Raw genomic sequence first — 56,702 nt, forward strand, 5'->3', positions numbered from 1 at the left:
GTGTGGGTGGGTATTAATTTATGTTTTTTATCCTGTGTGTCTCATTAGTCATCTTCGGTTCGCTGTCGACCAGTTGCGGGGGGCTGTGTGGCGTCCGTTCCTTGTTCGGTAGCCCCCCCCCCGCCGTCGTTCCAGCCCGCGTGGATCTTCTGCGCTAGAGCGCGCATCCCTGGCTGTCGACCTGCTGGTTGGCCGTGCGGCCCCTCTCGATGTCCTCGCGGATCTCGTCGGCCGTCAGCGCGTAGCCGGTGTCCGGGTCGTCGAGCGAGCGGGCGAAGATCACGCCGTACACCCTGCCGTCGGTGGTGAGCAGCGGGCCGCCGGAGTTGCCCTGGCGGACCGTCGCGAAGAGCGAGTAGACGTCGCGCCGGACCTCGCCGCGCCGGTAGATGTCGGGCCCGTTGGCGTCGATACGGCCCCGGACCCGGGCCGAGCGCACGTCGTACGCGCCGTTCTCCGGGAAACCGGCGACGATCGCGCTGTCGCCGCTGCGGGCGTCCCTGTCGGTGAACCGGAGCACGGGGGCGCGCAGGTCGGGCACGTCCAGGACGGCGATGTCGCGCTCCCAGTCGTAGAGGACGACCTTCGCGTCGTACAGCCGGCCCTCGCCGCCTATCTGGACGGTGGGTTCGTCCACGCCGCCCACGACGTGCGCGTTGGTCATGACGCGGCGATCGGCGAAGACGAAGCCGGTGCCTTCGAGGACCTTTCCGCAGCTCTGCGCCGTACCGACCACCTTGACGATGGAGCGCTGCGCGCGGGCCGCGACGGGGCTGCCGACGAGCGCGGGGTCCGGCGGGTCGACGGCGGTGATCGGCTCGTTGGCGAACGGGCTGAAGACCTGCGGGAACCCCTTCTCCGCGAGGACGGAGGAGAAGCCGGTGAACCAGGTCGCGGTCTGGTCCGGCATCACCCGCGAGACGCCGAGCAGCACCTTCGAGTTACGGACCTCCTTGCCGAGCGTCGGCAGCGAGGTCCCGGCCAGGGCGGAGCCGATCAGCCAGGCGACCAGCAGCATGGCGACCACGTTGACCAGCGCGCCGCCCGTGGCGTCCACGGCGCGCGCCGGTGACCAGGTGATGTAGCGGCGGAGCTTGTTGCCGAGGTGGGTGGTGAAGGCCTGTCCCACGGAGGCGCACACGATCACGACGATGACGGCGACGACCGTGGCCGTGGTCGTGACCTCGGACTCCTCGGTGATCTGGTCCCAGAGCACCGGGAGCAGATAGACGGCGACGAGACCGCCGCCGAGGAAACCGATCACCGAGAGGATGCCGACGACGAAGCCTTGGCGATAGCCGACGATCGCGAACCACACGGCCGCGAGCAGCAGCAGGATGTCCAGCACATTCACTGTCAATAGCCTCGCTAGCCTCGCGGATTCGTCTCCCGTCGCCCCGCGGGACGGGGGGACGGACCTGCGGCGGAATCGCTGTGCCGAGCCCCTGGAAAGGGGCCGGTACAGCGATTGGGCAAGCGTGTCATGAGCGCCCGTCGAGCGGGACCTCCTTGGAGCGGTCCCAGGGACGCTCCCAGCCCGAGAAGTGCAGAATGCGGTCGATCACCCCGGCGGTGAAGCCCCACACGAGCGCGGAGGCGACCGTGAAAGCGGGGCTGTGGACGCCGCTCGGGTGCGTGGCGATGACGCGGTTGGCCGGGTCCGTGAGATCCGCCACGGGGACGGTGAAGACCCGGGCCGTCTCCGCGAGATCGACGGCGCCGACCGGGCTGGGAGTGCGCCACCAGCCGAGCACCGGGGTCACCACGAACTCGCTCACCGGGATGTAGAGCTTGGGCAGCACGCCGAAGAGCTGGACGCCGGACGGGTCGAGTCCGGTCTCCTCCTCGGCCTCCCGCAGCGCGGCACGCAGCGGTCCGGTCGTCGCGGGGTCGCCGTCCTCGGGGTCCAGTGCGCCCCCGGGGAAGGAGGCCTGCCCCGCGTGCGAACGGAGGGTGCTGGCCCGCTCCATCAGCAGCAGCTCGGGGCCGCGCTCGCCCTCGCCGAAGAGGACGAGCACGGCGGACTGCCGCCCGAGACCGTTCTTGGGCGGCAGGAACCGGCTCAGTTCTTCGGGCGCGACGGTCCGCATGGCGTGCACCACCGGGTCCAGCCACGCGGGCAGGCCTTCGGTGGTGACGGGGATGTCGGTCACGGCTTTGTCGTGGATTCGTGCGGCCTTTTCGTAGTCGTGTGCGTCACGACGTGAGTCGTGTGCGGTGCCCGCGTCGCTCGCGGTGCCTGGGTCGCGCGCGGTGCGTGCTGTGCCCGCGTCGCTCGCCGTGCGTGCGGCCGGCGTTGTGCGCGCGGTCTGTGCCGCTGTACGTACGGTCTCCGCCGTACCCGCGGTCTGTTCGGTCCTTGCCTCATGCGTGTCTGCCCGTGTCATCGGCACCCCCGACGTACAACGCCCGCCGTCGCCCGGATCGTTCCAGCCCGCATACCCCGCAGCCCTTCCTCTCCCGCCCACCGGCGCCCCCGGCCCCGCCGGTCTCTCCGGTGATACGGCTCCGGCCCGCCGAGCGCTCACCGCGCGGGCGGTCATTCGGCCCCGGCGGGAGTGCCGAGCGGCGGCGCGGGCTTGCCCGGATAGTCCGGCGGCGGTGAGAGCCGCTGTCCCGGATAGCCGCCCAGCTCGTACTTGAGCAGCTTCTTCGCCTTCTCCGGGTCGGTCTCGCCCTCTCCGTAGGAGGGGCAGAGGTGCGCGATCGGGCAGGCGCCGCAGGCGGGCTTACGGGAGTGGCAGACCCGGCGGCCGTGGAAGATGATCCGGTGCGAGAGCATCGTCCACTCGCTCTTGGGGAAGATCTCGGCGATCGCCGACTCGACCTTCACCGGGTCCTCCTCGTCGGTCCACTTCCAGCGGCGCACGAGCCGGCCGAAGTGGGTGTCGACAGTCAGGCCGGGGACGTCGAATGCGTTGCCCAACACCACGTTGGCCGTCTTCCGGCCGACGCCGGGCAGCGTCACGAGGTCCTTCAGCGTGCCGGGCACCTCGCCGTCGAAACGGTCGCGCAGTGCCGTGGAAAGCCCTATGAGCGACCTCGCCTTGGCACGGAAGAACCCGGTGGGCCGGATGACCTGCTCCAGCTCCTCGGGCACGGCGGCGGCCACGTCCTCCGGGGTCGGGTACTTCGCGAAGAGCGCGGGCGTCGTCTGATTGACACGCAGGTCCGTCGTCTGGGCCGACAGGACCGTGGCGACGAGCAGCTCGAAGGGGTTGCGGAAGTCCAGCTCCGGGTGGGCGTACGGATACACGTCGGCCAGCTCGCGGTTTATCCGGCGGGCACGGCGGACCATCGCCAGGCGGGACTCCGGCTTGGCGCTCTTCGGCCGCTTGGCACCCGCGGCCGGAGCCGTGGTCGCGGCCTCGCCGTTCGCGGGTCCGTTACTCGCGGATTCCGTACTGGCGGACTTTCCGGTCGTACGATTTGCAGCTTTTGTGCTTTTCTTAGACTTCGCAGCGGCCTGTTCGCCCACAGCGGAATTCTGCTTCGGTGACACTCTTCCAGCTCCCTTGGCCTGCCCTCTCACCGGCGAGTTGGACACCCGGCCAGCCTAGAGCCCTGCACTGACATCCGCTTCGGCCCCGGCCGATCACCACCCGAATCGGGCCCCGGGGCACGGTCCGGGGCCGCTGTACGTCAAACTTGTGATTGATCGCACGTTTTCGACAACGAACAACCGGTACGGAGACAGAGTCGCCTCCGGCCCGAGCCGGCCGTGAACACACAGCACGTCCGGCATCATGGGATCGATGGTCCCCTGAGCAGGTCGACAAGGAGAGATTTCGTGGACGACGTTCTACGACGCGCCCCGCTCTTCGCGGCGCTCGACGACGAGCAGGCCGCGGAGCTCCGCGCCTCGATGAGTGAGACGACGCTCGCCCGTGGCGACGCGCTGTTCCACGAAGGCGACCCCGGTGACCGCCTGTATGTGGTCACCGAGGGCAAGGTCAAACTGCACCGCACGTCCCCCGACGGCCGGGAGAACATGCTGGCCGTCCTCGGCCCCGGCGAACTGATCGGCGAGCTGTCGCTCTTCGACCCGGGCCCGCGCACCGCCACCGCGAGCGCCCTCACCGAGGTCAAGCTCCTCGGCCTGGGCCACGGCGACCTCCAGCCCTGGCTGAACGCCCGCCCCGAGGTCGCCACCGCGCTGCTGCGCGCCGTCGCCCGGCGTCTGCGCAAGACGAACGACCAGATGTCCGACCTGGTCTTCTCCGACGTGCCGGGCCGTGTCGCCCGTGCGCTCCTCGATCTGTCGCGCCGCTTCGGCGTGCAGTCGGAGGAAGGCATTCACGTCGTCCACGACCTGACGCAGGAGGAGCTGGCCCAGCTGGTCGGCGCGTCCCGTGAGACGGTCAACAAGGCGCTCGCCGACTTCGCCCAGCGCGGCTGGCTGCGGCTGGAGGCCCGCGCCGTGATCCTGCTGGACGTCGAACGCCTCGCGAAGCGCTCGCGCTGACCTGGACGCACCCGAAGCCGCACGCGCAGAAGGCCGTACGCGCAGAAAGCCGCCCGCACCATCCACGAGGCCGCCCCGCTCACCGAGCCGGGCGGCCTCGCCGATGCGCCCCTCCCGCGACCGACCGACCGACGGACCCGACCGGCCGCTCGACGGCCAGCCGACCGCCGGACCGCCGGACCCGCGACCCGCGACTCGCGCCTCGCGCCTCGCGCCCAGGGTCCGTCCTACGCCCCCGAGATCAGCCCGTGCTCACGCAGGTACTCCAGCTGCGCCCGCACCGACAGCTCCGCCGCCGGCCACAGGGACCGGTCCACGCCGCTGCCTCCGTACACATGAGCCACGATCTCGGCCGCCGAGCGGTAGCCGTCCTCGACCGCCGTCTCGACCTGTGCGAGACGGCTCGCCCGGTGCGCGAGGTAGTACTCGATCGCTCCCTGCGCGTCCTCCAGTACGGGTCCGTGGCCCGGCAGCACCGTACGCACACCGTCGTCGACCGTGAGCGAGCGCAGCCGCCGCAGCGAGTCGACGTAGTCGCCCAGCCTGCCGTCCGGGTGGGCCACCATCGTCGTACCGCGCCCGAGGACCGTGTCACCCGTCAGCACCGCGCGGTCGGCGGGCAGATGGAAGCTGAGCGAGTCGGACGTGTGCCCGGGCGTGGCCACGACCCGCAGTTCGAGACCGCCCTCGGTGACGACGTCACCGGCCGCCAGCCCCTCGTCCCCGAGGCGCAGGGCCGGGTCCAAGGCCCGTACAGGCGTACGTGTCAGCTCGGCGAAGCGTGCCGCGCCCTCCGCGTGGTCGGCGTGGCCATGGGTCAGGAGGGTCAGCGCGACGCGCTTGCCGGCCTCCTCGGCGGTGGCCATGACCGCCCGCAGATGCGTCTCGTCGAGCGGTCCGGGGTCGATCACGACAGCGAGCGCCGAGTCCGGTTCGGAGACGATCCAGGTGTTCGTGCCGTCGAGGGTCATCGCCGAGGCGTTGGGCGCGAGCACGTTGACCGCGCGGGCCGTCGCGGCGCCCGAGAGGACGCCTCCGCGCGGCTGCCCCGGCAGGGCCGACGCGTCCGTCATCGGTCCCCACCCGCCAGCGGCACGCGCTTGGTGAACTCGTCCTGGCCCGGCCAGCTCAGCACGACCTCGTCACCCTCCACCCTCGGCCTGGCCAGCACGGGCGCGAGGTCCCTCCCCACGGCGGCCGCGAGGGCCTCGGCCGCGGAGCCGTACATCTGTAGTTCGCGCAGGGTCGCCACGGTCGGGGGCATCATCAGCAGCTCGCCCCTGTCGTAGCCGAGTGCCGCGTCGGCGGGCCGGATCCACACCGTGTGGTCGGCCTCCGTGGAAGCGTTGCGCGTACGCTGCCCGGCCGGCAGCGCCGCCACGAAGAACCAGGTGTCGTACCGCTTGGGCTCGAACTCCGGGGTGATCCACCGGGTCCACGCCGCCAGCAGATCGCCGCGCAGGGTCAGCCCGCGCCGGTCCAGGAACTCCGCGAAGGACAGTTCACGGTCGACCAGGGCGGCCCGGTCGGCCTCCCAGTCGTCCCCCGTGGTGTCGCCGACGACGGTCCCGGCCGTCTCGCCCGCCAGCAGGACGCCGGCCTCCTCGTACGTCTCGCGCACCGCCGCGCAGACGATGGCCTGCGCGGACGCGGCGTCCACGCCGAGCCGCCGGGCCCAGACGTCGCGCCCCGGCCCGGCCCAGCGGACAGGCCGGTCGTCGTCCCGGGGGTCGACGCCGCCGCCCGGATAGGCGTACGCACCGCCGGCGAAAGCCATGGAGGTGCTTCGGCGCAGCATATGTACGGAGGGCCCGGAGGATCCGTCGACGGAGTCGCGCAGCAGCATCACGGTCGCGGCCCGCCGTGCGGGGGCGACGCTCAGCTCGCCCTGGGCGAGCGCGCGGATGCGGCCGGACCACTCGGGCGGGAACCACTGACCATTGGGCATGCCGGGATGCTACGGGCTTACCCGTTGATGTTCGAGAGCCACTTCCCGGGGGTCAGGGCCCCCGGGGCGGCGCGACGGCACCCCGGTACGGCCCGGGGCCCGGCGCGCCGCACGCGCGGACGGTTCGTCCGCTCAGTCCGCGGCCACTTCCACCTGGATCTCGATCTCGACCGGGGCGTCCAGCGGCAGGACGGCGACTCCCACCGCACTGCGCGCATGCACGCCTTTCTCCCCGAAGACCTGTCCGAAGAGCTCGCTCGCGCCGTTGAGGACGGCCGGCTGGCCCGTGAAGTCCGAGGCGGAGGCGACGTACCCCACGACCTTCACGACGCGCACGACCCGGTCCAGGTCGCCGGTGACGGACTTCACAGCGGCCAGGGCGTTCAGCGCGCAGACCCGGGCGAGGTCCTTGGCCTCCTCCGGCGTCACCTCGGCGCCGACCTTGCCGGTCAGCGGAAGCTCGCCGTCCACCATCGGGAGCTGTCCCGCCGTGTAGACGTACACGCCGGAGCGCACGGCCGGCTGATACGCCGCCAGAGGCGGTACGACCTGCGGAACCGTCAGCCCCAGGTCAGCGAGGGCCGCCTCGACCACGCCGCTCACGCGGACTTCTCTCGCTTCAGATAGGCCACCAGCTGCTCGGGGTTGTTCGGCCCCGGAATGACCTGGACCAGCTCCCAGCCGTCCTCGCCCCAGGTGTCCAGAATCTGCTTCGTCGCGTGCACGAGAAGAGGCACCGTCGCGTATTCCCACTTCGTCATGGGCCGACTGTATCCGCACCGCGCCACGAGCCCGTACGGAGCCCGGAGAGGATCTCGTACGGAGCCTCCGGACGACCTCGTGCGTAGCCTGCGGCCCGACTGGTTAGGCTCGAATGTGTGAGCAGGCTCCAGGTCGTCAGCGGCAAGGGCGGGACCGGTAAGACCACGGTCGCCGCGGCCCTCGCGCTCGCCCTCGCGACGGAGGGCAAGCGCACCCTCCTTGTGGAGGTCGAGGGCAGACAGGGCATCGCACAGCTCTTCGAGACGGAGGCCCTTCCTTATGAGGAGCGGAAGATCGCCGTCGCCTCGGGCGGCGGCGAGGTGTACGCGCTGGCCATAGACGCCGAGCGCGCGCTTCTGGACTACCTCCAGATGTTCTACAAGCTCGGCAGCGCGGGCCGCGCCCTGAAGAAGATCGGCGCCATCGACTTCGCCACCACCATCGCGCCGGGCGTCCGGGACGTCCTGCTGACGGGCAAGGCGTGCGAGGCCGTACGCCGCCGCGACAAGCGGGGCCGGTTCATCTACGACTACGTGGTGATGGACGCGCCGCCCACCGGCCGCATCACCCGCTTCCTGAACGTGAACGACGAGGTGGCGGGGCTGGCGAAGATAGGGCCGATATACAACCAGGCGCAGGCCGTCATGCGGGTGCTCAAGTCACCGGGGACCGCCGTGCATCTGGTGACCCTTCTTGAGGAGATGCCGGTCCAGGAGACCGCCGACGGCATCGGCGAGCTGCGCGGCGCCGAACTGCCCGTCGGCAAGATCATCGTGAACATGGTGCGCCCGCACGTCCTCGACGAGGAGGCGGTCAACGGAGTGGCGGGCGACCGTCGTAAGGAGGTCACCAAGGCGCTCGCCGCGGCCGGGGTGAGCGCGCCCACGAAGCTCGTGGGACCGCTTCTGGAGCAGGCCGCCGAGCACGCGCAGCGTGTGGAGCTGGAGCGCGAGCAGCGCGCCCTCCTGGTGAAGCTCGGGCTGCCGACGTACGAACTCCCCCTGATCGGCGAGGGCATGGACCTCGCCGGTCTGTACCGCCTGGCGGGGGAGCTACGGAATCTTGGGGAGGCCCGATGACTCTGGACCCGGCAGCGGCGCCTCTACAGGTCGATCCGCTGCTCGACGACCCCGAGACCCGCATCATCGTGTGCTGCGGCTCCGGCGGCGTCGGCAAGACGACGACGGCGGCGGCTCTCGGCGTACGGGCGGCGGAGCGCGGCCGCAAGGTGGTCGTACTGACCATCGACCCGGCCCGCAGGCTCGCCCAGTCCATGGGCATCGACTCGCTCGACAACACACCGCGGCGGGTCAAGGGCATCGAGGGCGCCGGCGAACTGCACGCGATGATGCTCGACATGAAGCGCACCTTCGACGAGATCGTCGAGGCGCACGCGGACCGGGAGCGGGCGCGCGCCATCCTGGAGAACCCCTTCTACCAGTCCCTGTCGGCCGGTTTCGCGGGCACGCAGGAGTACATGGCGATGGAGAAGCTGGGGCAGTTGCGGTCGCGCGACGAGTGGGACCTGATCGTCGTCGACACCCCGCCCTCGCGCTCCGCGCTGGACTTCCTGGACGCGCCGAAGCGGCTGGGCTCGTTCCTGGACGGCAAGTTCATCCGGCTGCTGATGGCTCCGGCGAAGATGGGCGGCCGGGCCGGGATGAAGTTCCTGAATGTCGGGATGTCGATGATGACCGGCACCCTCGGGAAGCTGCTGGGCGGCCAATTCCTGCGTGACGTGCAGACGTTCGTGGCGGCCATGGACACGATGTTCGGCGGTTTCCGTACGCGCGCGGACGCGACGTACCGGCTGCTCCAGGCGCCCGGCACGGCCTTCCTGGTGGTCGCGGCGCCCGAGCGGGACGCGCTGCGCGAGGCGGCGTACTTCGTGGAGCGGCTGGCCGCCGAGGAGATGCCGCTCGCGGGTCTGGTCCTCAACCGCGTGCACGGCAGCGGCGCCGCCCGGCTGTCGGCCGAGCGGGCGCGGGCCGCCGCGGAAAATCTTGAAGAGGGCCGCATTGTGGATCAGGCCCACGGGAAGAATGGTGTTCGTGAGGCCGCCGCCCCCGCGGGCTCCTCTCCCGAAGCCCCCCAGGCACCCCACACGTCCGAGCCACAGGACACACAGACCCCGCAGACCCCACGAACCCCGCAGAAGGAATCGGCCGGTACGAAGGCGTCCCCCGCCAGGGAGTCCCGGCCATCCGCAGAAGCCGCCCAACTCCCGCACCAGGTACCGGAATCAGGGACGTCCGAAGCGCCGTCGGTGAATCAGCTGACGGCCGGTCTGCTGCGCCTGCACGCCGAGCGCATGCAGGTGCTCAAGCGTGAGCAGCGCACGCGCGACCGCTTCACCGCGCTCCACCCGGAGGTGCCGGTGGCCGAGGTGGCGGCGCTGCCCGGCGACGTGCACGACCTCGCCGGGCTCCGGACCATCGGTGAGCGCCTCGCGGGCGGAAGCGCGGCGACCGGCGCCGCGTAGACGCCGGGCCGCACGGGCGGGGCCGCACTGACGGGCCGGGCCGCGTGGACCGGCTGGAGCCGCGCGATGTCGCGCGGTCGCGGTCCCGGCGGCGTCGCGATCCCGGCGCGGTCGCGCTCCCGGCTGAGTCGCGGTCGCGCGGACCGGCGGGTGCCGTGGCGAGGGGTGCCGTACCGACGGGTGTGGGGCTCCCGTCAGGACGTACGCACCGCGTGCCTGCCCAACTGATGCCCACACGCTCGTGTCTACGCGTGTGTGCCCAGCTCTACGGGCGTGTGTGCCCAGCTGCCCGCGTGCCACGGGCGTGCCGCCGCGTACTGCTGCGTACCGCTGCCCGCGTACTACCCGCGTGATCTTCCTGCTCGCCTGCCGTACGGCGGCCTACCCCACCGCCGCCCACGAGTCGTCGATGACGTCGACGTAATGGCGCGAGCCGTACGTCTCGTCGTCGTCCTCAAGGCCGGCGGGCAGAATGCCCGCGCTGCGCTCGTACTCGGTGCGTGCGGTTTCGAGCAGCCGTCGCCATGAGGTGACAGTGGGGCGCCTGCGCAGCAATGCGCGTCGCTCCCGCTCGGTCATTCCGCCCCACACGCCGAATTCGACGCGGTTGTCCAGCGCGTCGGCCAGGCACTCCGTCCGCACCGGGCATCCGGTGCACACCGCCTTGGCCCTGTTCTGCGCTGCGCCCTGTACGAACAATTCATCCGGATCGGTAGTGCGGCATGCTGCTTGCGCACTCCAGTCGGTTACCCAGCCCATCCCGGCGCCGTCCTCTCCCGAATCGAGGCTCCCCCACGGCGGAAGCGGCATATTCACCGCTGCCAGTTGAGGACGTTACGGAAGGTGGGCACAGCACAACACCCCCTTCGGGCCCAATCTTGAATGGCCCGAACGGACTATGCGTACGCGGCAGATCACCCAGGGGAGTGACCCGGGGACATGTGCGACGAACCCGACAAGTCGGGTCAACTCTCCTGAGTCGCAACGGACGTCAGATGACGTACCGGGCGGAATCGGACGGGACTTCCGACGCTTTACGGTTAGCCAGATGTTCACGTCGGAGACTTGATACGAAACCGCACTGCTGTGACAGTTGAGTGCAGCTTAGGCCAGAGCCTTTGTGCGTGTCCGGCGAATGAGAACGTAGGCTGCTGTCATGCCAAAGAAGCGCTCGGGCGGCGGTCTGACCGGGACCCAGCAGGCCGCCAAGTTCCTCGGTGTCAGTGTGCTCGCGGGAGCCGTCCTCGCCGGAATCGCCTTGCCCGCCTTCGGAGTTCTGGGCCTGGCCGCGAAGGGAACGGTCGAGGGATTCGACGAGATCCCGGCCAACCTCAAGACGCCGCCGCTCAGTCAGCGCACCACGATCCTCGACAAGGACGGCGGCCCCATCGCCACCGTCTACTCACGCGACCGGACCGTGGTCCCGCTCACCGACATCTCGCCCTACATGCAGAAGGCGATCGTCGCGATCGAGGACTCACGCTTCTACGAGCACGGGGCGGTGGACCTCAAGGGCGTTCTGCGCGCGGCCAATCGCAACGCGCAGTCGGGCGGCGTCTCCCAGGGCGCGTCGACGCTCACCCAGCAGTACGTGAAGAACGTCTTCGTCGAGGAGGCCGGCGACGACCCCGACAAGGTCGCCCAGGCCACCCAGCAGACCATCGGCCGTAAGATCCGCGAGCTCAAGTTCGCGATCCAGGTCGAGGAGGAGCTGGGCAAGAAGAAGATCCTTGAGAACTATCTGAACATCACCTTCTTCGGTCAGCAGGCGTACGGCATCGAGGCCGCCTCGCACCGCTACTTCTCCAAGTCCGCCAAGGACCTGAAGCTGGAGGAGGCGGCGCTGCTCGCGGGCCTCGTCCAGTCGCCGAGCCGGTACGACCCCGTGAACGACGAGGACGAGGCGACCAAGCGCCGTAACACCGTGATCCAGCGCATGGCCGACGTGAAGGACATCTCGCAGGCCGAGGCCGACCGCGCCAAGGGCACCGAGATCCAGCTGAAGGTGAGCCGTCCCAAGAACGGCTGCATCACGGCGGTCAAGGGCGCGGGCTTCTTCTGCGACTACGTACGGAAGGTGTTCCTCACCGACCCCGCCTTCGGCAAGACGCAGGAGGACCGGGCCAAGGTCTGGAACCAGGGCGGTCTGACCATCAGGACGACGCTCGACCCGCAGGCGCAGGAGTCGGCCCAGGAGTCGATCAAGAACCACGTCTACAAGACGGACCAGGTCGCCACCGCCCTGTCGATCGTCGAGCCCGGCACGGGCAAGGTCCTGGCGATGGGCCAGTCGCGGCCGTACGGCGGCGGCAAGAACGAGACGTACATGAACCTGTCCGTCGACGAGGACATGGGCGGCGGCGCCGGCTACCAGCCGGGATCGACGTTCAAGCCCATCGTCGCGGCGGCGGCCCTGGAGCAGGGCATCCAGCCGACGCAGTCGTACCCCTCGCCCTACCAGATGGACTATCCGAGCCCGGTGCAGACCTGCAAGGGCCCCTGGACGGACCAGGGGGTCCCGGTCGAGAACGAGAACGAGACCGAGGTCGGCCCGTACGGCATGCAGGAGGCGACCGCCAAGTCGGTCAACACCTACTACGTCCAGCTGATCAGCCAGATCGGCGTCTGCCCGGTGACCGAGCTGGCCAGGAAGATGGGCGTCGAGCGGGCCAACGGAAAGCCGATCGACCAGGTCCCGTCGATCACGCTGGGCACGCAGGAGATGTCGCCGCTGACGATGGCGTCCGGGTACGCGACGTTCGCCAACCGCGGCACGTACTGCACCCCGATCGCCATCGAGTCCATCACGGGCCCGAACGGCAAGGAGATGGACGTTCCGAAGTCGACCTGCTCGCGGGCGATGTCGGAGAAGACGGCCGACACCATAAACACACTGCTTGAGGGCGTCGTCGAGGACGGTACGGGCCAGGAGGCCGGCCTCGGCGGCAGGCCGAGCGCGGGCAAGACGGGTACGACCGACTTCCGGCTCGCCGCTTGGTTCGTGGGCTACACGCCGAACATGGCGGGCGCGGTGTGGGTCGGTGACCCGCAGCACAAGAAGAAGATGGTGGACATCACCATCGGCGGCCAGTACCACGACAAGGTCTTCGGCGGCGCCGTACCCGGCCCGATCTGGCGCGACGCGATGAGTGGTGCGCTGGACGGCAAGGAGCCGCTCCCGTTCAACACCATCCACATCCCGAACCCGGAGAAGGAGAAGGACGACCGCGACCGTGACCGCGACCGCCCGGGCGACAACGCTGGCGGGGACAACGCCGGGAACGACAACAACGGCGCTGACAACGGCGGCCCGAACGGCAACGGCAACGGCAACAACGGCGACGAGGACCCGGGCGACGGCGACAACCCGGGCAACGGGAACAACGACGGCGACAACGGCGAGGACCCGTTCCCGGGCTTCCCGGGTACGTTCGGATAGGACGTGAAGGAGAAGGGCTCCCGCCGATTCTCGATCGGCGGGAGCCCTTTTCGTATGTCGGGGGTGCAGGTGCCCTCGGGGGGCGTGGTGGGGCGCGTCGTCGGCGCCCCGGGCGGGGTGGTAGGCCACGTACGCTGCCTCGGGCGGAGTCGTGGGCCGCGTGGTTGGCGCCCGGGCGGCTGCCGAGCCGGAGGCATTTTCGCGTGGCTGGCGGCGTACGGGCCTGGGCGGCGTCGTTGGCCCGGTCGGCTGCCGGGCAGGAGGCCTTTTCGCGTGGCCGGCGGCGTACGGGCCTAGGCGGCGCCGTAAGCACGTCGTTGGCGTCCGGTCGACTGCCGAGCCGGAACCCTATTCGTATGGCCAGCGGCTTACGTGCCTGGGCCGCGCCGTGGGCTCCCCGTGCTGCCGGGCGGGAAGCCTTTTCGTATGCCCGGGGGCGTACGTGCCCTCAGCGGCGCCGTACGCCACGTCGTTGGCGCCCGGTTGGGGTCGTACGCCGGCCCGTCCGCGTCCTCGGCGTCGTCCTCAGCCTCGGGCTCGTATGCCACCGCGTCGGGCCGGACTGGCCTGTCCGCGTCCACCTCGTACGCCGCCGGGTTTCGTAGGTCGCCGGCTCGGGGTCAGCCGGAGGCCAGGCTCTGCTTGACGGCGGTGGCCACCCGGCCACCCTCGGCGCGCCCCGCGACCTTCGGCCCGACGATCTTCATGACGGCGCCCATCGCGCGCGGCCCCTCCGCGCCGGCGGCCTTCGCCTCGTCCACGGCCTGCGCGACGATCGCCCCCAGCTCGTCGTCGGTCAGCTGCTGCGGCAGATACGCGTCGAGCAGCAGGCCCTCCGCCTTCTCCCGCTCGGCCTGCTCGGCCCGCCCGCCCTGCGCGAACGCCTCGGCGGCCTCGCGGCGCTTCTTGGCCTCCTTGGCGATCACCTTCTGCACCTCGTCGTCGGAGAGCTCGCGCGCCTCCTTCCCGGAGACCTCTTCCTTGGAGATCGCGGCGAGGGTCAGCCGGAGGGTGGCGGAGCGCAGCTCGTCGCGTGCCTTGATCGCGGCGATGAGGTCGTCGTGCAGCGTGGACTTGAGCGTGGTCATACGGACAGTGTGTCAGGTAGGGCCCGCGGAGCGCCGTTCGGTTTTCCGGGCCGCCGGGGTGCGCCCCGGCGCACGGCCCGAGTCTGCGACGATGAGACCATGCGCGCACGCTACGGAGTCCCCCTGAAAATCACCGCAGGAATCGCGGCCGTCGGCGCGGCCGGCATCGCCTACGCCGCCGGTTTCGAGGCCCGCTCCTTCCGGCTCCGACGGGTCTCCGTACCCGTGCTCCCGGAGGGCGTACGACCGTTGCGGGTCCTCCAGGTCTCGGACATCCACATGGTCCGCGGCCAGCGCAAGAAGCAGCGCTGGCTCCGCTCCCTGGCCGGCCTGCGCCCCGACTTCGTGGTGAACACCGGCGACAACCTCTCCGACCCGGAGGGCGTACCGGAGGTGCTCGACGCGCTGGGCCCGCTGATGGAGTACCCGGGCGTCTACGTCTTCGGCTCCAACGACTACTACGGCCCCGCGCTCCGTAACCCGGCGCGCTACATCCTCGAGAAGGCCCAGGGCAAGCACGGCCTGAACGGCAACGCGCCGGCCGTCAACGTCGTCCACAACCCGTGGGAGCCGATGCGCGACGCCTTCGACGAGGCGGGGTGGCTGGACCTCACCAACGCCCGCGGCCGGCTCAAGATCGACGGCCAGGAGATCGCCTTCACGGGCGTGGACGACCCGCACATCAAGCGCGACCGTTACGCGGAGGTCGCGGGCGGCCCGGAGAAGGACGCGGCCCTCTCGATCGGCGTGGTCCACGCCCCGTACCTGCGCATGCTGGAGGCGTTCACGTCGGACGGCTACCCCCTGATCCTGGGCGGCCACACCCACGGGGGCCAGCTCCGTATCCCCTTCTACGGGGCGTTGGTCACCAACTGCGACCTGGACACGGGCCGCGCGCGGGGCCTCTCCACGTACGACGCGGGGGGCCACACGTCCTACCTCCACGTCTCGGCGGGCTGCGGCACGAACCGCTACACCCCGGTCCGCTTCGCCTGCCCCCCTGAGGCGACACTCCTGACGCTCACCCCCCGCCTCTGACGGGGCCCCGCACCACCCGAAACCGGATTTCGCCTGCGGCCCCCGGTGGGCTAAAGTAATCGATGTCGCAGCGAGACGAGCGACATCGGGGTGTAGCGCAGCTTGGCAGCGCGCTTCGTTCGGGACGAAGAGGTCGTGGGTTCAAATCCCGCCACCCCGACAGCCGAATAGCAGGTCAGAGGGCCCTTACCGAATCGGTAAGGGCCCTCTGCCGTTGATGCGTGTCCATCGATCCGTGAGTGCTTACGGCTTCTTTCGATCCGCCCCGAAGATGCCGTCCATGACGACGGCGCCGGTCTGGATCACGGGCCAGATCTGCTTCCGATACACCTCCTCGGTCACGGCCGTTCCGGAGTGCCCGACGAGCAGGGAGATCTCCTCCAGGGGGACGCCCCGGCGGTTCGCTTAGGGTTGGTCGGTGCGGTTGACGACGTCGACCCCGGTGCGGGTGCCTGAGTCGATGGCGGGGGCGAGGAAGGTCTCGCTGAGGTAGAAGCCGAAGAGAGTGATGACGGCGACGACCCAGAGGCGGACGCCGAGGAACTTGACGGTGGCCCAGGCGATGACGCCGAGTACCAGGACGAGCGGCAGGGAAACGGTCACGGTCGGGGCTCCAATTGGCACGTGTCAGCGCACAGTGCAGCGGTGTGTACGGGCAGCGAGGTCAGCGGCGGCGCGCGAGTCGTAGTCGGCGGAAAAGCCGCAGTGGGGCGCGGTGCAGGCGGCGGTGTGCTTCTCGCGGCCCCGGTTGTCGTTCGCGGTGCCGACCTGTACGGGGCCGGTTCGTGCAACGTTCTTGAAGCGTTTCGGGCGCATGACTGAGCAGTCCTCTCAGGCGAGTTGGGCGGCGATCTGCTGTGCGAGGGCCGGCGGGACTCCGAGCCGGGCGCGCAGGGTGTCGGTGTCGATGGGTTCGCCGGTCCGGTCCTGGTGGGCGGCGGCGACCTTGCGGGCGTGCTCGACCAGGGCGGCCGGGACGGCGGCGGGAACGCGGTCGAGCGCGGGTTGCTGGTCCTCGAACTTCGTTGTTTCGGGGGTGGGTTCAGGTGTCGCGGCGGCCGTGGTCGGCTCGGCCGAGGCGGGTGTGTGGGCGAGGAGCGTCCCGCCGAGGAAGGCGATGGCGGGCCATCCGGCGACAAGGATGCGAAGCCAGTCGGGAACGTCGTTGAGGTCGAGGAGCCCGGCGGTGGCGATGTTGGCGCCGAGTGAGGCGACCAGGGCCGTGAGGAACCAGCACCACCCCGATGCGGTCGAGTGCCCGGAGCGCAGGCGGCGCCAGGCGGCGACGAGCAGCAGGTCCACGCTGATCGGGTAGGCCCAGGCTTTCCAGCCGTGTTGTCCGGCGGCTTCGGCCAGGTCGTGGAGGTGGGCGAAGGACAGGGCACCGGCGATCACGGCTTGGATCAGTACGGCGTCGATCCGGGCCAGGGTGCGGCGCATCGGAGGACCTCCTTTCGGTTTCGGGCATGGCGGGGGTAGGGAGTTGGTGCGCTTGAGGTCGTCGCGCCGACCGTGGGAGGAGGGGTCAGCCGGTGACGGGACGCGGGGTGGTCAGCGGAGCGGTCTTCTCGGCCGGGCGCGTGGGCACGAAGGGCCGGAAGGAGGCGAGCGCGGGCAGCTCGGGTACGAGTGCTGCGGTCTCGTGGCAGACGGCGGAGGCGTCACCGAGGGAGAGGTACGGAGTGCGGATGCGGGTCCAGCCGCCGGAGGTGTCACCGGCGATGGCGAGGCCGGGGCGCTCGGGGGCGATGGAGCAGGCGGCGCCGACCGCTTCCGGGGCGATGTCGCCGAGTGCCATCTTGGCCGAGGCTTCGTCGTTGACGCGGTGGCAGACACGGCCGGAGAGCTGTGCGCGGAGCATGGTCGCGCCTTTGCCGAGTTCGGCGCCGAAGCGCTGCCCGCAGATCTCCAGGAAGATGCCGGCGGCGCGGCCGAGCTGGGCGAGGCGGATGATCTGGGTGACCATCTCGTCTCGGCGTTCCTCGTCCTTCTTGGTCGCTATGAGGAAGAGTTCGGCCACCTCGTCCACGAACAGCACGACGGGTATGGGGCGTTCGTGCTCGGGCAGGCCCCAGATGTCCGAGGTGATGTCCTCGTCGGGGGTGCCGGAGGCGATGCCCTGACGGGCTCTGATCAGGTCGTATCGGTCTTCCATCTCGGCGACGAGCGCGGGCAGCAGTTCGGCCGCCTCGTCGGGGTTGGTGGCCAGTGCGGACAGTCGAGGTGCGAAGGGTGCGAGTTCGACGCCGCGTTTGCAGTCGATGCCGACCAAGGCGACCGGTTGGCGGGCGAGACCGCTGATCAGGTTGCGCAGGTACATGGATTTGCCCGACAGCGTTGCTCCGAGGGTGAGTTGGTGCGGGACGGCCAGGTAGTCCCGTACGAAGGGCTGTGCGTCCTCGCGCATGGCCACCGGCACCCGCAGTACATCCGGACGTGCGGCTCTCGGCATCCGGATGCGCGCTAGGACGTCGAAGCCGACCATGCGCAGCTCGACCACGCCGGGTTTCACGGCGGTGACATGGACGGCGTGGACGCCCCAGGCATGGCGCAGGCGCTCGGAGGACGCGGCGACATCTGCCGGTTCCTGGCCGGGGGCGAGCCGGAGCCTGAACCGCAGCCCGGTCGAGGTGGGCCGGATCAGGCCGCGCCGGGGCGGTACGGGGCGGATCTCGCGCCGGGTGGCAGCCCGTACAGCCAGGGCACGCAGACGGGACGGAGGGACGGTCAGGCCGCAGGCTTCCATGACCGAGACGTACGACGTGAGCATGCGTACGACGGACAGCGGCAGCCCGATAGCGCACCAGAACAGGGCGGGGCGGTGAGTCCGGGCCCAGGCGGCCCCGACGCCAAGTGCGACGAGGGGCCCACCCAGTACCGCGAGTGTCAGCATGTCGGACACGTCAGACTCCCGCGCCGACCGTGGCGGGGATGGCACCGGCGGTCACGGCGGCGGCCCGGTAGGCGATGCCGTGACGCTGCTGTCCGTTGAACACCGACTCCCAGGGTCGGGCGATCAGCCCAGGCAGCGAGACCGGCGCCCCCAGGACCAGGCCGTCAGTCACGCCGCTCTCAGGAATGGTGACGTAGATGAGGAACGACTCGCCCTCGTCGATGTACACGACGCCGACCTTCATCAGCGCCTCACCGCTCACCGCGTCTTTGGCGATCTCTCCGGTCTGCCGGTCACGGACCTTGGGCTCGGGCGTCTCGGTCAGCAGGATCGTCGCGGTGGAGGTCTCAACTCGGATGGAACGCACGGGATGTGTCTCCTTGGGGGTCACACCCGATCCGATGCATCTAGTCGTCTAGACAAGTAGCGCCCTGGATCGGGGATTTGCTGGAACGCGAACCACTCTGGCACACATCTTGCCCACTCGTCTATACGAGTATGCCTCTTGGTGTGTACAAGTCCCAAGGAGAGGCCCGCCCAAGAGGGCGTCAGCATCTCGTGCGCCACCGGCCGTCAGGTCGCGGGCAGTTGGTAGCTCAAGACGTATGCGTCGGCGGCCATGACCGTGTCGCACACCTCCACGGCGCGGCCCTTGGTGTCGAACGCGGTGCGGATCAGGTGGATCACCGGCACTCCGGAAGCGAGCCGAAGTGTCTTCACTTCCAGAGGGGAAGGCATGCGGGCCCGGATCTCCTCCTCGAAGTGGTCGAGCCGGTGGCCCAGTTCTTCCAGCCGGGCGTAGATCCCGCCGGGGCCGGGATTGGGCTGGGCGATGGGGGTGTTGCGGGCCAGGTCGAGCGGCAGGTAGGAGACGGCGAACTCGACGGGGCGTCCGTCCAGCAGGTACCGGCGACGCCGGGCCAGGACGCGACGTGGGGCGCCGAGCCGAGCGGAGATGTCCGGGGTCGGACGCTCCTCCTTGACCTCCAGGTTGTCCACCTCCGGGCGACTGCCGGCAGCGTCGGCCTCCACGATGAATGCGGACTTCCCCTGTTCGCGGTGGCGTCGTGCGAACCGGTCGGATGCCAGGCGGCGTACCGGGGGACGGGGCCGGACGAAGACGCCCTTTCCGTGTTCGGACGAGACCAGGCCCTCGCTCTGGAGCATGGAGAGCGCGTTGCGCACGGTCATGCGGGACACGCTGAAGTGCTCGACCAGCTCTGATTCCGAGGGCAGCTTGGAGCTCTCGGCGAAGCGTCCCTTGTCGATGGCTTCCCGCAGTTGATCGGCGATCTGCCGGAAGACGGCTCGGTCACTGGTCGGGTCCAGCGAGCCGAGCAGGCCGGGAGTAAGAGCGGCCACGTGTACTCCTTTGGATATCTAGACAAGAGGCTGAGTCCAGTTGCTACGGTGAGAGCCTAGTCAGCCAACTGGACGAGGACTGCCGAACGTGACCACCGCCGAACGTCCCCACTCCGTGAGCGTCGCCGGGGTGATCGTGGACGGCCAGGGTCGCGCCCTGCTGATCAAGCGACGCGACAACGGGCACTGGGAACCGCCGGGCGGCGTGGTCGAGGCCGGCGAAACCCTCCCCGACGCGCTCCAGCGGGAAGTCCTGGAGGAAACCGGCATCAAGATCGCCCTTCCGGCGACCCTGACCGGCGTCTACAAGAACATGACGGGCCTGATCGTCTCGCTCGTCTTCCGCTGCCAGGCAATCGAGGGCCAGCCCACCACGGGCGACGAGACCAAGGCTCTGCGCTGGGTCACTCGCGATGAAGCGGCGGAGCTGGCCGACGAGGCATACGCGATCCGTGTACTCGACGCACTGGACGCGGTGTCCCCCGCCGCTGTACGCGCTCACGACGGCGTGAAACTCATCTAGCACTGAACAACGGTCCATGGCCGCCCACCAGCGCAAAGGAACTTGTATGCACGAGTATACGAGCAAAGTGCGAGTCTGGGGACTGACATGCCCAGGTTTCCGCGAAGAGGTCGGCCGGGCGCGGCGCTGGACCCGCGACGTCCTTGCCGGGCACCCAAGGGCCGATGACGTGACGCTGATCGTGAGCGAGCTGGGCACCAACGCACTTCTCTACACGGCGAGCGGCGAGGAGAACGGCGCCTTTCACGTTTCCCTTCCCCTCTCGGACCACGTGATCGCTGTGTCCGTCACTGACGCAGGAGGCAGCGACACGACCCCCAAGGCAGACCACGCAGAAAGGGAAGCGCTGCGAGGTCGGGGACTCGACATCGTCAGCTCACTCGCCCACGACGTCACCATTCACGGTGATGAGCAGGGCCTTACCGTCACCGCGGAACTCATCACCCACCATCCCGTTAGCCGGCCGTGGCGATGACCGGGGTTCGTGAGACCGGCTACTGGTGCGAGGCCATGGCGCACACAACCGCTGATGACCGCGTTCTCCACCTCGGCGGCCGTCTGACGAGCAGCCCACGGCTCGCTGTCCGGTGGCTTCGGGACAGGGTCAGAGACGTGGCGGATCAACTCGACCGGCACTATGCAGCTCCCGGACGTCACTAGGTCTTGGACGAGCCCGAACACGAGAACCGAGCCCGCGGCTTCACGACGATGCCTCCGGCGGGGGCGCTCAGACTCCGGGATGGGAGGGGCACCGTTCGCGAGTGCCGGCCGGAGCGTGGCGAGCGTCGAGGGGGCTCCCATCCCGACCACCTCCGACCCAGGCAAAGCCGAGCGGTCGCGGCCCAGGGCGTCAAGGTCGTTCGTACCGCGGCGCGCTCCACCTTGACGCCCTGAACCACGACCGCTCCACGACGTGTGGGTCGAAGGCGGACGGGATGGGAGCCGGGGTGAGTGGTGAGTAGAGGACCATGGGCCAGCTGGGCCGTTCCAACGGGCCGCAGTGCAAGCCGCAGCTCCTTTGAGAGCCCTTTGAGGCTACCCTGACTGCAAGACCTTCCCCAAAGGAGCCTCAAACGATGCGACTGTCGATCCTCGCAGTGCTGGAGAAGGTACTGGCCGGCACCACTGCGGCAAAGTGCGAGACGGAGACCCTGGACTTCAAGCAGGCCAAGCCCAATCAGAAGGACGCCTTCACAGACCTAGCGGAGGCCGCAGTCTGCTTCGCCAACGCGAGCGGTGGGACGATCGTCGTGGGCGTTGTTGATGGGCGCAGCGGCGAGGATGCCTTCATCGGCTGTGACCTCGACGCACCAACCCTGCGAGGTCGCATCCACGCTCTCACCAGCCCCTCTTTGCTGGTGGAAGTAAATGAAATCACCTTCTCTGGGAAAAGAATCTTGACTATCTCAGTACCAGAAGGGCTGGAGGTCTACTCCACGACGAAGGGTTACGCTTACCAGCGCATCAACACTGACTGCATTCCCATGAGACCTGCCGATGTCACTCGGCTGACAGAGGAACGCAAGGGTTTCGACTGGTCAGCCACATCTAGTGGTCGGCCACTGGATGATATTGACCCCCTTGCTTTTCGATATTGCCGACGACTCCTGACAAGTTCCATCGACGTCACGCGCCAGCGACATGGAAAGCTTAACGATCGCGATCTACTGCACGCCATGAAGGCTGTCGCGGACGACGGGAGCCTGACCCGGGCTGGTGAGTTGATGTTGTGCCAAGATGCCACTTCGTCTCCTGCCGAAGCAGTTGTCTATCAGCATCGACGAACTCAAGCTGGGGAGACAGATGCCATCCTCCGGCTTGGAACTCCGCTAGTTCTAGCATTCGAAGAAGTGCTGCAAGCCATCCGCGCACGTCAAGGCATCACACCCGTAACCCTCCCTGATGGCCGACAGCTCCAAATTGAAGACTATCCATCTGCCGCTGTTCGCGAAGCGGTTGTAAATTCTCTCATCCACGGAGACTGGCGACTTCGCGTTCCTGTGCACATCGAGCACTCTCCGCAGTACCTGAAAATCGATTCTCCTGGCCCGCTCGTATCTGGTGTCACCACGAGCAACATCCTTACCAGGGGATCTCGCGCCCGCTACCCGGCCCTCGCCGCCTCCTTCCGGCTTCTTGGCCTGGCAGAAGAAGTGGGGCAAGGCGTCGATCGAATGTATCGCGAAATGATTCGTTCAGGTCGAGACGTACCCGTAATCACCGAAGATTCAGAACAGGTATCCGTCCTGTTCCGGGGTGCACCTCCGAACACGCGGATTGCGAAGTTTCTGGCCTCGCTTCCCGAAGATGAGCAAGATGACACCGACGCCTTGCTCATCATTCGCACTCTGTGCAGCAAGCGAACAGTTAAAGCGCCCGAAATTTCTGATGTCATCCAACGAACAGAAGAGGAAGCCCAAGGCGCCCTTTTGAGGCTGTCCGTGGAGCCGCTGAGCATCCTGGAACCAACAAGGGGGACGATGCGAAACAAGTTCCCCTCATATCGCCTTCGGGGAGAAGTCGTAGCGAGACTTGGCAGTGCGGTCACTTACCATAGTCGAGCAATCGACGATATCGACAAAAAGATCATTGAGCACGTCATCGATTATGGCGAGGTCAACAACAGGACCATTCAGCGGCTTTTTGACGTGGACGTCTACCAAGCCCGCGATATCTTGCGTGATCTCGTCGGGCGGGAAGTTATTACCCGTACGTCGGAGCAAAAGCGTGGAACAGCGGTCCGCTACGGCCCTGGCCCCTCATTTCCGAGAGCCAAGAAGCCTCGCACTCGAAAAGCGCAGCAAGCTGAGGGAAATTCCGGCGGAAACGGAACAATCTTTTGATCATCTCTAGTGGTTAAGGGCGATGGATGACGTCCGTGGTCGTCAACGGTGCGGGCCAAGGCGGCCGCCGTGCAAGACAAGCTGTCGCCAGAGCGACACCGGCTGAGTCTGGACAATGCCATGACCGTTGCTGCGATAATGGCGAGACGCTGGATTGAGCCCAGCACTGCTGGGTTCCGGACTGTGTGCACTCGTGGCACTTGCGTGCCGTCGCGTCGCTCGCTCCAATCGTGACGAAACGTCTCAGACGGTGTGCGAGAGGGTGATGGCTATGGTGACTTCTCTGATGGTTGCTGGCCGCCAGATGGTTGCTGGCTTCTGTGAAGGCGTCGTTGGCGGGGCTTGCTTCGCCTTGATGACGGGTGCAGCAGTGTCGGGCTGAGTCCAGCGCGCATGTGGCGCACTGACATTCATCACTGCCGACATCAAGGACGTGATGGATGTCGGTGATCCCGTGTGGCTCCCGGTAGACGGCAGCAGCGCTTGGCCCAAGGCCGCACACGGACCAAGGCCCATGGTGGTTGCCACCCCATCAGCCGGCTCGAATGAGCTGGTCGCTCCCAACGGGCCCTTCAGGAAGCAGTGTGGGCCACTGCGGGCTACGACGGACTAGCAAGCGGACATACAGCAGCGGAGTACCGCAACCACAGCGACCGCCCCTGTCCCTCACGAGTGTCTAAATGCGTGACAACGCAGGCAGACAGCTGCGGACAACCACGGATGCCGATGGACGATCAGCCCAGGCCAGCGAACACCATGCCCCAGGCCAAGCACTCTCTCAAGTTGCTTCGGGACGAAGAGGTCGTGGGTTCAAATCCCGCCACCCCGACAGCCAAAGCAGCAGCTCAGGGGTCTGATCCGCATCGCGGGTCGGGCTCCTGAGTGGTTTCTGGGGCCGTCTTGGGAGCCGTTTGGGAGCAGACCGCGAGAATCGGCTCCCCAGCGGACCGGCGCGGGCCGCGCTTGCCGGGCGACCGTGAATACGAACCTCACGCTTAACTGATCATTTCAGGAGCAGACTGCGGCGTCCGCGGGACGCTTGTCAGTCAACGAGGCGCTGAAGGATCTGCGTGAACTCACCGTTCTCGACCAGGCCCACAAGTACTCGGGTCATGCTGCTGATGCCGGTGTCGCGGACAATGAGACCGTCCGAGCACCAGAAGTAACGGCCTCCCAGAGCTTCCCCGCTTGCGGCCCATCCCGTCATCAGGATCTCGATCTGATCGAGGGTGATGATGGTCGCGCTCCACCGGGAGCCGTCATTTAGGTTTACAAAGACATCGACGTTGTGCACCGACTCCAGGTCATCGTCGGCATTCGGCAGGAATGCGGCCTCGAACTGGTCCGTGCGGACGCGGTACCAGGGCCCGTCCCATCTGCCCGGCTGTGTGCTGTCGCTCATCGGGGCGAGTGTGCCTGGCTGAACCGCTCACCTCAACCGCGTTCTTCCGGCACGCTTCCGTACAGGAACGGCGATCTTGTGCCCGATAGGAAGTGAACGCGCCCTACCTCTGCTCCTCTGTGTCCGGAAGAGTGACACCACATTCGGCAGCAGGTCGGCAGGGGCAGTCTGCAGCAGGGACCATCTGCAATCAGCCAGTACCTGCCGACGCCATGAGCCCAGTGCGGGATACTGCTGCAGATTTCGATTGATCATGCACTGAGCTGGGGGCAAGCAGTGGCGGGCGGGAATGATCCATACACACGGGAACTCGCGCGGCAGGCCAGGGAGCGGGAGAGGGCCCGAAAATCCGCTGAGGCCGAGGCCAAGAGGAAGGCACGTGCGGAGAAACTGGCGTACGAAGCGGCCCGCGCTCAGGAGGCGGTGGACCGCACCAGCGTGGCCGAGCATGACGCCGAGCAACTTGCGGGGCTGCTGCGCTCATCTGTACTGGATGGGCAGCCGCTGACGTTCGAACGGCTCAAACAGGACTTCGTGCCCTCACCATTCGTCCCGCCCAAGGGCTCCACCAAAGCGGCACCCTTGCCCCGTTGGGAAGAGTTCGAGCCGGAGGCACCTCGGGGGTTGCTCGGTGCGTTGGGATTCGGACGTCGTGGACACGACGCGGAGGTCGAAGCCGCTCGCAAGCGGTTCGACGGAGCGCTGGGGGATCACGCTCGCGACGAGAAGAAACGCGCGGAGAGGCTGGAGAAGGCCCGTGCGCGTCACAAGGAACGGAATCAGGAAGAAGCCGCTCGGGCCGAGGAATGGAACACTGGCCTTGCGGAGCGCCGTAGCGCCTATCAGGACCGAGACGTCGAGGCTGTCGAGTGGTTCGTCAACCAGGTCTTGGCCGCCTCCGTGTATCCACACGGGTTCCCGAAGGCCAATCAGGTTTCGTTTCAGGCGGACACCGGCGACTTGTTGGTCGAGATCGACCTTCCGCTGGAGGATGTGGTCCCCGCGGCCCGTGCCTACCGGTATGTAAAGACGCGCGATGAGATCACGCCCGTTCCACGCCCGGAGAAGGAGCGCAAGGAACTGTACGCGTCAGTCCTTGCGCAGACCGCGTTGCGTACCGTGCACGAGCTCCTTGCCTCCGACACGGAAGGTGTAATCCTGTCCATCGCCTTGAACGGACATGTGGCCACCATCGACCGCGCCACAGGGCGTGACGTCCATCCGTGCTTGATCACGCTCCAAGCAGACCGGGCCGAGTTCAGTCAGCTGGTCCTGACCCAAGTGGATCCGCGGGCTTGTTTGAAGCGGCTGCGGTCACTCATCTCGCCGAACCCGTACGAACTGGAGCCCGTACGCCCACTGGTCACGTTCGACCTGTCCAAGTTCCGCCTCATGGACAGCATGGACGTCGTGGCGGGGCTGGACAGCCGGCCGGTGCTAATGGATCTGAAGCCTACGGAGTTCGAGCACCTCATCAGGCAACTGTTCGAAGCCATCGGCCTGGACAGCGTCAACACCCAGCCGTCGAAGGACGAGGGTGTGGACGCCGTCGCGATGAACACCGACCCCGTCATGAAGGGGCTGTGCATCATCCAGGCCAAGCGCACCAAGAACGTGGTGCCGTTCGAGACCGTCTCGGCGCTCGCGGGCGTCGTGGAACACAAGCGGGCCGCCAAAGGCATCCTGGTGACGACCTCCTGGTTCGGCCGGGCCAGCGAGGCGTTCGCCAACGAGCACGGGCGGCTCGAACTCCTCGACGGAGCCAACCTGGTACATCTGTTCAAGGAACATATGGGCCTCGACGTCATCCCCGGACCAGTACCGCCGAAGCGGCGCCCCCGGTAGACGTAGCACCCTTAGCCCAGGGAGCAATGTCAGTGCCTCAATTGCTGAGGTGCGGCTGCCTCCCTTGCTCGTAGAAGATCGTCGAGTACATGCACCGGTGACGTCGAGCTCATCGCCAGCCGGGCGGCGAGTGCCGCCTCCCACTGCTCGGTAAGGCCAAGCAGGAGGCGCCGCCGCATGCCGGGCGTGACGTGGGCGTAGCGGGCCGAGACGGAGCCGTCGATGTGGCCCATGCGCTGGTCCATGAGGACCTTCTCGGTGCCGAGGTCCTCCATCACGGTCCGGTGGGTGTGGCGGAGGCCGTGGGGGGTAAGGCCCACGCCCTGTTCGATCTTGGCGTCCTTGGACTGACACCCGCCCTGCACATACAGGTCTCCCAGTCCTACGTAGCGCGCAGCCACGCGGGCCGGGCCATCGACGCTCTCCACGGCCAGCCAGTCAACACGCCCCGTCCCGGACTTCCCGGCGTCGAACCCGACCACGTCGTATGGCACGGACTCCAGGTTTTCAAACGCCCCGCGACCCAGGCTGCCTAGAAACGTGCGAATCAGCTCTCGGCGCCGAGGTCCGCCCCGTTCTCAAGGTAGGCGGTTGCTGATCGCGCACGGGCACCGATCGCCGCGTGGACACGGCGGGCCAGCCGGGGGATGAGCAGCCCGTCGATCTGGTCGGCCTGGTGGAACGCGAACTGGTCGACTTCCACGCCGTCCAGGACGATCTGGGCTCGCTGGTCAGCCGGGAGGATGCCTCCGTCGAAGACGAACAGCAGCTTGTCGCCTTCGGTGGGGTGGGGTGCCCAGTCCGCGACGAGGAGGTGGCCGATGGGCGGGGTGATGCCGATCTCCTCCTTGACCTCCCGAGCCGCGCCTTCGCTCGGGGTCTCGCCGGGGTGGAGGTAGCCGCCGGGGATCTCCCAGCCGGGCTTGTACGTGGGCTTGACCAGGAGCACGCGCCCAGCCTCGTCGAAGAACAGCACCCCGGCGGCGGTGCGGGGCTGGGCTACCGCTTCGTGGGCTTCGGAGTCGCTCATGGCAACGACTGTAGTCGTCGCGCGCGGATCACCCGATGACGCGTAGCCGCTGAGCCACGCCGGCCAGCAGATGGCTCGGCTTGCCGCGCTGTTGCCGTACCCAGACGGTCACCAGGTGGCGAGGGATGAAGTGGTAGCGGACCTGCTCGGGCGCGAGTTCCTCCGCGTCCAGGACGAGGGCGAGAGCTTCGTCCGTGCGGTTCTGAGCACTGTACGCGCGGGCCAGTTCGAGGGTGTGCCGGACGCGACGCTCCAGGGGCAGGGTGGAGGTGTCCACGCGTGGCCCCTGGTCGGCGGCGATCTGGACGTCGCCGAGTTCCATGGCCGTTGAGACGCGGTGGACAGCGACATTGGTCGGGCCGAACGCAGTCCACATGTGGTTGGCGTCATGTCCGAGACGCTGAGCCGTCTGCTCGGCCTCTGCGAGGAGCGTGTTCGCCGTGGCCCGGTCCTCAATCCGGGCCGCGGCCATCGCTCCGACGAGCAAGAGTGTGCCGTAGATCGACAGGTACGTCGGCGAGGCGTCTGCGAGACCGCCCTCCAGGTAGCCGGCGGAGGCCGCCACAAGGTCCCGGGCGGCGGATGGGCGGCCGTTGGCGAGCAGGCAATGGGCAACGGACCTGAAGAGCGAGCCAGTGACGATGAGGTTCCCTGACTCCTGCGCTACGGCCAGACCCCGATCGGCGGCCATCCAGGCGAGGTCAGCTTCGCCGATCTTCGTCAGCACCATGGCCGCACCCTGGTAGGCCATGGCGAGCAGGGCCTGGGCCTCCCGCTGCTGCTCGCCCTCGTAGGCGCGGACAGCGTGCTGGGCTGCCGCGAGGGTTCCGGGCGTCAGACGGGTGGCTCGCGCGTATCTCGCGTCCTGATAGGCCGACCAGGTTGATCCGACTTCGGTACGCAGGATCTCCAGGTCCGGTGGCCGGCTGGTGGAATCGGAGGCCAGCAGGAGGGACATCTGCTTGTAGTCCATCAGGGCTTCCCGCAGTTTCGGCACGGTGCCGCCCAAGACGTCCGGCGTCCAGTCCAGAAGTGAGGGTTCGGCGAGCAGGTCACCGAGTTGTACGTCGAGAGCGTCGGCCAGGGACTTGATCACGGACAGTCGGTCCAGTTCAATGCGGCCGTTCTCCACTTTGCTCAGCCAATCGGCTGTCCGCCCGATGAGGCCGGCCAATACCTCCTGTGGCACGCCGCGTCGGCGGCGATACCAGGCGACGCGCTCCCCGATGCTCAGCGTCTCGGTCATTCCTCGCATGACCCCCAGCCTGGTGCTGCTTGATTTCCCCACCCCGGAAGAATTTTCCGGGTTCCTCTCTGTTCATCCTCCTAGCGTTCTGACTTGTCATCAAGCAGCGGGTTGGAGCGGCCTGTTACGGGGCGAGGAGGGGCGAATGTCGATGGAACATCATGGCCACGGGGTCGGCGCATCCACCGTCGAGAAGAAGACGGCGCCCTGCCTGGGCTCTGAGCAACTTCGCACCCTGAAAGCAACCGGCAGCCCCCTCCGGGGCGACGGCAACGTAGCGGCATCTGGCGCACACGACCAAGAACTCCGCCACGCGTATGTGCGGATGAACTTCGTCCGGTCCGATCGATCCGTGCCCTTGATCCGGACGTCGGTCAGACGGATCGCGGAGGCTTGGGGTCTCGATGCCCTGATCATCGACGATGCCGAGCTCGTTGCTTCCGAACTCGTCCCCAACGCCGTCCGGCACGCCCCATGTCCCGAGATCGGTTTCACCGCCACGTATGGCGCAGCGCTTCTCCTCATCCAGGTCCATGACGGCTCGGTCGCCCCTCCGATCCTGCGGCATGGATCGACGGGCAGCGCCGAGAGCGGGCGCGGTCTGGTCCTGGTCCGCTCCTTGACCCGCGACTGGGGCTGGATACCGCACGGCGACGGCACGAAGAGCACCTGGGCCCTGATCGACGTACCGACGACCCATGCACTGGCTCCGACCACAGGAACAGAGATGGAGAACCACCGACGGCTACAAGCCCGCGATGAACATGTCCGGCCCTCCATGTCCCTGTAGCAGACATCAAGTCATCTCAGGAGAAGGGAAGTTCGAGGGCCCATCGGTGGGCCGTGACGCCCTGTCACAAGATCTAGACTCGTGGGCTTCTCGGCGGCGCTAACGATCATGGTCAGCCGCCGGGACATCCGGACCCGGATTCTGTGCGGGCCGGGGCCCCTCGGTTCAACTCTGCACCCCACGGAGGTTGTTGTTATGCCTGAGAAGGTCACGAAGGACAAAGTCCTCGTCTACGTCGTGCGCGACGGGCGGCTGCTGGTGTTCCGCCACACCGACTACTCCTACGAGGAGGTCGGCATCCAAGTTCCGGCGGGCAGTATCCGCCCCGGCGAGACCCCGGAGGCCGCCGCCCTGCGCGAGGCCCGTGAGGAGACGGGGCTGTCGGACTTCAAGATCGTGCGCAAGCTCGGTGAGACCGAGTACGACATCAGCCCGTACCGGTTCGAGATCCAGCACCGACACGTCTTCCACCTGGAGCTCACCGAGCCGACTCCCGAGCGGTGGATGAGCCAGGAGGACCACGACGGCGAACAGGAGCCCACTCACTTCGAGTGCTTCTGGATGCCGCTGGAGGCCGCGCACATCCTCCAGTCAGGCCAGGGCGCCCTGCTGGGACGCCTGTCCGACTGATCGCTCGCCCGGTCACGGCAGCATAGGAGGGGCAGCCGATGAACCTCAGCACAGAACAGCGCCATCCGGTCGAGGGGCTCTACCAGAGCCTGGACCCCGACGACACCGGCACCGCGGTGTCGGTCATCGTCAAGACGCGCGGTGAGACGTGCGACATCGACTGCCTCTACTGCTACGAAAAGCGCAAAGAGGCTCCCGGAGGGGCCCGGGTGGGCGCAGGCCAGATCACCCGTTTGGCCAGTCTCTTCAGGGGCCGGCCGCTCGCCGTCGAACTCCACGGCGGCGAGCCGCTGACCGCAGGCCGCGACCACATCGCCGAGATCCTCACGGAGCTGGCCGGCCTGCCCCAGGTCGTCCGCGTCACCCTGCAAACCAACGGTGTCCTGCTCGACGGGGACTGGCTCGACATGTTCGACGACCTCTGCCCGGATCTGCGGATCGGCGTCTCCCTTGACGGGGACGCCCAGGGCAACGCCTGGCGGGTCGGTTACGACGGGAGGCCCGTCTACCCGCGTGTCGCCGCCTCCCTGAATCTTCTGGCCGAACGGGGCCGCGGCGTGGGCGTGATCGCCGCGGTGACCCCGGCGGTACTGGGCCGCGCCGAGGAGGTTCTCGACCACCTGGCCGACTTCGGTTCCGTCAACGCGATCAGCTTCGTGCCCTGCTTCGACTCCACGATCCGCCGCTCCACCGCCTTGCCGGGACGGCGTAGACCAGCCAGCCGCCTGCTCCAGCAGGAAGCCATGAACGCCACCGGCGGCCCCGCCTGGGCGATCCACCCCGACGAGTACGCGCAGTTCGTTCTCGCCGCCACCGCCCACTGGATCACCGCGGGATACTTCGCCGGAATCAAACTCGAACCGGCCGTCTCCACGATCCGGCGGCTACGGGGCCTTCAGACCGGCTTCTGCCATTTCTCCGATCTGAAGTGCGACCACGTCTTCACCCTCTACCCCGATGGCCGCCTCGGCAGCTGCGACGAACTGCCCTGGCCCCAGGCCCGCCTGGCCGAATTGGAGTCGGTCGCCGACCAGCACGAAGTGATCCTCGCCCAGCAGGGCTCCCGTCTGCTGAACCAGGGCAAGGCCCTGATGGACAAGTGCATGACCTGCGACTACCGCGACACGTGCGGCGGTGGCTGCGTCGCCACCCGCTGGCGCCAAGGCCCGGCCGCTGATCACGACGCCTACTGCGACTACCGGATGCGGATGATCGACGGTGTCGCTGCCCTGCTTGCCCAGCCCGCTCACCCCGCCGGCGCTTGGTGCCAGAGCCTGCGCTGGCGCCCGCGTACCCCGAACAGCATGCGCGACGTGAAAGCCTTCCTCGCCCGCTGGGGCGGCCCGAACGCCGACCGCAGTCAGGTGCGGCTGCACACCAGCGAGCACGGCAACATCAACACCGTCGGCCTCGCCGGCGTCCACGAGGCCGACGACCTCGACCCGGCCCACCCCAAGTGGCGGGCATCCATCGAGCCGGGCGTCTGGCCGTTGGTCGACGCCGTCACCCGCGCCTGGGGTCTGGTCACGTACGACAGTTGCCAGGGTCACCAGTACACCGGCCTGGACCTGCCTCCCACAGGTCTGCGGGTCGGTATCCTCGCCCGCGACCGCGAGGAGTACGCCCGCACGGCTGCGGCCCTGTGCCGAGCCGCTACCGCCGTGAGCCCCAGCCTGCCCGCAGGCATCGAGGTCAACGTCGGCCGCTCGGAACTCACTTGTGAGGGTTCGGGCACCACGACCCCAGTGCTTGACCTGAGCCTGGACCCCGGCCCGGGGCAGAGCTGGGACATCTACTTCGCTCACCTGGACAAGGCCGGCGCCACGCTGACCGCGGCCCTCACCACTGAGCACCCGGGCACGGGCACCACGTGCGCCTGTCCCCTTCCGGCCCCGGCCGACACGAAGAAGTCGGTGCTGCGGTGAAGCCCGGCGACGAGGTGACCATCCACCAGTTACTGGGACGCGTCGCCTACTTCCACACGCTGTTCGTCGAACCCGCGCTCACCTCGGCCGACCCGCCAGTCTCAGGTGAGACATGCTGCAATCACCGGGACATAACGGAGCCCGGACAACCCGACGTCGGCACCATGCTGGGCGACACCGCGTGGACGGTCCTCGACGAGATCGCCCGTACCCTCGGCGAACACCTGCGTCCCTGTCCGAAGACCGATGGCCGCTGCTGTGCGACCTGCCGCGTGGCGACCTCGGGCGCTGCCATCGCCCAGGCATGGACGACCACCGAGCAGCTTGTCTACCACCGGCCTCCGCCCGAGAGCCGGCTCCGGCAAGCATGCCGCACCACGGCCGCCGTCCGCTTTGCCCGCGTCTTCGCACGGCAGTACGGCACGAACTGCCGTGCCCTGGCCAAGGCCGAGGCGCTCGACACCTCCTCGCTGCTCAACACTAGCGAACTGCCACTGACCGGAGAACTCCTCGCGCTGTGGCAGAACCCGCTGGCCACAATTGGCAGCCCGGTCGTGAGCTGGCTCAACCACTGCACGGACCTCGATGACATCCACCGCGTGCTCCAGCAAAGGGGGACCACGAAGTGATCCACATAGCCGAGACCGTCGGCGTCGGCAGCATCGAGAATTTCCTCAGCGCCGACGAGCGGACCCATCTCTCCGAGCTTATGAACGACGTTCTGATCACCGAGGAAGCCGTCCGCTTCGGCAATGGTCGTCGTACCTCTATCCACGAGATCCCCGGCCACAGCGCCGAACAGGCCATGGCCGTCTACGAGCCTGCCGGGCGCATCGAGATTCCCACCATCCCCGAGGCAGCCGACAAGCTCCTGGGCGACGCCTTCGAACGCGCCCGCCCGGCCCTGTCCCGCGTCATGCCTTCCATCACCCTGTGCCGTCCCTGGACATACGTGGAATACGGGGTGGGCCAGCACATCACCAGCCACCTCGACGGCATCGCCCCCGACCCGCTCGCCTGGCCCCGCCAGATCGCCGGAATCAGCGTCGTGGTTACCCAGGCCGACGCCGGTGGTGACTTCTATGTCGAGACCGCCTCCAGCGACCGCCTGTGGAACGGGCGGGCACCGGACGCCGCCGCGAACGGCTACGCGGACGGCATGTGGCTGGCCCACGACGGAGCCGACAACTCCGCCACCTGGTTCCAGCAGCTCCCCCGTACCCGTTGGAGCGTCGCTCCCGCTCCCGGCACCGCCCTGCTCTACGGCTCCCAGCTCGCCCACGGCACCCTCCCGGTCACCGCCGGCAGGGTCGCCAAGTTCATCAGCTGGCTGGTCGCCGAACCCACCGGCGCGGGGTGAGCACATGCTCTTGGCCCTGGAAGGCATAGCCGGCGCCGGAAAGAGCACCCTCCGAGACCGACTCCTGGCAGACGCCCACGCCAAGGGCGTCCCCCTCAGCCACATCGGCCAGTTCTCCTGGCTCTCCCGCCCCGCCACCCACACCTTGATCCGCCTGCGAGCCGGTCACGCGGGCAATCCCAACCAGGCTGTCGAGGCGGCCCGCCAGGACCTGATCCTCCACTCCCGCTTCAATCTCGCCCCCGCCCTCGCCCAGGGCCCGGTCCTCGCCGACCGATTCACCCTCTCCACCGCCTGCCTGCTCGCTCTGCTCCACCAGCAGCCTGTGGACAAGTACGTCCATCGCCTCGTCGAACCGCAGCTCGTTCAGCCGCAGTTGACGGTTCTGCTGACCACCGAGCCCGACATCTGCCAAGCCCGCCTCAGGAGACGGGCGACCGCCCGGCGCTTCAACGAGTACCCCGAGGCCGCCGCCCGACTGGCCGACCTCTACCCCGAGGCCGCCAACGCCTGGACGAAGACCACCGGCCTACCGGTGCTGCGCCACCCCTGTACGACCCGCGCCGACCTCGACACCCTGGCCGCCGCCTGCATGGAGTACCTCCGCGCGGCCAGTGGCCCCACATTCCCGACCACGGAAGTGAGCCGATGAGCCTCCACCCAATGCATCCTGCGGCCTGGGTCCTCGATCAGCTCCGCACGGACGGCTGGCACATCAGCGGCCTCCTCGCGTTCACCCGCGCCAGCACCCTGGTCAAAGCCGGCCGCCCCGGCCAGGACGACGTCGTCCTGAAAGCCGGCTTCGGCAGCAACCACGTCCTGGCCGAGCTGGAGCCTATCGAGCGGCCAGCCGCGTACGGCTTCTACTGGTACGCGCAGATGAGCGAGGCAGAACGGGCCCTCGCCCGCGAGGACTTCCGCCACGAGGCGGAACTCACCGCCACCGCCGGCGGAGCCGACCACGTCGTCCCCTTGCTCGAACAGGGCAGCTCGAAGCGGTTCGACTGGTACACGATGCCGCACTGCGACGGCGGGAACTTCCGGGCCTTCATGGCCTCCTCGAAGGACACCGGCAAGGGCCTCAGCATCCTCGCTGACGTCGCGGACGGGCTGGGAAGCCTTCACCAGCGCGGCATCGTCCATCGCGACGTGTACCAGGAGAACATCCTCATCGACGACGGCCGGGGCCTGATCACCGACTTGGGGGCCGCCCGGCGCCTTACAGCCCCACGCGGACCCGACCACCGCGGACCCGAGGTCCACTGGCCGCCCGAGTACCTGACCGGCTACCACGAAGCGACCCCAGCCGCTGACGTCTTCAGCCTCGGCGTCCTGATCTACCGCTACCTGTGCGCCGATATCCCCCGCCTCGGCGGCGACACAAACCTCAACCTCGTCCCCGAGCCGTTGCGCATGTTCGTCGCCGCCGCGCTCTCCGACCAGGCAGCCGACCGCCCACGTATGGACGACCTATGTGACGCGCTCCGCACCACCGCCAGCACCCATCAGCGCTGACTGACGCAGGGGGAGCCCGCGCATGCCCAGGGCGAGATCACCGCCCCATCCCCGGACCAGGTTCCAGAGCCCAGGGAAACAGCCGAAGCCATTGAGACCGAAAGGCGGAACAACCATGAGCAACGACCGCATCGCCGACTTCCTCGCCGACGTCGAGGACCTGCGCGGCGAGGACGAGACCGTCCGTACCACCGCCCACACGTCCAGCGTCTCAGCCGAGGGCTGGCCGGCCGCTGAGACGAACACCACCACCGTCGCCTGAACGCCCGCAGCCGTACGGCGCCCTGAGCGTCGCCGGTGAACACACCTGGGGCCGGGCCGCAGCATCCGCGCCCGGCCCCAGGCCCGACCACCGAACAGGAGTCGCTTCGTGGACACCCTCACCGATCTCTTCGACTTCCCACCGATCACCCGCCTGCACCACGACCGCACCCGTCGTATCCACGCTGTCATCCGCCCTGGCACACAGCCGACTCGGTCCGACATGAGCCCGGCTGCCGACTACTGCCTGGCGCACCACGCCCTCGAAGGAGCCGAAGCCGCCGCGCGTGTCGGCAACAGCGCCACCTTCGGCTGGTACGCCGACCACCCCGACGCGGGCGCCGCCACCAGCGCCACCCCCACCGCCCTCGGAGCACGCGTCGTCGTCAGCCCGGACCTCACCGAACTGCCCAGATCCACGATCTCCGAGACCCCTTACTATGTGCTGGGCCCCGACACCGAACCTGCTCCGCCGCATTTGTGCAACCTCGCGGCCGTCGCGTACACCGCGGCCGCGGACTCGGGCTTCAGCGAGCTGCTCGCCGCGCACGCCGTCGTGCTGTGCCTGCTGCGGGCCAAGAACCTCGGCGGCACCCTCGACAGCTGGACCATTACGCGCCTGCCCGGCACCGTGTTCATGGACCACGTCGGTGAGCCCGTCATCCTGGCCCGCGACCTCATCCACGAGGCCGGGCACAACTGGCTGAACGACGCCCTCACCGCCACCGGCTGCAAGATCGACGACCAAGCGCACTTCCGCTCACCGTGGAAAAAGACGATGCGGCCCGCCTTCGGCTTCCTCCACGCCTGCTGGGCCTTCCCCCTCACCATGCTCTACACCGCCCACGCGCTGAAAGGCGCCACCGGGGACCTCCACCGCTTCCTGGCCGCCTACCTCGACCAGCAGCGAAGCCTCCTCGCCGAAACCGCCACCGACCACACCCACGCGCTGAACCTGGTCAGCGACGACGGCCTCCGCCATCGCCTGGCCGCCGTCCACCAGCAGGCGCTCGCCCTGTGAACGCCAACGCCCATGACGCCCCGGGCCTGATCCTCTTGGTCCGCAAGCCCGGCAAAGACCCCGCCCTGCTGCACACCGGCTTGGCCAGCCTCGAACACAGACTGGCCATCGGACCGCACACCACCTTCAACACCGGATCCGTCGCCAAACAGATCACCGCACGCCTGGTCATGCTCGCCGCCCGGGACGGTCTCTTCGCCCTCAGCCAGAAGGCCGCAGAGCTGCTTCCCAGGCTGGAGATCAGCGACGTCACCGTCGCGGAACTGGTCACCCACCAATCAGGCATCCGCGACGCCGAGTCCCTGCTCTCACTCACCGGCTTCCGCGACCTCGACCACTACACTGCCGACGACCTGCGAACCCTCGCCTACCGGCAACACCAGCGCGCCGTTCCCGAGGGCCACTTCCTCTACAGCAATACCAACTACCTCCTCCTCACCGAGATCCTCGAAACCGTCCACCGCACCACGCTGGCCGACCTGGCCAGGCGCCACTTGTTCGGCGCGCTCGGCATGAACGACACCTACTTCAAGGCCGACCCCCGCCACGTCATCCCCGGAGCCGCGGCCGCCTACCAGGCCGCCCCGCACGGTTGGCAGCACACCGAAGCGCCGGTCACCTTGCCCGGGCCCGGAAGCCTGTGGACCACCGTCGGCGACCTCGACCGCTGGCTCGCGCACCTCCACCAGGAATGGCAGCAGGAACACCGGCTCCCTGGGCAGGACGCCCTCGGCTACCAGCTCAGCAACCACCAGCCCTACCTGTACGGCCCCGGCCTGTACGGCGACACCCGCCCCGGACGAACCGCCGTCTTCCACTACGGCCACGAACAAGGCTTCTCCGCCGCGACCCACCTGGACGCGACAGGACTGCGACTGATCTGTCTGTCCAACAACGCCGACATCGCAGCCGACCAAGTCACCGCCGTACTCCTGCGGGAACTGCGGGAACACCCGGACCTGGACCCTAGGGACCTCCTCCCCCGCGTGGCGGCCGTACAACGAGAGCCCAAGGCTGTCGTCCGCAGGCAGGACGCAATGGGTGTCGAGAGCCCCCACATCGAACTCGGCACCTACACCTGCGATCAGGCCCCCGGAAGCCTGCGACTCACCCGCAGCGCCGGCACCCTCCACCTGTGGCGCCGAGGGACCAGGGACCAACTCACCCAAGCAGGACTGACGACGTACACCGGCGACGGCTACACCCTCACCCTGAACGGCATTGCGGACCAGGCGGATCGATTCACCCTCGGTCTCGACCGAGCCCCCGGTCTCACGTACACCCGCCGCTAACCATCGACCACGCGGCCGCTCCCCGCGGCGCACAGGCCCCGCCCAGGGCCAGAGCACCATGCATCTGACCACCCTCGACCGGTGGGGAATCGGACGGAGAGATTTTCGGTGCTTGACCGAATGGTGATTCCTGGGATCGCTGAATTCGCGCGAGGAGGTCTACCCGCGCCCGCCCAGACCGATGACCAGAACCCATGGGTGGACGGGATCGGCTGGCTCTACTGAGGCTGGCGCTGGACACGCGTCCTATGGATCGGGCCAGCAAGCGTCGCGGGCCTCCAGGCCCCGATGTTCGCATGCAGCTCCTGCAACAGCAAACTACACAAGCGCGTATGTCAGTCCGTCCTCCTCGGCGACGAACCGGACAGCCCCGAGTCCCAAGCGAAGCCAGTCGCAAACGACCAGCACAGCCGACGACGCGGAGGCCGCCACCGAGGCCGCAGCAGGTTCCTACGCTCACAAACAGGCTGACGAAAACCCCACCACGAATTCACCGCCGCCAAACGCAGTGCAAGCGTCGTCCAGAACTCCGGGGCCACGGACTTCTCCACGTTCATCGCCGCCTGCAGGGCGCGCCCAGCGTCATGCTCGGCGGGGCAGGGACGCCTCGGCGTTACGTCGGCTGGACGGCACATCCCGGGCCCGGGCCAGCACTCCCATGACCACAGCGATGTCAGTGCTTCCCGCTACCGTCGGGGGATGCGAGGTTCATACGAAATCCCTTTGACGCGCGACACCTTGCGGGACTGCGAGGGGTGTGGCACCTCCGTCAAGCACCGGGGAGAGGGCCGACGTTCGGGGCATTGTCTCAGATGTAGTCAGATGGCCCGACAAGGCCGCCGATACAACCCGACAGCAGGCGACGTGAGGGCCATTCTGGAGTTTCAGGGCGGTGTTTGCGCCTTGTGCGGCAAGAAACCGGAGAGGGAGGACGCAAGCTCCTCGTACTGGCACATTGATCACGATCACCAGTGCTGTGCTCCGTCAGACGCCGCATGGTCCATCTGTGGAGGATGCGTCCGAGGCTTGCTGTGCATCGGGTGCAACGCTCGGGGTGTCGCCTGGTACGAACGTCTTCCCCTTGATCGTAGGAACTGGGGCCGCATGAACGACTACCTGACCAACCCGCCAGGCCGTCGCCTTCGGCTTGCTGGAGGGCTCCAGTTCCTACTAGGGGACATCGTGCGTGACCATATGGCCTAACTCAGGTAAGCGAGGGGTCGCTGCGGACTAGCACTTGGGCTCCCGGAAAGCGCTAAACCAACTCGTGCGGACGTCAGTAGTGTTGGCTACCATGGACGTGGTTGACGAGACCCTTGAAAGGCATGGTGCATCGGTGATGGTGGCCAACCGCTACAGCGCTCCAATCGAAGAGCAATAGGCGCGCCTGGCCGGCGCTCTCCTGTTGCGACGCCCACTGGGCGGCGACGCTGTGACGTGAATCCAGCGCAGGCTGCATCCTGCCCATTCAGGTGACGGCGCTCCGACGGAGTACGGGAGGGCCCTACTTGTCTGCCACCACTTCTACCTGTGACCACCGCGTCTATCACGTTGTCGTCGTCGCTTTGGTATCTATCATCACTGGGTTGGTTGCGGGGATCGGCTCCGTTGCTCTTGGCCAGAGCCCCCTCATCGCCGTAGCTTCCGGCGGTACTGTCCTCGCCTTCACCTATAGCGCTGGCATGACCGCAGCGTCGCACGTAAGTAAGCGTCAGCAGTAGCCGCTGTTGTGGGGCGGCCGTCATGGCCGCCCCTAGGCCGTGGGCGCTCAAGACAGCCCGAGATCCTGCCTGTAGTTCGCGATGGCGAGGACAGCCGCAGACTGCTCCTCGGGCTCAGACTGTAGTTCGATGCGCACACAACGTCGGTCATCCTCGGTGACGAGGAGTCGCTGAGAGGCGGAGTAGATGGTCTGAAGCATCTGTCCCGACCGTTTCCCCAACTTCTTGTGAGTGGGAGACGTCTTCAGAGAGGGTGGGAGGTCAGGGCCAGTCGCCCACCTGGTAGAAGTCAGCCTGCTCGGAATCCTTCAGGGAGTCCCACAGGCGCTTCTCGATCGGATGCCAATGCTACAAACGACTCGTCCGCCTCACCACATAGGACATCGTCTACAACGGCTAACACAACGGGCCGAGTTGTCGGTGGGTGATGAGGCAGCAGGCGAGTTTGAGGAGCGCTTCGCGGATGTCAGCTCGTCGTTCCCATCGGATGCGCACACGTCGGAAGCGGTGCAGCCACGCAAAGCTTCTGTCCACGACCCAGCGGTAGGTGCCCAGTCCGGTGCCATGCGGGGTGCCGCGGCATGCGATGGCGGGGACGATGCCGCAGGCGCGGACCTGATCGCAGTAGATGTCGTGGTCGTAGCCGCGGTCGGCGAACAGAGAGTCCGGCCTTCGGCGGGGGCGGCCGACCCGGCCGCGGACGGGTGGAACCGCGTCAAGCAGCGGAAGCAGCTGGGTGACGTCGTTGCGGTTGCCGCCGGTCAGCAGGACCGCGAACGGGGCGCCGTGGCCGTCGGTGATTGAAGAGCTTGACGCCAAGGTTGGTGGAGTCTCATGCGCTGGCGAGCGCGACCAGCAACCGAAGAAATGATGGGGCAGGTCTCTGACCTGCTGCCGCGTAGTCGATCAACGCTGTAACCTGCGGCTTACCCAGTCGATGGTTGTCGTTGAGCACCCTTCGACGGCCCAGAGATGGCGCGGCCGAAGGGGCTGAACAGCTGCGATGCGTCACGAGCTTCGTCGAGAAGGCTGCCGCTGCTTAGCATTATCCTCATGGGCCACGAAGCACGTGAGACGAAAGCAGGAGCGTCGGTTGAGGCCAGCGTCAAGGCGTCAACCGGTGTGATCGTCGCGACAGTCGGGATGTTCAACCCCATAGCTGGCTTAGCGCTTGGCGCCCTCAAGGAGTATGTCGATGCCCCGGTCCTGCAGCTCATTGAGAGGGAACGCGTGCGTCGCGAGGAACGAGCGGCACGAGCGCTCCAAGCAGGCTCAGAGGAGGCACAGAGGTCTCTAGACCGGCTTGTTCAGACGATCGAGACGAGCCCAGATCTGCTGGCTTTGATGTCGGAGATTGTTCAGGCCGCTATGGAGACACCGCTAGCAAAGAAGATCGTTGCTCTCGGCAGGTGCTTGGGACGAGGGGTGCGCGACGTGGCCACAGTCGACGCAGAGCGCCTCCGCGTGCGGGGCCTCGCAGCTATTGAGGCCCCCGAAGTCAAGCTCCTTGAAGTCCTCGCTAAGGAGACACACCCGACGCCGGAAGGTTGGTACCAAGAGCGGTTCCCCGGATGGAGGCAGCCGGAGATCCTCACAGAACTTCCTGGGTTCGCCAAGGTGCTGGACGCCTCGATCGCTCGCCTCGCCGCAGAGGGAATCATCAGGGACGACGGTCTTGGCAGAGTGGCTATGAGTGATGACGATCCACGCGAGATGTGGGTCCTGACGGACTTCGGAAACGATTGCCTTTCCTTGCTCCGGGCGGTCTCTGTGAGCGAGTAGTGCAAACCGGAGCGGCTGGCGGTCAATGTGCGCGGGCGAGCCGAGTGCGGCGGTCATCGACTCGCAGTCGGTGAAGGCGGACGTCACCGTCGCCCTCACTTCGCGGGGATTCGACGCAGGGAAGAAGGTCAACGGACGCAAGCGGCACCTGCTCACCGATAGGCTCGGTCTGCTGCTGGCCGTGCTGGTCACCCCGGCGTCGACCACCGACCGGGACGCCGGCCGCATCCTGCTGTCGACGACGGCGGACCGCTTCGGGCGGCTGGCACGGGCCTGGGCCGACGGCGGCTACACCGGCCGCCTCGTCGACTGGAGCGCAACGCAGCTCGGAGTCGTCCTCGACGTCGTCCGCCGCAGCGACGACACTCAAGGGTTCCAGGTCCTGCTCCGCCGCTGGATAGTGGAACGATCTTTCGCCTGGTGCCTGCGCAGCCGGCGCCAGGTCAGGGACTACGAGCGGCGCACCGACACCAGCGAAGCCGTCGTCCTGTGGTCGATGACAATGCTCATGAGCCGCCGCCTGGCCGCCCGGCACCGGCAGCGTCCTGCTCCGAGGCTGGAAGAGGCGGCGTGAACCTGCCCGGCTTCGCCTCGGCCAGCCGGCCCCGTTCCACCAGCCGCTTCAGCCGTGCCCTCGCGCCTTCGACGCGAGAGGCGGACGCACTGTCCCAGCCCAGCACCACCGCCGCCCGCCGGGCACCCAGCCCGCAGTCTCCCGCATCGACCGCGGCGGCCATCAACGTCTGATTGTCCGGCGACAGCTCCTTCACCTCACTCGCGTGCTGCCGGTGAGGCATCGCCCGGCGCGGTCCGACCGGCTTTCTCCGCGACACCTCACCGGACACATCGGAGGGTGCATCCCCCTCGGCCAGCGCCTCCAAGCACTGCTCCAGGCCGATCACCCGGCGCCGGTGCACCTCCTCGGCGTCCGCCAGAGCCGCCCGCATACGTTTCAGCTCGACTTCCAATTGCTTCACCTGCGCGGCTGCGGCCTTCTGCCGCGTTTCCAGAACCGCCCACATCGACGGCATCTTCACCGCCACGACCTCTCGCCCGGCAACAAGCCCAGGCTCCCGCGGCAGCTACTTCACACCTGCCCAGCGAAGACCTCACCCGAAATTCGGAAAGAGAACGGCCTCTAACTTCTGGGATTTGGGAGGCGTCCAGATCCCTGGTCGGTTGATGTTCACGAGTTTCGACGTTACCGGGGTGCATGCCACGGGAGCATTGGAGTGCTCCCCTCGGCGGACAAGCCCTCGCGAGGGAGCGTCGGTGTCCGCGTTCAGGACAGCAGCACGGCGCCAGCGGCGGTCATACGCTTTGGCGGGTCCGCCGCTGAGCTTCGTGAGGAGCGCTATCAGCCAGCCGGCCAGCATCATCCAGCCGTGCAGTTGAGTGCCGCTGCCGAGCAGCACGATCAGCAGGAAGAGCCCGGAGCCGATGTCGCGAATGGCCTTGACGGACAACCAGACACGAAAGTTGCCGTCACCGGCGTGCGCGCTGTCCCGTCAGATGTTCTTGAACGTCCCGCTTATGCCAAGTTCTTCTAGGCGCTGCTGGATCTGCTCGGCCTCATCGGCCTGTATGACCAACTGGAGCGTGCCCTGCAGATAACTGATCTGCCTTTCGTCTAGGGCCATGTAGAACGTCCTGAAGAGTGCGGCGAAACCGTCGGCGCTATCGCCGTTGGCCAGGAGGTTCTTGGTGAACGAGAAGGCGACCTGCCGGTCCCTGACCTGCTCGCTTTTCGGGGATTCATCCGGACTGGACCCATCGGTCTTCTGCTCCCGGGGCCCGCTCGGTGTGTCGATCCCTGGGCTGCCTGGCTTGCGCGTCGAGCCGCCATAGACTGTGTCGTCGACACTCAAGGAGCATCGACCTTCGTGAACCGGCTGGTCGCAGTCGGCGCACGTCTTGGGTTGTGGCTTGGCGAGGCGCAGGCCCGTGCTCGCGAGGTTGACCTGTCCGGGTGCTGTGACCTCCACCTCGGTGCCCGCTCCGTCGACGATGCTCAGCAGGCTCTGGCTGACAGCATCGTAAATCGCCTGCTGAAGGTCGCGTCACCGCCGTACAGCAGCGGCAATCGTGGGGCGCTGTAGAAGGCGGCTCGGATGTCGGAGAGGGTCTTGCCGTAGTCGTGGTCGCGCAGGTTGTGCAGGAGAGCCTTGGCACTGAACTGGCCAGTGTCGAAAACCGCGCTGCTGGCCCACTGGACGGGGAGCTGCTGCGCACCTTTCCCAAGCCCCATGGCGACGGTGAGTGCCTCGAGGGTTGGCTTCTCCATGCCGTTGCGCAGGCTGTACTGCGCCGGGTCGAGGACGATGAGCCGGGTGGTGTAGGCGGTGTCCAAGCCAGCCGTGGCGAGGACGTCAGCGGGATTACATTGGGGGTCCGCCGGGACGAACTGCAGATCGCGGAACGGGCCGCTGCTGGCCAGCCTCTTCGCGATGTCGGCGATGACCTGGTCGCGTTCGGTCTCGGTGACGGTGCGCCGGATATTCTTCACCAGCATGCGGTGGGTGAGCCGGGTGGAGAGGAAGTAACGGGCCGGCTTGTTGTTGCCCTGACCGGGAGTGATGTCGAGCGCGCTCATGCCTTGGTTCGGGTTGACCAGCTCATCGACGACAGCGTCGGCGTCGGTGACGGTGTACGTGGCCTCTGGCACGCTGGTGGCCGCCTTGACCTCAGGAGCACTGGCTCCGCGGCCCCGCCCCGGGCGCAGGGTGCCGACAACACTCGCCAGGAAGATGAAGGTGGCCGCCCGTTCAGCCGCGCGTGGATTTTTCGTGCCCCAAGTGCTGGACTGCCGTTCGAGATCCTGGCGGCGCGCTGCGCCTGACGAGCCGTCGTGGTTGATGACCTCGATCTCGGCCAGGCTCCGATAGTTCGCGATGGTGCGGTCGTCCTCCACCAGGCCGCTGCCCAAGAGCGCCTCTCGGACGGTGCTGTCCGACAGAGGCAGGTCCCCGGGTCCTATGAGCCTTGGCACCCACTCGCCTGTCCTGCCGCGCTGCTGCAGGGCATAGACCGTGGCGGCGAAGATGCGGATCGTGGAACGGACCCGTTGGAACCCGGTGACCTTGCTCCACTCCTCCTGCGCCAGGCTCATCAGCATGGGGTGGAACGGGTAACAAGCTGCCATCCCAGCACGCCAGTTGCGACGCCACACGGCACCCATCGGGTCCCAGACCTGCTTGCCCCAAGTCTTGTTCGTCAGTACGTTCTCGTAGAGCGCAGCAGTCGCAGCGAGAACTTCACCAGCGGGCTCGGCGTCAAACAGTCGCCGGCGGAGGATGTCGGCGAAGTCACCCACGCCGGTCACCGTGGTCGGAAGACCGTTGCGGTCGAGCTGGCTGTTCAGATCGTCGCGGCGGGCCTGGGCGGCGGGCGAAAGCGCGGTCTTGTCGATGTCGGAGGCGATCATCACCATCAGCATCGCAACGTGGGGGACATCGTTGACAACATCGAGTAGCGCCCGTAAGAACGCCATGTCCTGGGCCGCCAAGTCGGTCTGGTTCGCGCCGTCGAGTCCGTTGCCGATGTAGTCGAGCACCTCGTCGACGATGATCAGCACGGGTCGGTGCACCGCGCTGATGGCCTCAGCGACCTTGTGCTTGTCGCTCCAGATCCGCCGGTATCGCTCGAAGAGGGTGTAGTCCTTGGAGAACAGGCGCCACAGGAAGCGTTCGTAGAGGTTGACCGCAGGCCCATCGAGGTCCTGTACCCCAGCCCCTGGGGTCATGTTGTCGCAGGGCAGCACGACCACATGCGGGCGCCCGAGGTCGCCGCGTATCGGGCCGCCCATCTTGGCCCTTGCGCGCTCGCTCACCTTCTGACCGAGCTCGGTTCCCAGCAGTGCCCCTGGATTGGCAGCCAGATGGTAGGCGCCGATGCACGCGTGCGACTTGCCTCCACCCATGCCCTGGTCGAGCCGGGTGACTGCTCGAGCTTTCAAGTAGTCGTCGCCACCACCGATACGGACTGCGATTTCGGTGAGCAGATCGATGAGCCGCTCGGTCGGGTGCGTGATGTCACCGTAGTACTCGGCGTCGGCATAGGGCGGCCGGTCGGCTCCCGTGGCGTGAACGGCTCGGAACAGCGACATCTGCACGTCGTCGATCTGCCCGGAGGCACTGAGGATCTCCTGGCGGAGCTTGAGTGCCCTCCACCACGGCGTCACGCTGGTTGTCACAGCTGATCTCCTGGGTGGGCGGAAAAGAGGATCACGGCGGCGGTACTGGTCGTCATCACACGAGCCGCAACTGGGCGTCATCGATCAGTTGGTGCTGAGTCTTTTCGTGGTTGCTCGTTGCTATGGCCTCGGCGGCACCGACGACGCTGGCCCGGTTGCGCAACACCCGGGTGAACCGGATGGAGTCTGGATCGTTGACGGGAAGTCGATCTGCGAGGAACTGGACGGCGGCCCACAAGAAGGTGTCGTCAGCCGCGTACTCTGTGGCCGCCAGCACCTGGCCCATGGCCTGCAGGCCCTCCTCTGAAGCAGCTGCGAGCGCGAGGGCGATGTCGATGACGGCCGAATCTTCGTTGATCTTGCCGTTGTATTCCCGGGAGGCGACGAACCGGACACCTTTGTCGGCATCGGGAACCAGGTCGCGTATCGCTACCAGTTCGAGCGACGAAGCCAAAGCCTGCCAGCGCAGTTCGGACTTCGCCCGAACCTGTCGGTTGTAGAGAGTGATCCACCACAACGCGAACCGTGTCCGAGCATCAAAGGTCTCCAGCGGCTGGTGGTCAATCTCGACGGCCATGGCCTCCTGGACTGCAGCTCGCGCCAGTGGAAGAAACGTATAGATGTCGACGGGTTCGCCCTTGGCGTTGAGGATCTCGCAGTAGCGGCCGACGACCTCCATGGCTGGTCCGGCAGCGGCCATCAACATGTCCGCCGGGGCCAAGCCCCACCGCTCCCAGTCCGGGTAACGCTGCTTGATCTCGGTCTTGATCTCGGCCTCGACTGCGCCCTTGCGCCCTGCGGGGCGGCCGGTCGGGGCCGGGCGGCAGGCCATCGTTAGAGTTGTCTCGATATTGGCCTTTCCCTGCTGCCCACCGGACTCGGTATTGGCCGGCCATGAACCGGTCATCACCAGGTCGGCTCGATCGATCGAGTGCAGCAGACGCTGCCACACCTCGGGTTCCCCGTGGCCGAAGACGATCGTGACGACACCGTCATCCCGGACGACCTGCCGCATCTGAGTGAAGGCTTCGGTGATTAGGGTGTCGTAGTGCTCGCGGGTGCGGTGTTCGTCAGGGGCTTCGCCCCGAACCCGCTTGACGATGATCTCCTGGCTCTTGTCCTGGCAGCCGTACGGGTCGGTTGTGATGGCGAGTTCCGGCCAGGTGTTGTGCAGGCACCGCTTAGTCCACGTGTAAAAAAGGTCGGAAGCGTCTGCGTACGCGATCATCTGGTCGTATGGCGGGTCAGTGACGACCGCGGTGAAGGTGCGGGGTGGGAAGGCAAGAGCAGTGGCGGTTCCTCGCTGCACAGAGGCCGACGTGCCGCACAGGCCGGAGAACAGATTGCGACAGGCGGCCAGCACGTTGTCCGAGATCGACTTCCACGTTCCGGGGCCATCGCCGATACCAGCCTCGAAGAAATCGTGGGAGAAAGTGATCGACCCTTCGTTGACGAAAAGATCCCCGACCTGTGCACCCCCCTTGCTCTGAAACCGCGCACCACGGGTGGAACGCCGCAGCTTCTTCACGACGACCGCGGTCGCATACCCAGTCAGGGCCCGCACGTAATCCGGCGAGAGCCCGGTTGCGGTCAACTCCTCACCGAACTCATTGATGATGCGTGCGAGTCGCACATAGGAGAGAGTCTGACGGTCGACCATAAGGTCGCCGTAAGTCTTCGCTCCGTAGATACTCGGGCCGATGATGTTGTTGTTGCCTGGCGCGATGCCCTCGTCTGGAACGGCCGACAGGAACGGGCTGAACGCTGCCTCCGCAGCCAGTGCTCGCCCGGCCGCTGCGACAGCCTCGTGCTCTGCGCCCGTGGGGCGGCGAAAGGTCTTCTGGCTCTTGACGTCGATGTCCGCAGCGAGGACCAGGGCGTCCCGGCTCTGCCCCTCTTGCAGCCGTCGGCGGTGCACTGCAAGCGGGTGAACGTGGTTGCAGAACACGCAGATTGCACTCTTCCCCGCAACCTTCTTGCCGTTCACTACAGCGTTGGTCAGCGTTGGCGTGCGAGTGGGCTTTCCGGCGGTTACAACCGCTTCCCAAGTGCTTGAGGCTCTGTCCGCCTCGATGTAGAACGATATGGCCTCTCTGTCGCCACGGGCTGGGACCAGCTCGTAGGAACCGATGAGCGGGAACCGATGGTGGCATTCCTGACAGGGGATGGTTACGGACCACAGGTAGCCCCACGGCAGGGTTCCGTTGTGTCGGGGGTAGACATCGCTCATCGAGGCCGCGTGGCGGGTTTGGATCTCCGCGAACAGTGATTCGAGGTCGCCGAGTAATCTATCCGTGCGGGACATCAGCAGGTGGTCCCGCGCTTTCCCGAACGGAAGCTCGGGTTCCCCGCTCCAGTCCTCGAACGGCGCGGAGGTGAGCAGGTGGCTAGCGAGTGCTGCGACTGGGCTGTAGTCGACGGCGGATGCTTGGACGCCCAGGCGCGCCGACTCCAGGGGAATCATGCCCCGCCCTGAGAAGGGGTCCAGCGTTGCCGCGCCTTCAGGATTCGCCTTGGCGATCTCGGTCAGAAGATCACCCCATGCGGCATAGCGCCCCTTCATGGCCTCTCGGACCAGGTTCTGCAGCCGGGTCCGTTCTTCGGCATCGTCTGGCCACGGCAGCAGTGAACAGATGGTGGCGGCCTTGGCCTGGGCGGTGGGTCGCTTTGCGAACCACATGAACAGCGAGATCTCGCTGTTGCCCGAGCCCCAGCCCTTGTCGCTGTTGGCCGATACCTCGGCGCTGGGGAACCAGCGTTCAATCATTCGGGTCATGCGTTGCTCCCGGGCGCGTTCTTGAGGCTGCTGCCGGGGACACGGAACACCGCGTTCCCGGTCATGACGTTCGCGAAGAGGGTGGCGGGGTCCTGGTAGGCACCGAAGAATCGGCCCTTGCCATCGGCGCACTGGTCGATGACGTAGAGCCAGTACTCCTTGCGGTGCTGGGTCGCGATGAGGACTTCGTTGCCGGTCATCCGAATGCCGTCACTTGCCGCGCTACCGAGCACGCCCTTGACCTCGACATGGCGGACCTGACTGTGGCGGCGGGCCTCTAGGTCGTAACCGCGGCCCTCGGTGTGGACATCGGCCACGGTCCAGCCGTCGTCCTCAAGTAGCTGCTGCACGCGCCGCATGGAGACCAGCTCGGCGTCGATCTCAGCCTGGACGCTGATGTCGGCGGTGGCAAGGACGCGGATTCGACCCACCTGCTTCGGTTCGGTCAACTGCACATCCGCGAGACGCTCCAGCTCTTCGAGTCGCAGAGCGGTCTGGTCCTGAAGCCGGTGCCGCAGCCCAAGGCGGGCAGCGCGGTCATAGATACGGTCGGTCAGGCTCAGCGGCAAATTGGTCAGGTCACGGCGGGCCTGGGCGAACCAGTCGGCGCGCACCTTCCGATGCTCCGCAACGGTCGCGGCGGCCACTTCGCGGGCCGCTGTGAGCGCGTGGCCCTCCCGGGCCGGATGCGGTGAGCCGCCGCTCTGGTTGGTGGGCACGAGGTTGGCCAGGGACTCCCATCGCACCGGGCGGGCATTGCCGCTGTCGTCCACCTTGATCAAGGTTGCCCATACGCTGGCGCGCTTGCCGTTGCTCTCGGTCATAGTCGCCTCGTACGCGTACAAGTCGTACGCGGTGAGGCTGGTGGGGTCGGATGCGGCGCCGGACTGGTACAGGTCCTCGGCCAGGGTGTGCTCGGCTGTGTTGATCAGGTCGCTGAAGCCGGGCTCACCGGGGCCGAGGGTGACAGTGTCGCCGATGTCGATGCTCTCCGAGGCTTCGCGCACCACGTCCCCGCTGGTGGCGACGTGAACCTCGTTCCGTCCACCCAGAGTGGCCGGAAAGATGGCCTTGCCGCTTAAGGAGAGCCGCCGAAACCCGGGCCCGGCCGCGGTCGGAGCGGACTTCAGCACGCCGGCCGCCGCGAGCCGATCGAGGTATGCCTCGACGATGGCCGGGTTGATGCGTGCGAACAAATCACGCTGAAGCAGCGTCAGAGCGGCCACCGCGTCCACCTGGCTCGCCAGGCGGCGCTCGTTGTCCCGTACCTTCCGTGCTGCTCGGCTGAGTTCCTGCGCTTGGACCGCCTGGGCGGCGTCGATGGCCTGCTGCTTCTTCAGCTCGTCGTTGCCGTAGAGGTCCGACAGCCACTTGTCGTAGTCGACGCCGGTGATTTCGGCAACCGCTGAGAGGCTGTCGAACATCTGACCGTGCAGCTCGTTCGCGGCCGTAACGAAGTTGTCCAGGAGGCGGAGCAGGGTCTCACCTTCCCGGGTGTCGGTAGCGACCAGGTTGTAGAGGTAGACGTCGCGCTGCTGACCGACGCGATGAATGCGTCCCATCCGCTGTTCGAGGCGGACCAAAGACCACGGGATGTCGTAGTTCACGAGCACATGCGCAGCCTGCAGGTCGATACCCTCGTTGCCAGCGTCAGTGGTGACGATGATCTGGAACTCGCCGCGCATGAATGCCTTGCGTGCCTAGTGACGTTCGGTCCTGCTCTGGCGGCCGGAGTAGAGCTGGGCAGTGTATCCCTGGGCCTGGAGCCGTCGTGCGATCCACTCGGCCGAGTCTGCGTACTCGGTGAAGACAACGGCCTGTTCACCGTTTCCAGGGTGGATTCCGTGGGCGGCCAAGCAGTCGTCGGTGAGCCGCTTCCACTTCGACGGCTGCCAGCGGGAGTCACTGACCGTTGCTTCGATCTGCTGCACAAGGCTGTTGATCGCCGCCCGCTCAGCCCTGGTCGAGGCTGAGACCGTGTGGATCACCTTCGCCTCATCGACCTCGGCCTCGTCACCGTGATCCTCGCGGTCGGCGATGAGCGCCGCCTCCGCCTCGCTCATCGCCCCCATGTGCTCGTGCCGCCGACGCAGTGTCTCGGCCAGCGCGTAGAGACTGGAGGCTGCTCGCTTGCCGTAGACCATGCGGGCAAGTGGCTGCGCCACCGGGAGGAAGAACCGGTCGACCATATCTAGGGCGGCTCTGTAGAAGCCGTACTCGGTCTGCGACAGCGGGACGCTGTGGTTGTGCGCGGTGCGCCCCTTGAACAACCGGGTCGTGCCGTCGTAGTCGGCCAAGCCCTCCTTCATCCGCCGCAGGAAGTGGATGGGGCCGGGACGCAGCGCACTGAGCTCGATGTTTGGGTCGTTGCCCGGATCTGGGTAGATCTCGGGGTCGACCAGATGCAGCAGGTGCCGGAAGAGCCACTCTTTGCCGCGGTGCGGCGTTGCCGTCATCAGCAGCGCCCGCGGGGTGTTCTTGGCCAGCAGCCGTCCGACCTGGTGGAAGCCGGCGGCAGTCGGAGTCAATCGATGCGCCTCGTCGAAGACGATCAGATCCCAGCCAGCCTTGTCCGGCCGGATGGCGTCCTGCACTGCGGGGTTCACCGCTGCCAATTCCAGCGACACCACCCACAGGTCGTTGGAGTTCAGAGCGTCCTCACGCACTGTGGCCGAGGTCAGCTGACGCAGCCCGCCCCCCAGTAATCGTTGGAAGTCGTCCACCCACTTGGTGGCGAGGTTCGCAGGGCACACGATGATCGCCCGCGTGATCAGGCCGTGCCTCTGCATCTCACGTAGGTATAAGCCAGCCATGATTGTTTTGCCGGTACCCGGCTCGTCACAAAGGAGGAAGCGCAGCAGAGGCTGGGGGAGCATCGCTCCGTAGACGGCAGTCGTCTGGTGCGCGTACGGCTTAAGTGGTGTGGCTGCCATCGCGCTGGACTCGGCATTGGTCGCCGCGGCGTTCATCCACTGGGTCCACATCGCGGCCAGCACACGGGCGGAGTCAGCTTGCCCGTCGCTGACGAGAGGCCGCACGGTCTCGGTATCTCCGGCTGCCAGATTCACTTCATGACGACGGTCTTCGTCGTCGACCAGGATGAGATCCCATGACCCCGATTGGTCTCCGGGCAGGGCGAACCTGACCGTGGCGAACTCTGGTACGCCAGTGGCCTGAACTCTTACTCTCTGGCCGCGCTCAAACGTGCCTTGAGGTTGCATGCTTATGCGTCTACCCCAAGGCTCGGCGGAATCCAGCTGCTGAGACTGGCTACAAGCCAACCCGCTGGACGTGGACAAGCCATGTCCTGGTCCCTCCCCCTCGGCCAGCCGTGGTTCCCCAACCGCAGGCTGCCTAACGGGACGTCAAATTACAGTAACCACCTGCTACTTCCAACACAGGGGACGCGAGGAGGGGCGCGTCGGTGACTGTTTCCGGCCACCCATCACCATGGGCGCACGACCTGTTGGAACGCGATGTCGGTCGGTCAAGGTCAGCTTCACAGCCTGCATCATGGAGGCTTGGCTGCCGGCGGCGCGAACCCAGACAGAAGGCGGACTGTGGGGCGGAAGCCTGCCAACGAGACCACCGCCGCGCCGACCAGTCTGCCCTCATCCTTGGGACGGGCGGCGCTTCCCCCTGCCGCCTTGGTGTCACTCCACGCAGTGGAGGTATCGCTGCACGGTTCGCCGGGAGCAACCAAGCTCTTCGGCGATGTCATTGATCCGCCAGCCGTCCCGGCTCAGACGGATAGCTGTGAGAGCTCGGTCCGGCAGGGGGGTTGTCCCCTTGGGAAGCCGGAGCATTACCGCGACGCAGTCGCGGTCTGCCGGGCTGAGGCCGCCGTACCAACCGTGACGGGCTTCCGGCTCCTCCACCCGCAGCGCGAGGGTGAGGCACTCCAAGCGGCCTTCGCAACCCACGCATACGGCCAGTGACCTCTCAACAGGCCGCTTCCCGTCCGCAGGGTGGTAAAGATTTACGTCCATGCCCCTGCATGCCGCACGGGCTGAGTCTGGGTGCTGAGACGACTGGATCAAATCGCGAAACTCCTGTTCGCGACCAACGAGGAAATGCAAGCTGTCCATCGAGTGCTCCAGCTCGTGGCCAAATCCGGTCCACGGTGAATAACCAGGGTGAGCTGGAAACTGTCCGGCGCACCCACCTGATGTCTTTCCGGGCCACGCCCGGTGTGACGGCAAGCGCCAGCGGATCGCGGGTTCGGCCCCAAGGTGTACCGGCTGTCCAGGCTTGAGCCCGGGAAGCCGACGTTGCCGCCCTCGCCCTAGTCGGGTGGGTGGGCCTCACCGTTTATCCGCGTCGCGTTCCCCCGGCGTGCGGCCGGGTTGCTGTGCCTATCCAGAGGACTCCCCGGGAGTCATGATCGATTCAGGCGACATCGTCTTGAGACGAGGTGTCTTCGTCGTCCGATTCCTCGTCTTCCAAGGCGTCAAGGTCTGTGTCGAGGTCGTTCGGGTCCTCGGCGATGATCCCGTGTCGTTGGACGCTCCGCTGCTGCCAGACAGGCAGTTTGAATAGGACATCCTGCAGGACGTGCCGCCACGCCTCGCAGTCGGCTCGGTCGGCGCCCAACGAATCGATGGCGCGGGTTCCGTCGTCGGCCCTGACTGCCTCCACGACCTTGACCGCTCCCTCGACCGCCTGGATCGACGTGGCCAGGTCGTGCAGAGCGTTCCCGAGGATCTCACCCGCGTTCCGAGGAGCTGGTGTGGGTGATGGGCCTTCGCCGGCAGGTGGAAAGGTGCGGCGGAGGTCCGCGTCGGTGACGAGAATGTCGCGGCCGTCATCATTCTGAATGACCTGTCCAGTCTCGTCGACCTTGCGGGTCCTGCGGCCCGCCGCAGAGTCGAGGAGTGTCTGCTTCAGCTGGTGCACGCCGTGCCGGGTGCTGCGCATACGGTCGATGACCTCGCCTGGATGGCGACGATCGGGTTGATCGTTGTTTCGCGTGCCGCGGTCACCCGTGAGCTGGCCGTTGATCACCAGCGGATAGGCACTACGGGCCGCGAGTTCCCGGGTCGCCACGTCGGGCTCTCCCTTTGTCACCTCCTCAAGTGCGGCTTGAGCGAGCTCCTTCGTTCCGCGGAAGGTTGCCTCCCAGTCCTTGGCCAGCTCACCCGGGAACGCCGACTTCAAGTACTTCCGCATCCGTTCCCGCCTGCGGGAGTCCTCTTCCGAAACCGAGCGCATGACCAGAGAGGAAGCTACGTCGAGCAGCAGCTTGGTGGTGATGTTCTTGCGGGTGCTCTGTCCGGTGATGGCGACCCGCACAGCGGCGTGGATCGACTGATCGCGCTCGGCGAAGAGCCGGACGATCGCCGCCGCCCGGACGGACGGGTCGTCGTTGAATCCGGCTGCCTTCGCCTGGTCGGGGGTGAGGGCACCGCGTAGCCAGTCGGCCTTGGCGGGAGTGATCAGTTTCCGCCGCTCGATCTCGTCCACCACGGCGTCGGCGAGGGCCTCGTTCTCTGCGGCTTCACCCCACGGCTTCGGGGAGTCGACGTGCCGGAGCGCCACCAACGACTTCACGGCGACGCCGAAGTCAGCGGTGGTGCCGTCGTGCGGCTCGAAACCGACGAGCAGCAACGCCGGAAGCCGTTCGCAGCGCACGGTGACCGCTACCTCGGGGTCAACCTGTGCCGGGTCCCCCGCGGTCGTGATCGTCTCGTTGAGCTTACGAATGTGGGAACGCAGCTTCGCCGTGTCCCGGATGTAGGGAACGTCGGCAGACCTGAGGTCGAGCAGGTCGTGGGCGCACGTCACGCGGCTCGACCCCTCGACCGTGACCGGAACCGTTACCCCGGGTGTGCTGTCCTCGTGCTGAAAAGCCGTCCCGGCCAGCCACACCTCTGTCATCACTCCCTGGTGGCGGAGGGACTCGCGCCAGTCGTTGTGGTCGAGCACGTACTCCTTGGACAGTTGCGCCGCCCACGCGAGGTGTTCCTGGTTCGCGAGCCTCTGCACGAGTTCCGGGCGCCTCCCTGACGCCGCGATCGGCTCGGCCAACGGGCGGAAGCGCGTGCTCTCGCCGGTGCCGATCAGGTTCGAGGCCGGGTGCCGACGCGACGGACCGATCCGCGGGTTCCGCGGATCCGGGATGATATGGCGCGCCCATACGTCAGCCCGGATAGCCAGAATCACGCCACCGGGCACCCGCAGCCGCTCTGGGGACTCCACCGCTCGGCGGGTGACGGATGGGTCGACGACAGCCTGTGCGAGGGCCAATGCGGCGGGCTCGCCCATGGTGAAGTGTTCGATGAGTTTGTCGGCGAGCTTCCGTGTTGCGGGCGCCAAGGCGGGCAGGGGCAGCGCTTCGACAGGGCGAGGCAGCACGGTCTCGCCCGCGCCGGATGATGGCTCCATCAGGTATTCTCCGATCTTCGTCCCGGTGTCCATCCAGGCATGCACCCGGACGCCGTGGTCGTCCAAGGAGATCGGTCACGCTGTTTCCCGTTCTCCCCCTCGGCTCGCCCAGGCAAGACCCGATGTGTCCGAGACGGCATCAGCACACTCGACCGCACTTCCGAGACGTACCGGCTTAGGCTGCCGGCGTTGCCGCCCACCGCCCCATGGCGAAGGTGAGGAGCTTGAGTCCGCTGATGTGACTGCCCGAAAAACGCTAGCAGCAGGGGTGACACTCCCTCACAATCTTCTGATTCCGTAGCTGTTAGCTACGCAATTGTGCTATGTAGCTGTACTCATGGAATATGGCGATCCGGTCATCGCGCCTGCTAGCCAGCTATCCCTGGGGCACGCTCTCACGCGGTGCGTTCGTGGAGCCGATTGATCAGGCCACCTACGGATCCAGGCCGCCGGATCGAGGCTGGTGCGAAGAGCCCTGATGACCGCGCGAGCGGCTCTGTCAGTGCCTCCGCGTAGCGTGAGCCCTGTCCGACCCGAGAACAGGAGCAGGGATGTTCGAACGCGACGGGAACTTTCCGTGCGCTGTCGCCAGCAACGACACCGAGGGTGTGGACGCGGCCATCGACTAGTGCTGCGAGCACATGGAGGACGGCGACATGCTCACCGTGTGGACCAGCCTCAAGTCCAACCTGCAGAACTGCTCCGAGTTGGAACAGCTCGTGTCCCGACACTCCAACGTCGAGCACGTCACCGGCAGGGGCAGCGGGTTCATCCGCGGAAACGGTCCGGTGCTCATGGCCTGGCCGAACATGGCGGACATCGGGAAGCTGGTGCAGTACGGCGGCCACCGCATCCGGGCCCTTTGCGTCATCACGTGGAACGACGACGAGATCAGGCCGTGCGTGACAGCCGTGAGGCCATCGATCCTTGGCGACGGCTCGACGTAAGAAGAGCTGACGCCAGAACTCGACCCCGTCGTCGTCGAAGCCCTGAAGAGCCTGACTCTGACCATCAACCACAACAACACCATCTCGGCCGGTTACGAGAAGGACATGGTCGTGAGCTGCCTGCTTGCACTGCACGATGCAGGCATCCCAATGGACGGTGAAGCCATGCAGGGGTGGGCTCTCGCACATGGATGGTCGGGCAAGAACCCCGAGCGCCTCGCCAAGTATGTGGAGGACATCAACGCAGGGAAGCGTCCACGATGCCGCCCCATGCTCCGTCCGGACTACGTCGGCAGCCTTCGGAGCCGAGCCGCGGACAAAGCTAGGACCGCAGAGTGACCACCGTCCTAGTGAGAGGGCTCCCTGGGAGCCGTCTGGGAGCCAACCCGCTCCCAGACCCCCTTCAAGACCACCCGAGACCACGACATGCCAAGGCTCTGACTAGGGTAAACAGCATCCATGCTGGCAAGATCAGCGTCCGATCCTCATTCGGGACGAAGAGGTCGTGGGTTCAGATCCTCGCCACCTCGACAGCTGAAAACGCAGATCAGAGAGCCCAGTGTGCAAGTGTCACTGGCTCTCTGGCATGCCGCGTGTCTATCTGCGTGACTACCGATTCGTGAGTGCCTGGGGCTTCTGGTGATCCGCCCCGAAGATGCCATCCATGACCACGGCGCCGGTCTGGATCGCGGGCCGGATCTGTTTTCGGTACACCTCCTCGGCCACGGCCGTCCTGGAGTGCCCGACGCTGGCTGACGCGTCCGCCGTTTGGCCCGCCAGCGGCGCAACGCCTTCGCGCGGCGCTCTGTTCCTCAGATCCGTCAGCGTTTGACGCGGTTGCGGATGGCGAGGACGGCGAGGCCCAGAAGGACGGGTTCAGTGACGCGGGAGGCCATCTCGGTGTAGGTGCCGGCAGTGGTGAGGTGCTGGCCGGATGAGCGGAAGACCACCGAGTTGATGACGACGCGCAGGGACTTCTCGAACCGCTCGGACGTCACGCGTTCGGTGAGCCGGCCCGTGGGGTTCCTTGGGTCTGGGGTGTCGGTGGTCAGGCTGAGCTCCTGGCCGGCTTCGGCCTGGCGGCCGGTGGTCCGGGGCTTCGGGTCGTCGGCAGGCAGGCCCCACAGCATCAGTGCCATGACGGTGATGGTCATGGTGGTGCCGAGCCAGGCCAGAGCTCGGCCGGCGCGCAGCCCGTAGCCGGACAGCGCCCAGTAGGCGGTCAGCAGGATACGTTCGGCGCGGAAGGTGCTGTCCTTGTCGTGGCGGCGCATCTCCGATTCGCCGTAGTAGAAGTCTGCCGCGCCGGGTTCGTTCTTCCCGTCCTCCAGCGACTTGCGCAGTTGCCGGTACAACGCGGCCAGCGCGGTCGGCCGCAGCTCAGGGGCGTCCTGCGGAGAGGCTGTCCAGCCGTGGGAGCGGCGGGCCGAGCGGGCCCGCCAGTCGTATTCCTCGGCGAGGGTGCGCCGACGGCTCCACCGCCAGGGGAAGCGCAGCCCCCAGCCGGGCGGAGTGGTGGCGAAGGTGCACCAGCCGTCGATACGGAGCTGATCAAGATGGACCGCCCCGGCGAACCGGCAGCCGCTGAGATCGATGTTGTACAGCGCTAGGAGCGCGGTGTCGACGCCGCTCACCGAAGTCAGCCGCACCCCGGCGTCCTGCCCGGTCAACGGTTCCTCCGGCACGGGTCCATGAAGGCCCTGGAAAGGCTTGGGGTGGGCGGTGACCGTCGCCGGGTAC

51 protein-coding genes, 1 tRNA gene and 4 pseudogenes (1 of these 56 running past the window's edge) are annotated in these 56,702 nt (G+C 67.1%); 25 read left to right on the forward strand and 31 right to left on the reverse strand.

Annotated features, from left to right (window positions below; genetic code table 11):
* Positions 1–154: 154 nt before the first annotated feature.
* The 3 genes from ACFWU9_RS12160 to nth all read right to left on the reverse strand — a co-directional run bounded on the left by ACFWU9_RS12160 (position 155) and on the right by nth (position 3,502).
* The gene (locus tag ACFWU9_RS12160; RefSeq protein ID WP_384316963.1) at positions 155–1,354 is read right to left on the reverse strand and encodes a MarP family serine protease; all 1,200 of its coding nucleotides are present in this window, start codon (positions 1,352–1,354) and stop codon (positions 155–157) included.
* A gap of 127 nt (positions 1,355–1,481) precedes the next feature.
* Positions 1,482–2,153 carry an NUDIX hydrolase gene (locus tag ACFWU9_RS12165; RefSeq protein WP_384316966.1) on the reverse strand — a complete coding sequence of 224 codons (672 nt, stop codon included), beginning with the start codon at positions 2,151–2,153 and terminating at the stop codon, positions 1,482–1,484.
* Between the two features lie 386 nt (positions 2,154–2,539).
* Positions 2,540–3,502 (reverse strand): endonuclease III, encoded by a 963-nt coding sequence (gene nth / locus ACFWU9_RS12170; RefSeq protein WP_384316969.1) that lies wholly within the window; start codon positions 3,500–3,502, stop codon positions 2,540–2,542.
* 288 nt (positions 3,503–3,790) lie between these two features.
* Between nth and ACFWU9_RS12175 the strand changes: the two genes are divergently transcribed.
* On the forward strand, positions 3,791–4,465 hold the full coding sequence (locus ACFWU9_RS12175; protein ID WP_023539685.1) for a Crp/Fnr family transcriptional regulator: 675 nt from the start codon (positions 3,791–3,793) through the stop codon (positions 4,463–4,465).
* 227 nt (positions 4,466–4,692) lie between these two features.
* On the opposite strand, the gene ACFWU9_RS12180 is transcribed toward ACFWU9_RS12175, so the two are convergent.
* From ACFWU9_RS12180 to ACFWU9_RS12195, 4 genes are all read right to left on the reverse strand, one after another.
* Positions 4,693–5,538, reverse strand: coding sequence for an MBL fold metallo-hydrolase (locus ACFWU9_RS12180; protein WP_384316972.1), 846 nt, complete (start codon positions 5,536–5,538; stop codon positions 4,693–4,695).
* Positions 5,535–6,413 (reverse strand): NUDIX hydrolase, encoded by an 879-nt coding sequence (locus tag ACFWU9_RS12185; protein WP_384316975.1) that lies wholly within the window; start codon positions 6,411–6,413, stop codon positions 5,535–5,537. Before ACFWU9_RS12185 ends, ACFWU9_RS12180 begins: the two co-directional genes overlap by 4 nt.
* Positions 6,414–6,545: 132 nt before the next feature.
* Entirely contained in the window at positions 6,546–7,016 is a 471-nt protein-coding gene (locus tag ACFWU9_RS12190) for a RidA family protein (protein ID WP_384316977.1), read from the reverse strand.
* Complete coding sequence (locus ACFWU9_RS12195) at positions 7,013–7,174, reverse strand: DUF4177 domain-containing protein (protein WP_023539689.1); 162 nt, start codon at positions 7,172–7,174, stop codon at positions 7,013–7,015. Before ACFWU9_RS12195 ends, ACFWU9_RS12190 begins: the two co-directional genes overlap by 4 nt.
* 117 nt (positions 7,175–7,291) lie before the next feature.
* On the opposite strand from ACFWU9_RS12195, the gene ACFWU9_RS12200 reads away from it, so the two are divergent.
* Together ACFWU9_RS12200 and ACFWU9_RS12205 are read left to right on the forward strand one after the other, a co-directional pair.
* Complete coding sequence (locus ACFWU9_RS12200) at positions 7,292–8,254, forward strand: ArsA family ATPase (protein WP_384316980.1); 963 nt, start codon at positions 7,292–7,294, stop codon at positions 8,252–8,254.
* Positions 8,251–9,657 carry an ArsA-related P-loop ATPase gene (locus ACFWU9_RS12205; RefSeq protein WP_384316983.1) on the forward strand — a complete coding sequence of 469 codons (1,407 nt, stop codon included), beginning with the start codon at positions 8,251–8,253 and terminating at the stop codon, positions 9,655–9,657. The genes ACFWU9_RS12200 and ACFWU9_RS12205 overlap by 4 nt, the downstream gene beginning before the upstream one ends.
* Before the next feature lie 381 nt (positions 9,658–10,038).
* Here ACFWU9_RS12205 and ACFWU9_RS12210 read toward each other — a convergent pair whose 3' ends face one another.
* Positions 10,039–10,416 (reverse strand): WhiB family transcriptional regulator, encoded by a 378-nt coding sequence (locus tag ACFWU9_RS12210; RefSeq protein WP_031230246.1) that lies wholly within the window; start codon positions 10,414–10,416, stop codon positions 10,039–10,041.
* 397 nt (positions 10,417–10,813) lie between these two features.
* On the opposite strand from ACFWU9_RS12210, the gene ACFWU9_RS12215 reads away from it, so the two are divergent.
* Complete coding sequence (locus ACFWU9_RS12215) at positions 10,814–13,096, forward strand: transglycosylase domain-containing protein (RefSeq protein ID WP_384316985.1); 2,283 nt, start codon at positions 10,814–10,816, stop codon at positions 13,094–13,096.
* A gap of 620 nt (positions 13,097–13,716) precedes the next feature.
* Here the strand turns inward: ACFWU9_RS12215 and ACFWU9_RS12220 are convergent.
* Positions 13,717–14,184: a GatB/YqeY domain-containing protein gene (locus tag ACFWU9_RS12220; RefSeq protein WP_384316988.1), complete on the reverse strand. Its 468-nt coding sequence runs from the start codon at positions 14,182–14,184 to the stop codon at positions 13,717–13,719.
* A gap of 99 nt (positions 14,185–14,283) precedes the next feature.
* Here ACFWU9_RS12220 and ACFWU9_RS12225 point away from each other — a divergent pair, with 99 nt between their 5' ends.
* Together ACFWU9_RS12225 and ACFWU9_RS12230 are read left to right on the forward strand one after the other, a co-directional pair.
* Positions 14,284–15,222 carry a metallophosphoesterase gene (locus ACFWU9_RS12225; protein ID WP_384316990.1) on the forward strand — a complete coding sequence of 313 codons (939 nt, stop codon included), beginning with the start codon at positions 14,284–14,286 and terminating at the stop codon, positions 15,220–15,222.
* A gap of 86 nt (positions 15,223–15,308) precedes the next feature.
* A tRNA-Pro gene (locus tag ACFWU9_RS12230) sits at positions 15,309–15,382 on the forward strand.
* A 245-nt stretch (positions 15,383–15,627) separates the two neighbouring features.
* Here the strand turns inward: ACFWU9_RS12230 and ACFWU9_RS12235 are convergent.
* The 6 genes from ACFWU9_RS12235 to ACFWU9_RS12260 form a co-directional block, all read right to left on the reverse strand.
* A complete protein-coding gene (locus ACFWU9_RS12235) occupies positions 15,628–15,825 on the reverse strand; it encodes a hypothetical protein (protein ID WP_384316992.1) in 198 nt (65 codons plus the stop codon).
* A 24-nt stretch (positions 15,826–15,849) separates the two neighbouring features.
* On the reverse strand, positions 15,850–16,038 hold the full coding sequence (locus tag ACFWU9_RS12240; protein WP_384316995.1) for a mobile element transfer protein: 189 nt from the start codon (positions 16,036–16,038) through the stop codon (positions 15,850–15,852).
* Positions 16,039–16,053: 15 nt separating this feature from the next.
* Entirely contained in the window at positions 16,054–16,662 is a 609-nt protein-coding gene (locus ACFWU9_RS12245; protein ID WP_384316997.1) for a DUF2637 domain-containing protein, read from the reverse strand.
* 85 nt (positions 16,663–16,747) lie between these two features.
* Positions 16,748–18,115 carry an FtsK/SpoIIIE domain-containing protein gene (locus ACFWU9_RS12250; RefSeq protein WP_384317291.1) on the reverse strand — a complete coding sequence of 456 codons (1,368 nt, stop codon included), beginning with the start codon at positions 18,113–18,115 and terminating at the stop codon, positions 16,748–16,750.
* 10 nt (positions 18,116–18,125) lie between these two features.
* Positions 18,126–18,482 (reverse strand): hypothetical protein, encoded by a 357-nt coding sequence (locus ACFWU9_RS12255; RefSeq protein ID WP_384317000.1) that lies wholly within the window; start codon positions 18,480–18,482, stop codon positions 18,126–18,128.
* A 206-nt stretch (positions 18,483–18,688) separates the two neighbouring features.
* Positions 18,689–19,477: a GntR family transcriptional regulator gene (locus ACFWU9_RS12260; protein ID WP_384317002.1), complete on the reverse strand. Its 789-nt coding sequence runs from the start codon at positions 19,475–19,477 to the stop codon at positions 18,689–18,691.
* Positions 19,478–19,592: 115 nt separating this feature from the next.
* Between ACFWU9_RS12260 and ACFWU9_RS12265 the strand changes: the two genes are divergently transcribed.
* The 3 genes from ACFWU9_RS12265 to ACFWU9_RS12275 all read left to right on the forward strand — a co-directional run bounded on the left by ACFWU9_RS12265 (position 19,593) and on the right by ACFWU9_RS12275 (position 22,843).
* Positions 19,593–20,000, forward strand: coding sequence for an NUDIX hydrolase (locus ACFWU9_RS12265; RefSeq protein ID WP_384317294.1), 408 nt, complete (start codon positions 19,593–19,595; stop codon positions 19,998–20,000).
* 46 nt (positions 20,001–20,046) lie between these two features.
* Entirely contained in the window at positions 20,047–20,475 is a 429-nt protein-coding gene (locus ACFWU9_RS12270) for an ATP-binding protein (RefSeq protein ID WP_384317004.1), read from the forward strand.
* 601 nt (positions 20,476–21,076) lie between these two features.
* Positions 21,077–22,843 carry an RNA-binding domain-containing protein gene (locus tag ACFWU9_RS12275; protein ID WP_384317006.1) on the forward strand — a complete coding sequence of 589 codons (1,767 nt, stop codon included), beginning with the start codon at positions 21,077–21,079 and terminating at the stop codon, positions 22,841–22,843.
* A 1,042-nt stretch (positions 22,844–23,885) separates the two neighbouring features.
* Here the strand turns inward: ACFWU9_RS12275 and ACFWU9_RS12280 are convergent.
* Positions 23,886–24,245 (reverse strand): hypothetical protein, encoded by a 360-nt coding sequence (locus ACFWU9_RS12280; RefSeq protein WP_384317009.1) that lies wholly within the window; start codon positions 24,243–24,245, stop codon positions 23,886–23,888.
* A gap of 423 nt (positions 24,246–24,668) precedes the next feature.
* On the opposite strand from ACFWU9_RS12280, the gene ACFWU9_RS12285 reads away from it, so the two are divergent.
* The gene (locus ACFWU9_RS12285) at positions 24,669–26,090 is read left to right on the forward strand and encodes a restriction endonuclease (protein WP_384317011.1); all 1,422 of its coding nucleotides are present in this window, start codon (positions 24,669–24,671) and stop codon (positions 26,088–26,090) included.
* A 29-nt stretch (positions 26,091–26,119) separates the two neighbouring features.
* On the opposite strand, the pseudogene ACFWU9_RS12290 reads toward ACFWU9_RS12285, so the two are convergent.
* Positions 26,120–26,407: pseudogene (locus ACFWU9_RS12290) on the reverse strand (LacI family transcriptional regulator); the annotation flags it as partial.
* Here ACFWU9_RS12290 and ACFWU9_RS12295 point away from each other — a divergent pair.
* Positions 26,408–26,626, forward strand: a pseudogene (locus ACFWU9_RS12295) (restriction endonuclease); the annotation flags it as partial. It abuts the pseudogene before it with no gap.
* A gap of 11 nt (positions 26,627–26,637) precedes the next feature.
* On the opposite strand, the gene ACFWU9_RS12300 reads toward ACFWU9_RS12295, so the two are convergent.
* Together ACFWU9_RS12300 and ACFWU9_RS12305 are read right to left on the reverse strand one after the other, a co-directional pair.
* Positions 26,638–27,120 (reverse strand): NUDIX domain-containing protein, encoded by a 483-nt coding sequence (locus ACFWU9_RS12300; protein ID WP_384317014.1) that lies wholly within the window; start codon positions 27,118–27,120, stop codon positions 26,638–26,640.
* A 28-nt stretch (positions 27,121–27,148) separates the two neighbouring features.
* The gene (locus ACFWU9_RS12305) at positions 27,149–28,366 is read right to left on the reverse strand and encodes a helix-turn-helix domain-containing protein (protein WP_384317016.1); all 1,218 of its coding nucleotides are present in this window, start codon (positions 28,364–28,366) and stop codon (positions 27,149–27,151) included.
* A 7-nt stretch (positions 28,367–28,373) separates the two neighbouring features.
* Between ACFWU9_RS12305 and ACFWU9_RS12310 the strand changes: the two genes are divergently transcribed.
* The 11 genes from ACFWU9_RS12310 (at position 28,374) to ACFWU9_RS12360 (ending at position 38,363) form a co-directional block, all read left to right on the forward strand.
* The gene (locus ACFWU9_RS12310) at positions 28,374–29,156 is read left to right on the forward strand and encodes an ATP-binding protein (RefSeq protein WP_384317019.1); all 783 of its coding nucleotides are present in this window, start codon (positions 28,374–28,376) and stop codon (positions 29,154–29,156) included.
* Between the two features lie 195 nt (positions 29,157–29,351).
* Positions 29,352–29,786, forward strand: a complete 435-nt coding sequence (locus ACFWU9_RS12315; RefSeq protein ID WP_382854296.1) for an NUDIX domain-containing protein — start codon at positions 29,352–29,354, stop codon at positions 29,784–29,786.
* A 38-nt stretch (positions 29,787–29,824) separates the two neighbouring features.
* Positions 29,825–31,711, forward strand: a complete 1,887-nt coding sequence (locus ACFWU9_RS12320) for a radical SAM protein (protein WP_384317021.1) — start codon at positions 29,825–29,827, stop codon at positions 31,709–31,711.
* Entirely contained in the window at positions 31,708–32,340 is a 633-nt protein-coding gene (locus ACFWU9_RS12325; protein WP_384317023.1) for a hypothetical protein, read from the forward strand. Before ACFWU9_RS12320 ends, ACFWU9_RS12325 begins: the two co-directional genes overlap by 4 nt.
* The gene (locus ACFWU9_RS12330) at positions 32,337–33,071 is read left to right on the forward strand and encodes a hypothetical protein (RefSeq protein ID WP_384317026.1); all 735 of its coding nucleotides are present in this window, start codon (positions 32,337–32,339) and stop codon (positions 33,069–33,071) included. The genes ACFWU9_RS12325 and ACFWU9_RS12330 overlap by 4 nt, the downstream gene beginning before the upstream one ends.
* A 4-nt stretch (positions 33,072–33,075) precedes the next feature.
* A complete protein-coding gene (locus tag ACFWU9_RS12335) occupies positions 33,076–33,723 on the forward strand; it encodes a hypothetical protein (RefSeq protein WP_384317028.1) in 648 nt (215 codons plus the stop codon).
* Positions 33,720–34,586: a protein kinase gene (locus tag ACFWU9_RS12340; protein WP_384317031.1), complete on the forward strand. Its 867-nt coding sequence runs from the start codon at positions 33,720–33,722 to the stop codon at positions 34,584–34,586. The genes ACFWU9_RS12335 and ACFWU9_RS12340 overlap by 4 nt, the downstream gene beginning before the upstream one ends.
* Before the next feature lie 115 nt (positions 34,587–34,701).
* Positions 34,702–34,848: a hypothetical protein gene (locus tag ACFWU9_RS12345; RefSeq protein ID WP_384317034.1), complete on the forward strand. Its 147-nt coding sequence runs from the start codon at positions 34,702–34,704 to the stop codon at positions 34,846–34,848.
* A 108-nt stretch (positions 34,849–34,956) separates the two neighbouring features.
* Positions 34,957–35,868 (forward strand): aKG-HExxH-type peptide beta-hydroxylase, encoded by a 912-nt coding sequence (locus tag ACFWU9_RS12350; protein ID WP_384317036.1) that lies wholly within the window; start codon positions 34,957–34,959, stop codon positions 35,866–35,868.
* Entirely contained in the window at positions 35,865–37,160 is a 1,296-nt protein-coding gene (locus tag ACFWU9_RS12355) for a serine hydrolase domain-containing protein (RefSeq protein ID WP_384317039.1), read from the forward strand. The genes ACFWU9_RS12350 and ACFWU9_RS12355 overlap by 4 nt, the downstream gene beginning before the upstream one ends.
* An 822-nt stretch (positions 37,161–37,982) precedes the next feature.
* Entirely contained in the window at positions 37,983–38,363 is a 381-nt protein-coding gene (locus ACFWU9_RS12360) for an endonuclease domain-containing protein (protein WP_384317041.1), read from the forward strand.
* A 914-nt stretch (positions 38,364–39,277) separates the two neighbouring features.
* Here ACFWU9_RS12360 and ACFWU9_RS12365 read toward each other — a convergent pair.
* Positions 39,278–39,682 (reverse strand): annotated as a pseudogene (locus ACFWU9_RS12365) (transposase); the annotation flags it as partial.
* Positions 39,683–39,934: 252 nt separating this feature from the next.
* Between ACFWU9_RS12365 and ACFWU9_RS12370 the strand changes: the two are divergent.
* Both ACFWU9_RS12370 and ACFWU9_RS12375 read left to right on the forward strand, forming a co-directional pair.
* On the forward strand, positions 39,935–40,663 hold the full coding sequence (locus ACFWU9_RS12370; RefSeq protein WP_384317043.1) for a hypothetical protein: 729 nt from the start codon (positions 39,935–39,937) through the stop codon (positions 40,661–40,663).
* 25 nt (positions 40,664–40,688) lie between these two features.
* On the forward strand, positions 40,689–41,237 hold the full coding sequence (locus ACFWU9_RS12375) for a transposase (RefSeq protein ID WP_384317046.1): 549 nt from the start codon (positions 40,689–40,691) through the stop codon (positions 41,235–41,237).
* Here ACFWU9_RS12375 and ACFWU9_RS12380 read toward each other — a convergent pair.
* The 9 genes from ACFWU9_RS12380 to ACFWU9_RS12420 form a co-directional block, all read right to left on the reverse strand.
* The gene (locus ACFWU9_RS12380) at positions 41,170–41,694 is read right to left on the reverse strand and encodes a hypothetical protein (protein WP_384317296.1); all 525 of its coding nucleotides are present in this window, start codon (positions 41,692–41,694) and stop codon (positions 41,170–41,172) included. The genes ACFWU9_RS12375 and ACFWU9_RS12380 overlap by 68 nt on opposite strands.
* A gap of 78 nt (positions 41,695–41,772) precedes the next feature.
* Complete coding sequence (locus ACFWU9_RS12385) at positions 41,773–42,129, reverse strand: hypothetical protein (RefSeq protein WP_384317048.1); 357 nt, start codon at positions 42,127–42,129, stop codon at positions 41,773–41,775.
* A gap of 42 nt (positions 42,130–42,171) precedes the next feature.
* A complete protein-coding gene (locus ACFWU9_RS12390; protein WP_384317051.1) occupies positions 42,172–42,531 on the reverse strand; it encodes a hypothetical protein in 360 nt (119 codons plus the stop codon).
* A gap of 143 nt (positions 42,532–42,674) precedes the next feature.
* Positions 42,675–44,855, reverse strand: coding sequence for a DUF499 domain-containing protein (locus ACFWU9_RS12395; RefSeq protein ID WP_384317053.1), 2,181 nt, complete (start codon positions 44,853–44,855; stop codon positions 42,675–42,677).
* 55 nt (positions 44,856–44,910) lie between these two features.
* Positions 44,911–47,631 (reverse strand): DUF1156 domain-containing protein, encoded by a 2,721-nt coding sequence (locus tag ACFWU9_RS12400; RefSeq protein WP_384317056.1) that lies wholly within the window; start codon positions 47,629–47,631, stop codon positions 44,911–44,913.
* Entirely contained in the window at positions 47,628–49,316 is a 1,689-nt protein-coding gene (locus ACFWU9_RS12405; protein ID WP_384317058.1) for a protein NO VEIN domain-containing protein, read from the reverse strand. Before ACFWU9_RS12405 ends, ACFWU9_RS12400 begins: the two co-directional genes overlap by 4 nt.
* A gap of 15 nt (positions 49,317–49,331) precedes the next feature.
* Positions 49,332–50,852, reverse strand: coding sequence for an SNF2-related protein (locus tag ACFWU9_RS12410; protein WP_384317061.1), 1,521 nt, complete (start codon positions 50,850–50,852; stop codon positions 49,332–49,334).
* Between the two features lie 432 nt (positions 50,853–51,284).
* Positions 51,285–51,719, reverse strand: a complete 435-nt coding sequence (locus ACFWU9_RS12415) for a WhiB family transcriptional regulator (RefSeq protein WP_384317063.1) — start codon at positions 51,717–51,719, stop codon at positions 51,285–51,287.
* Positions 51,720–52,020: 301 nt separating this feature from the next.
* Positions 52,021–54,048 carry a hypothetical protein gene (locus ACFWU9_RS12420; RefSeq protein ID WP_384317065.1) on the reverse strand — a complete coding sequence of 676 codons (2,028 nt, stop codon included), beginning with the start codon at positions 54,046–54,048 and terminating at the stop codon, positions 52,021–52,023.
* A 623-nt stretch (positions 54,049–54,671) separates the two neighbouring features.
* On the opposite strand from ACFWU9_RS12420, the gene ACFWU9_RS12425 reads away from it, so the two are divergent.
* Entirely contained in the window at positions 54,672–54,962 is a 291-nt protein-coding gene (locus tag ACFWU9_RS12425) for a hypothetical protein (protein WP_384317067.1), read from the forward strand.
* A 609-nt stretch (positions 54,963–55,571) separates the two neighbouring features.
* Here the strand turns inward: ACFWU9_RS12425 and ACFWU9_RS12430 are convergent.
* Together ACFWU9_RS12430 and ACFWU9_RS12435 are read right to left on the reverse strand one after the other, a co-directional pair.
* Positions 55,572–55,724 (reverse strand): annotated as a pseudogene (locus tag ACFWU9_RS12430) (site-specific integrase); the annotation flags it as partial.
* Positions 55,725–55,783: 59 nt separating this feature from the next.
* A protein-coding gene (locus ACFWU9_RS12435) for a pentapeptide repeat-containing protein (protein WP_384317070.1) crosses the window boundary here: on the reverse strand, positions 55,784–56,702 show its 3' portion. Its footprint extends 1,022 nt past the window's final position; 919 of the gene's 1,941 nt are visible here — the last part of the coding sequence; its start codon lies off the right edge, out of view — the gene reads right to left on this strand; its stop codon occupies positions 55,784–55,786.

Source organism: Streptomyces sp. NPDC058653, from assembly GCF_042716895.1.
Classification (GTDB): Bacteria; Actinomycetota; Actinomycetes; order Streptomycetales; family Streptomycetaceae; genus Streptomyces.

What these genes read in the sequence shown, in the direction of transcription:
- ACFWU9_RS12180 (WP_384316972.1), bottom strand. Translation starts at nt 5,538, where the DNA reads ATGACGGACGCGTCGGCCCTGCCGGGGCAGCCGCGCGGAGGCGTCCTC.
- ACFWU9_RS12185 (WP_384316975.1), bottom strand. Translation starts at nt 6,413, where the DNA reads ATGCCCAATGGTCAGTGGTTCCCGCCCGAGTGGTCCGGCCGCATCCGC.
- ACFWU9_RS12195 (WP_023539689.1), bottom strand. Translation starts at nt 7,174, where the DNA reads ATGACGAAGTGGGAATACGCGACGGTGCCTCTTCTCGTGCACGCGACG.
- ACFWU9_RS12205 (WP_384316983.1), top strand. Translation starts at nt 8,251, where the DNA reads ATGACTCTGGACCCGGCAGCGGCGCCTCTACAGGTCGATCCGCTGCTC.
- ACFWU9_RS12210 (WP_031230246.1), bottom strand. Translation starts at nt 10,416, where the DNA reads ATGGGCTGGGTAACCGACTGGAGTGCGCAAGCAGCATGCCGCACTACC.
- ACFWU9_RS12215 (WP_384316985.1), top strand. Translation starts at nt 10,814, where the DNA reads ATGCCAAAGAAGCGCTCGGGCGGCGGTCTGACCGGGACCCAGCAGGCC.
- ACFWU9_RS12220 (WP_384316988.1), bottom strand. Translation starts at nt 14,184, where the DNA reads ATGACCACGCTCAAGTCCACGCTGCACGACGACCTCATCGCCGCGATC.
- ACFWU9_RS12225 (WP_384316990.1), top strand. Translation starts at nt 14,284, where the DNA reads ATGCGCGCACGCTACGGAGTCCCCCTGAAAATCACCGCAGGAATCGCG.
- ACFWU9_RS12240 (WP_384316995.1), bottom strand. Translation starts at nt 16,038, where the DNA reads ATGCGCCCGAAACGCTTCAAGAACGTTGCACGAACCGGCCCCGTACAG.
- ACFWU9_RS12245 (WP_384316997.1), bottom strand. Translation starts at nt 16,662, where the DNA reads ATGCGCCGCACCCTGGCCCGGATCGACGCCGTACTGATCCAAGCCGTG.
- ACFWU9_RS12250 (WP_384317291.1), bottom strand. Translation starts at nt 18,115, where the DNA reads ATGCTGACACTCGCGGTACTGGGTGGGCCCCTCGTCGCACTTGGCGTC.
- ACFWU9_RS12270 (WP_384317004.1), top strand. Translation starts at nt 20,047, where the DNA reads ATGCACGAGTATACGAGCAAAGTGCGAGTCTGGGGACTGACATGCCCA.
- ACFWU9_RS12275 (WP_384317006.1), top strand. Translation starts at nt 21,077, where the DNA reads ATGCGACTGTCGATCCTCGCAGTGCTGGAGAAGGTACTGGCCGGCACC.
- ACFWU9_RS12280 (WP_384317009.1), bottom strand. Translation starts at nt 24,245, where the DNA reads ATGAGCGACAGCACACAGCCGGGCAGATGGGACGGGCCCTGGTACCGC.
- ACFWU9_RS12300 (WP_384317014.1), bottom strand. Translation starts at nt 27,120, where the DNA reads ATGAGCGACTCCGAAGCCCACGAAGCGGTAGCCCAGCCCCGCACCGCC.
- ACFWU9_RS12305 (WP_384317016.1), bottom strand. Translation starts at nt 28,366, where the DNA reads ATGACCGAGACGCTGAGCATCGGGGAGCGCGTCGCCTGGTATCGCCGC.
- ACFWU9_RS12310 (WP_384317019.1), top strand. Translation starts at nt 28,374, where the DNA reads ATGACCCCCAGCCTGGTGCTGCTTGATTTCCCCACCCCGGAAGAATTT.
- ACFWU9_RS12315 (WP_382854296.1), top strand. Translation starts at nt 29,352, where the DNA reads ATGCCTGAGAAGGTCACGAAGGACAAAGTCCTCGTCTACGTCGTGCGC.
- ACFWU9_RS12320 (WP_384317021.1), top strand. Translation starts at nt 29,825, where the DNA reads ATGAACCTCAGCACAGAACAGCGCCATCCGGTCGAGGGGCTCTACCAG.
- ACFWU9_RS12335 (WP_384317028.1), top strand. Translation starts at nt 33,076, where the DNA reads ATGCTCTTGGCCCTGGAAGGCATAGCCGGCGCCGGAAAGAGCACCCTC.
- ACFWU9_RS12340 (WP_384317031.1), top strand. Translation starts at nt 33,720, where the DNA reads ATGAGCCTCCACCCAATGCATCCTGCGGCCTGGGTCCTCGATCAGCTC.
- ACFWU9_RS12345 (WP_384317034.1), top strand. Translation starts at nt 34,702, where the DNA reads ATGAGCAACGACCGCATCGCCGACTTCCTCGCCGACGTCGAGGACCTG.
- ACFWU9_RS12360 (WP_384317041.1), top strand. Translation starts at nt 37,983, where the DNA reads ATGGCCCGACAAGGCCGCCGATACAACCCGACAGCAGGCGACGTGAGG.
- ACFWU9_RS12370 (WP_384317043.1), top strand. Translation starts at nt 39,935, where the DNA reads ATGGGCCACGAAGCACGTGAGACGAAAGCAGGAGCGTCGGTTGAGGCC.
- ACFWU9_RS12375 (WP_384317046.1), top strand. Translation starts at nt 40,689, where the DNA reads ATGTGCGCGGGCGAGCCGAGTGCGGCGGTCATCGACTCGCAGTCGGTG.
- ACFWU9_RS12380 (WP_384317296.1), bottom strand. Translation starts at nt 41,694, where the DNA reads ATGCCGTCGATGTGGGCGGTTCTGGAAACGCGGCAGAAGGCCGCAGCC.
- ACFWU9_RS12400 (WP_384317056.1), bottom strand. Translation starts at nt 47,631, where the DNA reads ATGACCCGAATGATTGAACGCTGGTTCCCCAGCGCCGAGGTATCGGCC.
- ACFWU9_RS12405 (WP_384317058.1), bottom strand. Translation starts at nt 49,316, where the DNA reads ATGCGCGGCGAGTTCCAGATCATCGTCACCACTGACGCTGGCAACGAG.
- ACFWU9_RS12410 (WP_384317061.1), bottom strand. Translation starts at nt 50,852, where the DNA reads ATGCAACCTCAAGGCACGTTTGAGCGCGGCCAGAGAGTAAGAGTTCAG.
- ACFWU9_RS12415 (WP_384317063.1), bottom strand. Translation starts at nt 51,719, where the DNA reads ATGGACAGCTTGCATTTCCTCGTTGGTCGCGAACAGGAGTTTCGCGAT.
- ACFWU9_RS12420 (WP_384317065.1), bottom strand. Translation starts at nt 54,048, where the DNA reads ATGGACACCGGGACGAAGATCGGAGAATACCTGATGGAGCCATCATCC.
- ACFWU9_RS12425 (WP_384317067.1), top strand. Translation starts at nt 54,672, where the DNA reads ATGCTCACCGTGTGGACCAGCCTCAAGTCCAACCTGCAGAACTGCTCC.